The sequence below is a fragment of the Cytobacillus sp. FSL W7-1323 genome, from assembly GCF_038595015.1.
In the GTDB taxonomy this organism is placed as follows: Bacteria; Bacillota; Bacilli; order Bacillales; family Cytobacillaceae; genus Cytobacillus; species Cytobacillus kochii.
In genome coordinates, this window is sequence record NZ_CP151998.1 from 2,534,566 (window position 1) to 2,592,236 (window position 57,671).

Below are 57,671 nucleotides of genomic sequence, written 5' to 3' on the forward strand. Positions count from 1 at the left end.
ATGAAAATAACCAAGTAACTGCCATTCAATTAATTGGTAAAGAGCTTGAACTTAATAAAGTTGGTTTCTATGGTGAAAAAAGTGCAGCTTTAAAGGAAGGTTTTGAATTCCAGTTATTTGATTTAACAAATGCTGAGAGAGTTAATTATCGTTTACCTACATTAACTTGGGATGATCCCGTGAGACAAACAGCTAGAGATCATAGTGCTGATATGGCTGTTAATAATTATTTCGGTCATGATAACTTAAAAGGTGAATCACCGTTTGACCGGATGAATGCGGATGATATTCTGTTTCGAACAGCTGGCGAAAACTTAGCCTATGGCCAATTTAGTAGTATTTTTGCCCATGAAGGCTTAATGAATTCTGCTGGACATAGGAAAAACATCCTTAAAGAAGATTACCAGCTTCTTGGTGTTGGGGTGGCATTTAATGATGATAACCAGCCTTATTTCACAGAAAATTTTTATACGAAAAGATAAGCATGCAGAACTGCTCTGACATGCTCTTTTTCATACTGCAAACCATTTAATATAACTATTCACACTTAAGACAAACGTTTAAATGAGCTTTCCTTTAATGATCATATCAGGTAACATTTTATAACCGAATCATTCATTTTAAAAGCAGATAATTTCATTCATGTAATAGAAGTTGCTACAATATGTACAGATACTAAAAAGAAAGTAGCTGAAAACGATGTCAACGATAAAATATTCTGTTTTAGATTTAGCACCAGTCCTTGAAGGTGGATCACCTAGTGAGTCATTAGCGAACTCGCGCGATTTAGCCAAACATGCAGAAAAATTAGGTTATACGAGATATTGGCTGGCCGAACACCATAATATGCCGGGCATTGCTAGTTCAGCCACATCTATTGTCATAAGTGATATTGCCCGCGCTACCAATACAATTAGAGTAGGATCTGGGGGCATTATGTTACCGAATCACTCTTCTTTAGTGATTGCTGAACAATTCGGTACACTCGAATCACTTTACCCAGGAAGAATTGATTTAGGCTTAGGTCGTGCGCCAGGTACTGACCAACTTACTGCGGTGGCATTAAGAAGGACTCGACGAACAGATGCCGAAGATTTCCCTCAACAAGTGGAAGAATTGAGAACTTACTTTGATCCTTCACGCTCGGAACAACCATTACCAGTTAGAGCGGTTCCAGGAGAAGGCTTGAATATTCCAATATGGTTACTCGGTTCAAGTGGGTATAGTGCGCAACTTGCGGGTCAGCTAGGTTTGCCTTTCTCTTTTGCTAGCCATTTTTCACCGGACAATACATTACCAGCAATTGATCTATACCACCGGAGCTTTAAACCATCTGATGTATTAAAAGAACCTTATGTAATGGTTGGTGTGAATATCATTGCAGGGGAATCAAACGAAGAAGGACAATACCTAGCAAGCTCTCTTTATCAATCTTTCTTAGGCATGATGCGTAATAAACGTGGAAAGATGTTGCCTCCTGTTGAGAATATGGACGAAGTTTGGACACCTATAGAGAAACAATTATTACAACAACAATTAGGTTCTTCCATTATTGGTGGTCCTGAGAAAGTGAAAGAAAAGCTTGAAATATTCCTTGGTGAAACTGGCGCAAATGAGATCATCGTCAATGCTCAAATCTATGACCATGATAAAAGAAAAGCATCTTATCAGCATGTGGCAAATGTAATGAAGGAAATAAACGCTTAAGAACTTTGAACATCGAAAGCAAACAAAACTACTTGAAATCTAGTTTGCATGTTTGCTTTCGAACCCATTGTTCTCTTTCATACGCGATCGTACTTAGAAGTCTGGGTTACATGGTTTTAGTTGTGGTACGGAGCACCCTTCCTCATCCATCATTTTGATTCACTTCCGATCTTCTTCCCTAGAAAGTGAATCAATTTTTGCTTCAGCTAAGCGGCGATAAAGATTGCTCATATGAACCAATGAGTTAATCATTAATACCTCTTTCATTTCATTGTTCGGTTGGGGGATTTTTTCATTATAATTTTGAGCAATCGATTTCTCCATCCAGTCAACATTTTCATTAAATTGTTCTTCATTCTCATTTATCATGTCAACATACATATCATAAACGTCTTCTATATTCACTCCTTCTTTTTGCACTTCCTCGTTCAGACTCTCTAACGTTGTTTTAATGTCCTGAATCGATAATATACCTTTCAGTTGATAAATAAGGCTCATCGTTAATATATGTTCTTTACTGTAACGCTTATTTTTAATGGGTGGTAATAGTTTTCCTTTGGCATAATTATTAATCATTGTTTTTGTTAAGATTTTCTCATCTTCATTTCGTTTATAAGAATGGTAGTTTTGTTCAAACAGTTGTATGACTTGATCCATATATAAAGCGATAGACGGAATGTCTTCCATGCGAATAGGCTTTCCTTGTCTGATTTTTTCTTGTTTTTCCATCATTTATCCCTCATTATTTTTCTTACTATCATACATCCTATCATTAGAAATGTAAATGTTGACTATATATTATAGTTAGTAGTAATATTATATGTAGTATTAAAAACTACTTATAATATTATTAGGGGTGTTATCATGTCGTTTATAAGAGAACCCATCAATAGCTTAACTCATTTCGTTGGCGCAATATTGTCATTTATAGGTTTACTGGCCTTAATCATCAAAGCATCATTACATAACGGAACAAACATTGCCATATTCTCCGTTACTTTTTTCGGTATTAGTATGATGTTACTTTATCTCGCTTCCTCCACTTATCATGGGGTGAGAGCAAAACATACAGTTATTGCTTTCTTGAGAAAAGTTGACCATTCAATGATTTTCGTTTTAATTGCTGGTTCTTATGCACCTTTCTGTTTAATCGCACTTGATGGCGTATTAGGAATAAGTTTATTCGCTTTCGTTATCACGACATCCATTCTTGGTGTATTATTTAAAATGGTCTGGTTTAGTTGTCCTAGATGGTTATCCACTTTTTTATATATTCTTCTTGGTTGGGTTATCATCATCGCCTTCCTCCCATTAAGTAAAGCATTGAGCACAGCAGGTCTCGTATGGTTAATTCAAGGGGGCGTATTTTACACAATCGGTGGCGTTATTTATGCGGTCAAACCTAAATTCATGGAATTTAAACATATGGGGTTTCATGAGATCTTTCATATCTTTATCTTATTAGGAACGCTTTGTCACTTTATTAGCGTATATGGCTACGTTCTTTAATAAATTGATTGGTCATGGCAATATTATGTTTGTGTAAAAAAATGAAAGGCTAAGTGAGATAGATGTCTATTTTACTCATTAGCCCTTCTATTCTTTATTTAATTAACTTTTTTAATAGCTTTAATGACTTTTCACTCGGATACCGAAATGGAAAATCCACTTTTGTTGTTTGTTTTAAGATGCTTTTATAATGCGTAAATGCATCAAAACTTGCCCGTCCGTGATAAGATCCAATTCCACTATTGCCTACACCACCAAATGGTAAATGTGGGGAACTTAAATGCATGACTGTATCATTGATACAACCACCACCAAAAGAAATTGATTGCAAGATTTTTTGCTGGACTTTTTTATCATCTGAGAAAAGATAAAGTGCTAGCGGTTTCGGTTGTTCATTTATTTTGCTAATGACATCATCTAATTCCTTATAACACAATACTGGAAGGATCGGACCGAAAATTTCATCTTGCATAATCGGATCTTGCCAATTAATTTCAGTTAAGATGGTCGGTTCGATCAGATGATTTGATTCATCCACTCTCCCCCCATAATAAGATTGACCATTAGTTAAAAATGTAGAAAGCCTTTTAAAATGCTTCTCATTGACAATCTTTGTGTAAGATGTATTTTCTATTGCATTCTCTCCATAAAGACTTTCTATCTGAGCTGTGACTTCCTTAAGAAACTTGTCATGAATCTCTTGATGGACATAAACAAAATCGGGTGCTACACATGTTTGTCCAGCATTTAAGAATTTCCCCCATACTAACCTTTTGGCCGCATGGTTTATTTGGGCATCATGATGAATAATTGCTGGACTTTTTCCTCCCAGTTCTAACGTAACAGGTGTTAAATGATTAGCGGCTGCTTTCATAATGTGACGACCCACTGCTACACTCCCAGTAAAGAAAATATGATCCCAAGATTCTTCTAACAAATTTTCACTAACTTCCACGCCACCTTCCACAACTGTAATATATTCAGCTGGAAAATGCTCCTCGATAAGGTGAGCAATTAAACGAGAAGTGTGAGGTGTTAATTCGGAAGGTTTGATGACTGCTGTATTGCCTGCGGCGATTGCACCAATTAATGGCGCAATCGCTAATTGAAAGGGATAGTTCCATGGTGCAATGATTAATGTATTACCATATGGCTCAGGATAAATCATACTTTTTGAACCGAACGTAGTTAAAGATGATTTTACTTTTGCAGGTCTCGACCACTTTTTCACATGTTTAATTGTAAATTTTATTTCCTCTAGTAAAACAGCAATCTCTGTTAAAAAGGAGTCAAAAAATGATTTCCGTAAATCTTTTTGCAAAGCCTCCGCTATGCTGCTTTCGTTCTCCTTAATTAAACTTCTTAATGTATATAATGCGTCCAATCGGTATGTAAGTGCTTTTGTTTTACCCGTATGAAAGAATGCTTTTTGCTGTGCTAAAATATTTTTTTCCATGCTCTTCCCTCTTTCTATTTTCAATTTTATATACCTCCTGCAGGAAAATGGTTTTACACTCTTGAATATATACTAAAAAAATGAGGTGAATCCTATGCGAAAAAAACTGCCATATTTGATTCTTCTATTTGCTATTCTTTATATATTTTTTATACCTGAGGAACCGACAGTCCTAAAAATCTTTTTCAAATTAGTACCGATGATTCTTATTATTCTATACACCTATCGCAATCGGCAAGAAACTAAACCTATTCACTACTATTTTATTTTTTTAGGTCTTATTTTTTGTATGTTCGGTGACGGTCTTCTCATTTGGTTTGTGGTTGGATTAACCGCATTTTTAATCGGTCATATATTCTATACGATTGGCTTCTTTAAGATCTGGGAATACTCTTTAGCTAGGTTTCTTTCTTTTATTCCTATTCTTGCCTATGGCATCTTTATGAGTTCTGAATTTGTGGAAGCTCTTCACAACCGCAATGAAAATGAATTGATTATACCAGTTATCCTTTATATCGCTGTCATATCATTGATGTTTTGGTCTGCTATTATGTCAGGGCAATTGTATGCCATCATTGGTAGTTTACTCTTTGTCATTTCTGATAGTGTGTTAGCTTGGAATAAATTTATTTCTTCCATTCCTTTCTCTGGAAGCATTATTATGATTACCTATTATTTAGCACAATTTTTAATTGCTTTTAGCTTGCTTCATACAGTCAAACAAGTGAAGATACAGAAACCAATTTCACCCATAGCAACAAAAGGATAATTTTTCAAATTTATGTTAAAATAAAGAAATAACCTAAATTGGGCATTAGCATAAAATAACAATAAGCAAATTTATTTCACTCTCCCTTTTAGGCTTAACTAGCTATACTCTATCTTACATTGTAAAAGGAGGATACCAGTATGAACAAGAAACAGCATTCTTTTCATTCACAAGATAATGGCGAAAATCATGAAAATGAATTAGAGACAGTTGAGACAGCTGCTGAAAGAATTGAAAGAAAACCAGAATTTGATACGTTCGGGACGGGGTTAAATGGTTACGGAAATTAAGAACAAAAAAATGATGGTGATTCATTTTAAAGATGAATCACCATCATTTTTCATGCCGTAACCTCTTCTTGCTCATTACTTTCCTGTTTCTTCTTCTTCACTGGCATTAAGCTTCTTTCCAACCAGCCCATTATCACATCTGCAATTACTGCCATAAATGCTGTTGGAATAGCTCCAGCTAAAATGATTGCCGTTCCGTCTTGCGCATTTGTTCCACGCATAATAATATCACCAAGTCCCCCAGCACCAATAAAAGTACCTATTGTTGCAATACCAATCGTAATGACTAGAGCTGTTCGAAGCCCTGCCATAATGACAGAAAGAGAAAGCGGGATTTCAACCATTCTTAATATTTGCCATTTTGTCATACCCATTGCTTTACCTGACTCTATTAAAGTATGATCTACATTCCTAATTCCTGTGTAAGTATTCTTAATAATAGGCAATAAGGAGTATAGGAATAGTGCAAAAACGACTGTATTTGTTCCAAGGCCCATCACAAGCATTAATACTGCGAGCATAGCGAGTGCAGGGATCGTTTGAATAACATTGGCTAACGAGAGAACTACACTACTCAAACGTGAATATCTTGCTATCAAGATGCCAACAGGAATACCTACTATCGCTGCAAATAAAACCCCGTAGGCTGACATTAGAAAATGTCTAAAGAACTGTTCCCATACATAAGAACCGTTATTTGTAAAATAAGTAATTAAGTCAGAAAACACATCCATTTAAGCCACCCCCTATTCCTTATCACGGAAATAATTATTTTCTTCTAAAAATTCTTCAGCAATGATTGCGGGTTCTCTTAATTCCCCATCTGCTGCATAATTTAATTCTTGCATTTTTTCTGTACTTATTTTTCCAACTAATCTCTCTAATAATGGATCAAGTTCAGGGTACTTCTCTAAAATTTCTTTACTCGCAACAGTAGAGGAATCATATGGAGGGAAGAAATTCTTATCATCTTCTAATACTTTTAAATTAAAGGCTTTTATACGTCCATCCGTCGTGTAAGCTAAAACGACATCCATTTCGCCCGATGCCGCTGCTTGGTAAACAAGTCCAATTTGCATAGGATACACATTCGAAAAATCAAAACCATATGTTTCAACAAAACCATCATATCCATCTCCTTCACGATTCAACCATGAAGTATCTACACCGAAATTTATTTCATTTGCTAATGCCTCTAAATCAGATACCGTTTCTAAATCCTCTGCTTCTGCTAATTCATCAGTTACGGTAAAAGCATACGAGTTCTCAAACCCATAAGAATCATACCATTTTTGATTAAACTTCTCGTCAAACTCTTCTTGGACAACTTCCATTGCCTTATCAGGGTCAAGTACTGGCTCCATTCCTAATGGTCCTGCGATATCTGTGCCTGTATAACGAGTAGCTGATATATCTACATCATTACTCACCATTGCCTGGTGAAGCACAATAGAAGATCCAAGATTATTAACCATATTTACACTGAGATCGGTTTCTTCTTCAATTAACTGTTTAATGATTTGACCGACAATTTGTGATTCAGAGGTGACCACAGTCCCTACTGAAATAGAATCTTCACTAGATCCGCTTAAACCAGGAAGTGAACAGCCTGATAATAAAAGAGTCATCGTTAACATCATCGTCATGAAAATTTTTTTGCTTTTTATCAAACTAATCACCACCTTATGCTGTTTTTTCTTTGTCACGCATTGATTTAGGCGTAACCTTAAATTCTAATTTTCCAAGTATTAAATCGACTATTAATGCGAGTATGGTGACAGGAATCGCACCTGCAATGATAAACTCAGTTTGATATAAATTTAACCCGCTAAAAATAAAATCACCTAAACCGCCTGCACCAATAAACGCAGCTAACGTAGCCCACCCAATTAAATATACTGTCGATACACGAATACCCGCCATAATAACAGGGATGGACAGTGGTAGTTCAACATATCGAATTCTTTCCCATCCAGTCATGCCCATCCCACGGCCAGCTTCTAATAAGCTTTTATTAACATCTTTCACACCTGTATATGTGTTTCTTAAGATAGGCAGGACTGAATAGAAAAATAAAGCAATAATGGCGGGGATTTTACCTATTCCAAGAATAGGAATAAAAAAAGCTAAAATTGCGAAACTTGGAATTGTTTGAATCATACCAAGCACTGCCATTACGGGTGATGCCGCTTTATCGAATCTTGTAAGAAGAATACCTAAAGGAACAGCTACAATGACACCAAGAGCTGCAGCAATGACTGATATATATAAATGCTCCCAAGTTTTGATCAATAAATCCGAACCGTTATTATTTAAAAAGTCTATGATGGCACTCATTTATATCTCCCCCTTCTACTGTGCACTTTCTAGCTCTTCGTCTCCCCAAATAGAGTCATAAACGATATCGACTAAACTTGTTCTTGTCACAATACCGACAAGATGTCTTTGCTCATCTACAACCGGCACATATTTGAGCCCTTTCTTTAATATTTGCCTGATCGTATCACGTACAAGCGCATCTTTATACACAGAAAATGTATCAGGGATTAAGATATCGGCTACATCTTTTGCTTTTTTCCTGTTTTGATCAATGGCTTCCACATCAATATATCCTTCTAAAACTCCTTCTTGATCAATAACCAATAATGAGTCTACACGATTTGTTTTCATAACAGTTATCGCATTAGATAATTGCTCATCACTTGTAATCGTTACAGGATGCGCATTCATTATTTGCTCAACTGTTGTAATGTTTGGTTTTGCTTGCACTAATCTTTCTTTTCCAATAAATTCTTCAACAAATTCATCGGCAGGCTCACGTAAAATTTCGTCAGGAGTCCCACATTGTACAAGCTGTCCATCACGTAAAATGACAATCCTGTCTGCTAGTTTAAGCGCTTCGTCCATATCATGCGTAACAAAAACAATTGTTTTGTCTAACTTCTTCTGCAAGTTTTTAAACTCATCTTGGAGGGCATCTCTCGTAATTGGATCGAGTGCACCAAATGGTTCATCCATTAAGATTAACGGTTGATCAGCAGCTAACGCTCTCAAGACACCTATACGTTGCTGTTGCCCTCCACTTAATTCATGTGGATATCTCTCTAAATAATCAGGAGTCATATCAACGAGAGAAAGAAGCTCTTCTGCCCGACTTTTTCTTTTTTCTTCTGGCCATTTTAAAAGTTTAAGCACAAGTGAAATGTTTTCTTGAATAGTCATATGTGGAAATAGACCAATTTGTTGGATAACATAACCGATTTCTCTTCTCAGCTTAACCGGATCTTTTTCCATAATGTCTTCACCATTAATGAAGATTTTGCCTTCTGTTGGTTCAATTAAGCGGTTGATCATTTTCATTGTTGTTGTCTTTCCACAACCACTTGGGCCGATAAATACAATAAATTCACCCTTCTTAAATTCTAAATTTAAATTAGAAACGGCTGTTTTACCGCCTTTATATTTTTTTGATACATGCTCAAATTTCAGCATTTATAACACCCCCATTTTTTCTCTACCACAAACAATACCCAGTTCTCCGTAATATGAATCCTCTTGTCAGACTTTTTACTTACATAACGTAGTATATTATAAACTTTGTAAAATAAAAAGTTTACAAAGTGTACATATTTTATAAAAAATAGTTAAAATAAATATTGTATAATGTTTTTACTCGTTATATCTTATAATAGCTACGTAATCATACGAATTACTCCCAAAGGTGTGATTATGTAAATTTTTACAAATATGATACATTGACATTAACTAAATGATCCTTATATTGAAAGGGTGATTGGATTGAGCGAAAGTTTTGAGCAAATTGAATCTATTTTTATTGATAAAATAGCTGATAATATGAATACGTATGGTGTTTCCTCAACTGTGGGTAGAGTGTTAGGAATTATTTATATGCACAGAAAACCGATGACACTTAGCGAATTATCGGAAGCAACGGGCATGAGCAAAACACGAATGAGTCAAGTAGTAAGAGAAATGGTGGAGTTAAATATAGCGGAAAAAGTATTTGAGAAGGGCATCCGTAAAGACTTATACAACGTTGAACAAGACTATTACCAAACGTTCGTATCACTATTCACTTCCAATTGGCAAAAAGCGATACAAAAGAACAAACAATTTGAAAAGAAAATAAAAGAAGAACTACACCTTATCACATCAAAAAAGGAACTGACCGCCGAAGATGAATTAAAGATAAATGAATTATTAGCCGAAGCAAAGGAATGGATGGAATACTACAAATGGCTAGCTAATCTTGTGGAGTTTTTTGAAAGTGGGGAAGTATTTAAACATGTACCGAAGCCATACTAAAGAATTTGCTATACCCTTTCTTAAATATTTCTTGTAAAGTTTGTCCTATCTTCTCATATATATAACATATCCAACCGTTTCTAAGGTTAGGAAAAACAATTAAATGGGGATTGTTATATGTTAACTGGACTGATCATCATTTTTTTACTTGTGTTGTTTCTGCCCTTTAGTTCGAAAGTAGTCGAAGAAAATTTAGAAATATTTCTTTTCATTATGGGCGTTTTAGCTGTTTTTATTAGTCAAGTCTATACAGAAGCATTATTTTTTAAGGCAGCAATTGCACCAATTAACATCGCAATAGCGGTTTTTATAGCAGGTGTGTTATTCAAGTGGTTTCGACGCGGACTGCAAAATTCAATCGTCTATGTTAGTGAACGCGTACCCTTTTGGTTTTTTATTTTTTTCACAGTGATCTTTTTAGGACTGATTTCAAGTGTTATTACTGCAATTATTGCCGCACTCATTCTTGTCCTTATTGCTTCTTCACTTCCACTACATAGGCAATCACTAATCATTTTTGTTGTTCTTTCCTGTTTTTCTATTGGTCTAGGTGCATCTTTAACACCGATTGGTGAACCACTTTCAACAATCGCTATTAGTAAATTAAATGAGGATTTCTTCTTTCTTATCAATTTAGTTGGTAAAGAGATTCTAATTGCCTTGTTATTCTTCGGTTTCCTAGCCGCTATTTTTGTTAAACCAACCAGCCAAACAGATAAATTCAGCAAAATGGTGCACAACGAGGAAGAAGGCTATGGTGAAATAAGTATCCGTTCTTTAAAAATTTATTTCTTCGTAATGGGGTTAACATTTTTAGGTGCAGGATTTGAACCACTAATTAGTCAATATTTGATCAACCTATCGCCTTCTGCTCTGTACTGGATTAATACATTATCTGCAGTACTTGATAATGCGACATTAGCTGCTGCGGAAATTAGCCCTTCTATGAGTAATCAAACCATTCAAGCGATATTACTCGGCCTTTTAATAAGCGGTGGGATGCTTGTCCCCGGCAATATCCCGAATATTATTGCAGCCGGTAAATTAAATATTACGAGTAAAGAATGGGCGAAAATCGGTTTACCTATAGGACTAGTATTTATGCTTGCTTTTTTTATTGTGCTATTGTTTATTCAATAATTAATCGCCTTTAGATAATATAGCTTTCTTTAACATATACGATTGACCAGTTGTAGGTTCTATCTTATTAAACACTGATTATTTATATGAACAAAACTTCACATAATAGAGTAATAGCGGAGACAAATTGAATCATAAATGTCTCCGCTTCAACATTTGTAGTTTAATAAATAATGGTCTGATCATTTTTTGATTGCTGTATTATTCAACTAAATTTATTTCGAGGATTATTTTATGTATTCCTTTTTCATTTGTATAAGTATGAATAATGTCAAATCCACTTTTAATATTCACTCCTTATTTAAGCTAAATCAAATAAGGAGTGTACAACCGTTTCATTTCTTCCAATGGTCGTTTCAGCTTGGGATAATGAGTTCATAATTGCTTCTTCTGTTACTTCTGCTGCTGCTGCAAACAGCTCATTCATAATTGAATGATCTTCTCTTAAAGTTTTCATCGTATGCAAATAAGATGATTGTTTGTGCTTTATTGTATTTGCAGTAGAAAAAGCAATAACGATATCTCCACTACCATGACTATAATGGCTACCCGTCCTACCCAGTCCAATTCCACATCTTTTAGCAACTCGGTGTAATTGTCTATCACTTAACGGAGCATCTGTTGCTAATACAATTATAATTGATCCGTCAGCTGCTTTATCTAACTCTAAAGGATAATGTAGGTTGTTTTTAAAATAACGATTAAAAGGGAATTCAGGTTTTCCCCCAAAATTACTTAAGACAAGACATCCTACATGAAAGAATCTCCCGTCATTTACTGACAATTTTCTAGAAGAAGTACCTATCCCTCCTTTATAGCCAAAACATACCATTCCCTTACCTGCACCAACTGCACCTTCTTCCACTGGATTTGTTGAAGCGTTCAAGATGGCTTCTATAGTATCTTTAGGTGTAACAACCATTTCTCTTATTGAATTCAGTAGACCATCATTACACTCTCCAGTGACAATATTAATCGTCCCTGTTGTATCTCCAATGTCTTTATTTTCTTGTAACATATATTGCAGGGTACCTTGTGTAACTGCCGGGACTGAAAATGTATTGGTTAACATAATGGGTGATTCTATCTGTCCTAATTCATTTACTTGTACCAGCCCAGTGGTTTTACCAAAACCATTAATAACATACGATGTGGCCACTACTTTTTCTTTAAACAAATTACCACCATGTGGTAAAATGGCTGTGACACCTGTACAGGCATATCCTGTTTCCGTCTTTTCATCAATGGTTTTATGACCGACTCTCACCCCGGGAACATCAATCAAGCAATTATTTTCCCCTGTTGGTATACTACCAATGATTATTCCTCTTTCTCGTATTTTCAATGCTTTTCTCTCCATTTCTTTCAATACCAAAAAAGCAACCTTCCTTGAAGAAGGTTGCTTTTTTTTATTCATTCGTTAACTTATTTAATTCATCAGTTAATTCAATAAATCTCTCTTCGTTTCTTTCTTCAAGAGCGTTATCAATTTCTTGGCGGAGCTTTTTCATTCTGAAGTCAAGTATAGCCTTATTTAACACTTGTTCCGCTACGACTGAGTATTGGTTTTCATCGGTTTGGACTGTTGAGTTAAGCGTGTACTTTTCCATTTTGAAATCAACCCCTTGACCTTTTTTCTATTATAACAAAAAATTTCTGATAATTCAAACCTTAAATGAAATTTATCTTATACTCTATTATTAATTGTTGTTAATATAAATATTACCCCGTACTATCTTGATTTAAACCTTTTTAAAATATGTTTATTCACTTCCTTGCAAATATAATTTTCTTTACTATAATGGATATTTAGGGAATCAAAATATATCTATTGGTATATATATTTATAAATGAGGTGGGGTTTTGGATCAATCAACAAATTCATTACAAAAAGAAAGAATTTGGACTAAGGATTTTACATTAATTTGTTTTGCAAACTTCTTTGTATTTTTAGGTTTTCAAATGACATTACCAACATTGCCTTTGTTTGTCGAAGAACTTGGTGGCAATGACCAATTAATCGGGTTAGTCATCGGGATATTTACCTTTTCATCCCTTATTATGCGTCCTTTTGCGGGACATGCGTTAGAATCAAAAGGCAGGCGGTTTGTCTTTCTTATTGGACTAGCTGTATTTGTTCTTTCCGTTGGAGTCATTGGCTTTATTACGAGTATATCCTTTCTCCTTATACTCAGATTAGTTCAGGGTTTAGGATGGGGATTCTCTACAACAGCTTCAGGGACAATCGCAACAGATCTTATTCCACAGAAAAGACGCGGCGAAGGGATGGGTTACTTTGGACTATCAGGTAATCTCGCTCTTGCCTTTGGTCCTACTTTAGGATTAGCACTTATTGGTAATATTAGCTTTACTTCCTTATTTCTAATCTGTTCTTTATTAGGACTCGCTGCTTTCATCCTTTCATCATTCATAAAATATAAACAAGTAGATCATACTGCTAGCGTAGTAGAAAAGAAAAAGTTTGATGTTTACGAGAAATCCGCTCTGCCCCCTTCCATATTAATCTTCTTTGTAACCGTTACATTTGGAGGGATTGCTACATTTCTACCTATCTATTCATTACAAAAAGGTATTGATGGAATTGAATGGTATTTCTTTCTCTATGCTTTAGCTCTGCTCATAAGCCGTACTTTTGCAGGTAGAATTTATGATAAAAGAGGGCATCAAGCTGTATTTATTCCAGGTGTGCTCCTTATTATTGCTGCCATGCTTCTACTCGCATGGTTACCGAGTAATGCGATTCTATTTACTGCAGCCATATTATATGGTTTAGGTTTCGGTACGATCCAACCAGCTTTGCAAGCTTGGTCTGTTAAAGAAGCACCGGTCAATCGTAGAGGAATGGCTAATGCCACGTTCTTTTCTTTTTTTGATTTAGGAATCGGTATTGGATCAATTATGTTTGGGCAAATCGCTTTTTACTTAGGATATAGCTCTATCTATATCGTTGCTGCCATTTCAGTTGTTGTTTCTCTATTCATCTATATTGGTATGTTATTACAAATGAGAAAGAACCGCTAACAATCTTGTAAAAAAAATAAGCCTAATAGAAAGCCCGAAAAGACATTTTTTCATTGTGATTAAGATGTTTTTCGGGTTTTTAATTATGACTTATACCAAACTATTATCTCCAAGCTTCGAGATTAGACCGCCTTCATAGGACTGTCTCTTTTATCTTCACACTGCCTCTTTCCTCACATTCAGTCGATCCTTTTCTTCAACCTTATTTATAATCATCCCAAATAAAGCTGCTAATATTTGTTGAAATAGCATGCCAATAACAACAGGCACGGCCACTGGCGGTGGGAAATAGGCAACGGCTAATACAGAGCCTGCACTAATGTTTCGCATACCACCATTAAAAGTAATCGCAATCACCGCTTCTCTATTTTTCCCTACTATTTTTCTAGCAATTAAAAAAGCTACTAAGTATCCTGTAAAGGCTATAAAGAAGACGGTGACAACTAATGCTAGTAAACGTAAATCGAAGGCAGTCAAGTAGGATGAAACAACGGCACTATTAATCATTACAACAGTCGCCATACCTATTTTAGAAAATGGAGCAAGTCTTGCACTAAGTATGTTTGAAACCTTCTCTTTTGTGATCGAATTAACAATCATTGCCAAAATAGATGGAATGACAATCATCATGATTAACCCACTCACCATGCTTATGACATCCATTTCCACTTTTGCTCCTACTAAGAGCTTTAGTGTAAGTGGCACAAGTATTGGTGATAATAACGTATCAACGAGAATAATCGTTAAAGTCAATGGAATACTGCCTTTGTAAATGGAAACCCATATCAGGCTTGAGATTCCTGTAGGTATTGCCATCATTAAAATTAGACCAGTAATTGTATAAGTATCATTTGGAAAAGTAATATGACCAACAGTAAAGGCCCATAATGGCATAAAAATATGTAGAACAAATAAGACAATAAATAGTGGCAAAGGATGAGTGATGGCTTCTTTCATCGATGTAAAATTTGCTTTCAAACTACCTGCGAATGTCATAAATGCAAAGATCCATGGGATAAGACTATCTAGATTTTTTAAATAGACAGCAAAGCATATACCCAATATGACACTAGTAGGAGTAATCAAGGGCATCATTTTATCTAGCTGACTGTTTATTTTCGTTAATATCATCCCTCACTCCTTTCTCTTTTTTATACATATATATTTTAACACTTTTTAGCAATGAATTTTTCGATAAAATAAAAACGTAATATTATGCCTTTATGAGCACAATATTACGTTATTCTTGATTATTCACCTAAAACTTCCCGTAAGGTTACATGATAGTCGCCAATTTCACCTTCACGATACAGATTTGTTACTGATGTATAATATTGAGTTATTGCGGCTTTCATTCTAAGATTATTCGCCGGAACTTGCACATCAAAATTTTCTTCATATAAAAGCACAGCAATATCATGATAGTTCTCACTCGTTACTTTAAAGTCAATGGCAATTTGTTTTAAACCATTTACTAAGGTTTCCTTATATTGATTAATAGGTAATGTATAATTGTTTAATTGTATCTCTTGAACCATTATCGTCTGCTCCTTCCTTACAAATTTTATTCTAGCAAATAATGAGTGGATGTTATATTGATTTGCTTATTAAATACCAATGATACAACCTACATAGAAAAATGAATGGTGAGAAATATATTCTCATAACAAATAAAAAAACTAGCTAATGACTTCTTAACACCGTTCATACATACATCTATGGAAAAAAGCACTGGTTGCAATCAATGGCAAGCCAGTGCAGCATATAATTAAAGTTGGTTCATTTGCTCTGTTAATGTATCAATTAAAAAAGTGATATCACTATCAGTTATATTTAACGGTGGGGCAAGTGTAATAATATTATTATATCCAGCAACAGTTGCTCCGTTTTTACCTATTAGTACACCTTTCTCCTTACATCCGGAAATGATCTTATTCACATACTCCACAGCTAGCGGTTCCTTCGTCGCCTTATCCTCTACTAACTCAATACCTATTAATAAACCTTTTCCTCTCACATCCCCTACATAAGGGTGATGTTGCAGCTTTTGCAGTAATGTCCTCTTTAGCGCATCCCCAGCTGTTTTCGACCGTTCGTACAGCTTCTCATCTTCCATAATCTCCAGGTTTTTCAATGCTAAAGCGCAAGCAGCAGGGTTTCCTCCAAAAGTATTCACATGGCGAAAGTAATCATATTCTTCTGTTCCTTTGAAATAATCATAGATTTCTTTTTTCACTGCGGTAGCTGACAATGGTAAATACGCACTTGTTATCCCTTTTGCCATCGTAATAATATCTGGTGAGACCTCATAATTCATAAATCCAAACGGTTCACCCGTGCGACCAAAGCCATTAATAACTTCATCACTAATAAGCAATGCCCCGTGCTTCTCACAAACCTCTTTTACTCCTTTCATATAGTTTTCTGGTGGCATAATAACCCCGCCACCTGTAATAATTGGTTCCATTATGACAGCTGCAACGGTCTCGCTTAGCTCCCATGTCATTACTTTATCTATATCCTGTACTGATTGAAGCTTGGTAGATGCCAAGGTTTCATCTTCCGGTTGGCGATACATATCAGGTGGTGCGACATGAATAAAGCCAGGTGCGAGCGGTTCATATTTATATTTTCTTTGCGCCTGCCCTGTTGCTGCAAGTGTTGCCATCGTATTCCCATGATACCCACGATACCTAGAAATAATCTTGTAGCGTTCATGTTCTCCCTTTTGTTTATAATACTGTCTAACGATTTTAAATGCGGTTTCATTCGCCTCTGAGCCACTATTTGAAAAGAAGAATACATAGCCGCCACCGAGCATTTCATTTAGTTTTTCAGCTAATTTTATCGCTGGTGTATGGCTTTGTGATAAAGGAAAATAACTCATCTCTTTTAATTGTTCGTATGCTGCTTCTGCGAGCTCTTTTCTACCATAGCCTGCATTTACACACCATAAACCTGCCATTGCATCTAAATAGCGATTACCTTCATGATCAGTAACCCAAGCACCATCTGCTTTTTCCGCTATAATTGTGCTATTAGGGCTAAATGGTTTCATCGCGTGCCAAACAACCTCTGCATCTTTCTTAAGCAACCCTTTCTCTTCCTTAATTTCAGCCATGCACTTTTCCTCCTTATTAATAATCAAAACGTGAGGTAATCATCTTCTTCCGGGTATAAAAATTAACGCCATCTTTCCCGTTTACATGCAAATCACCATAAAACGAATCCTTCCACCCAGAGAAAGGAAAAAAGGCCATTGTTGCTGGGACACCAATATTGATCCCTAACATACCTGCATCCGCTTCTTCTCTGAACTGACGAACAGCACGCGCATCTTTCGTATAAATCGTTGCACCATTTCCATATCTTGATTGACTAATATAAGCTAATCCCTCATCTAAATCTTTCGCTCGCAATAAACTTAGGACTGGGGCAAATATCTCATCCTTCGCAATAGTCATATCAGGTGTGACTTGATCAAAAATTGTCGGACCTAAAAATGTGCCGTTTTTCATTTCAGTCATAACAGCTCTACCATCACGTAACAGCTCTGCTCCTTCTTCAATGCCTTTCTCAATATATCCTAAAACTTTCTGACGATGAGAATCTCTTATAACTGGTGTTAGCAGGACTTCTTCATTAGAGCCTTCACCAATAATTAATTCATCTGCTGCTTGAGAAAGCTTTTCAACAAACTCAGATCCATCACCTACCACAACAACCGCACTACAAGCCATACAACGCTGACCGGCACTGCCAAATGTAGAGCTTATAATATGGCTAATCGCTTTCTCCATATCCGCATCTGGCATAACAATATGATGATTCTTCGCTCCTGATAATGCTTGCACTCTTTTACCGTAAGAAGCCGCTTTTTCATAGACATATTTCGCAACCGGTTGAGAACCAACAAATGAAATTGCTTTGACGAGGGGATGTTCCAGTAAGCCATTAACTACATCATGCGCACCGTGGACAACATTTAAGACGCCAGCTGGTGCACCAGCTTCCATAAACAACTTCGTCAACTCATTAGATAAAATAGGCGTTCGCTCTGATGGCTTAAGAACAAAAGTATTGCCACATGCAATGGCAAGTGGAAACATCCACAAAGGAACCATCATTGGGAAATTAAATGGTGTGATACCAGCGACAACTCCATGTGGGTAACGAAACATTTGTGAATCGATGTCTTCTGCAATCGTCGACAAAGTTTCTCCCATCATTAGTGTTGGGGCTCCAGCGGCAAATTCCACACATTCAATTCCCCTTTGCACTTCCCCATATGCTTCTTTATATGCTTTACCATTCTCTTCTACGATTAATTTTGCTAATCTTTCATGGTTTTCCGTTAACAAATGATGATATTTATAGAGAATTCTCGCTCTTTTTGGAACCGGTGTTTTTTTCCAAGTTTGAAAAGCATTTGCTGCTGCCTTTACTGCTTGATCAACATCTGATTTCATGGATATAGGTACCTTTGCAATAATTTCCCCAGTTGCTGGATTAGGCACCTCCATTGTTTCTGTAGATTGTGAAGGTACCCATTGGCCATTAATAAAATTCTGTAAAGTTTTCGTTCCCTGTTCAATTACGCTCATCATCAAACCTCCTATTAAAGATTGATTATTCTGATTTCATTATCTCTTATTTATTATCCCTTTTTCATTAGACATACTGTAAAAAGGATAACGGTCATTCATAAACAAACGGTCTATATGAAAGAATAGGGTAAATCTTGAAATCAGTGCCTCAAAGGAAATCGTAACAAGCAAAATAAACCGACTACTATAGAGACGGTTCATTCTTTTTTACTTTATTTGTTTTAAATCGATTGGTCGCTGGATAAAATCATAGCTTAATAGCATAAATTCCAATGCCAATCTTTTCTCATGACTCATAAAATCGGAGCCTAATAACTGCTCAATTTTTTCCAACCGATGATATAAAGTTTGTCTAACAATATACAATTTCTGTGCCGTATCTTTTTTTGAGCCATTACAAATTAAGTACATTTTTAATGTTTCCATTAACTTTGATTGATGTGCAGTATCATATTCAACAATCGGTCCTAAATATTCTTCGATCATTCCTTGTAAGTTCATATGCCTACTGGCAACTGAGATAATACGAAATATATGTAAGTCATCATAAAACATACTTGAATACGAACGATGATAAAATTGTTGATTCACTTGGATTGTTTCTAATGCCGTTTGATAACTCTCATGCACCGCATTCAAATCAGATACATATTTTCCAATTCCAAAATTAAAAGTCGTGTCTGATTGCAAATCCGAAAATAATTGCTTCATTTTTTCAATTGCTTGTACTACTCTCCTCTTCCAATCAGTTAATCCTCTTTCATTAAATAATATAAATACAATTGCTTTGTGCTTCTCAACGGCTAAGAAAGAAAAACCTTTTTGTTCTAATATGGAGCGAAAATACAACTTGAAGTAAGTTAAATTTTCTAACATTTCCACTTGATAGACACATACAACCGCCCCTCGAGGTGCATTCGGTAAATAGGCAGATACATGGTTTAGTAATGAAGGAGTCGTTTCCTTACCTTCTAACCAAGAATTTACCCACTCACTTTCTTCTAACCTTCTTTTTTCCTCTACATATAATTCACGAATAAAGAATTGTGCTAGAGCGTTAGCTGTTCTGTCTACAATTAGCTGATCATATTCTGTTAAGTGATGAGATGAAGAAATGATGATAAGTTCAGCAAATTTCTCTCCTAAAAGTTCAATAGTAGCTCTTACGACAAAACGTGAAGGTTCTTGTTGGGCTTGTACCTTCTTTAGGATATTTTCTCTTTTTATTTCCGGTAGTACAGGATAAAACTTCGTACTTTCATCTTGAAATAATAATAGAATTTGCACTTGCAATTCTTCATAAATGACCTTCAAAAGTTCATCATAATGATTAATAGAAAGAAGTTTCTTATTTAAGATATGAGAGATTTTTTCTAAATTAGCTAACATATCATATTGCTGATTAATTAAAGATGTATGAATGTCTTGCGTGATTTCCACGAAAGGAACTTCCTTTAATATGAGAATAATTGGGAAATTCGCTTTGTTTGCCATAGAGATAATTTCATGAGGTATGCCCTTCGTATAAGTGCCATATTCAATACATAAGCCTGCTGCATTCGACTTAATTAACTGTTGTACAATTGAGATAAATAATTCCTTTCTCTCTCGCCATGCAACAGCGGTTGAAAGGATTAGTTCATTTCCTTTTAAAAGATTCCCTATTTTCGTTACCTCAACAATATGAACCCACTTCACTTGATCTACTAACCCATCTTTCCCTGCAACTATTTCTATTTGATCGAAATGCTTCCTTTGCAAGATATCATTGACGGTTAAATAGGATTTCATTCTCGCCCTCCTAAATTCTGAATATATAGAATATTAATAGATAACTAGACAAATTGTCAAATATAATAGAAATATTTAATACATTCAGTAAACATAAGAGGCCCACTCCCATGAAAATAAATGTTTATTCTTTTTACACATTTCTTAAACGCATTGCAACAATTCTTCGGACAACCACTCTTCATACTCAGCAAGAATTCTTTATGTATTCCGTCATATAAATGAGGTTCATAAAATGAAACCCAGCGCTTTATACTGTTTGTACGCTGGGTTTGATAATTTCTTCAAATGTGACAAGTTGTAGATGATGAGGAAGCTTTTCCTCTGTAGACAATGTGCAAATTGATAAGCTATATTGCTTTAGGAGGTTATATACCTTTACTTTTCCCCCTGGATACCGTTTTTGTTGATGGTTGACATCGAATTCACTCCGATTTTTTTCTTCGAGTTCTATTTCTTGGAGGTCTACAAGTAAACCAGTACCGATGGCTTTTAAATAGCTTTCTTTTATCGTCCAACGATTAAAAAAATCTTTCGCTCCCATACACTCTTCTTCCTCTCGAAACAATAGGGAGTGTAACTCTGGCTTTGGTTTAGTTATTTTTTCTAAATCTATCCCAACCATTCCATCAGTTCCAACGGCACACACACACCAATCACCTGAATGAGACAAGCTAAAAGGGGGAAAAGGGTCCGCGTTCAAAAAAGGTTTACCGTATTTGCTGAATTCGAGCTTTGTAAGATCAACTTTAGGTAACTTCTTCATGAGTATTTTCCTTAATAATAGATAACCTACTAACGTACGATATGCATCTTCTATTCTTCTATAACGTTGGATTTGTGTTCTTTTTAATGGTGGTAAATAGTCGCTATAATGATGTAAAGTTACCTCTGAATGTACTTGCGGTAATCGACAAGCAAAAACTTCAAGCATACCTTCCCCTCCTTCTTATACTAGCTTGCTTTTTTCATTTTTGGTGAAGTTGACTTAATGGCAGTTTGACTATTGATCGCAAACAAGCACGCAGCAAGTAGAAGCATAGCACAAAAAATAATTGCCACTTGATATAATTGCTCATTTCCGATTGAGAACATGCTGATAATTAAAGAAATACTCACAATTCCCATTGCTGCACCCAAGCGGTTCTGCACATTAAATAATGTGGTTGCTTGTGACATCTTTTCTTTATTAATATGATGGAATGCCGTATACTGCATGGCAATCACGGCATGTCCTAACGTCAGTCCAATTCCAAATAAACAAATTTGTAAACCGATGATAGAACCAGTAGGGCCTATCCAACTGATGAGTAGGAAAAAGACACTGGATAATAAGAATCCATAAACAATCACACGATAAACGCCGAGAAGTTTTAATGTCAGGGGCATTACTCTTGATGCCACCATTAAACCAATCGCTTCAATAAAAATAGTTAATCCACTTTTTAATGGTGATGCACCAGTTGTATATTGATACATAATCGGGAACAAATACAAGAAACCTTGTAAGCCTGCCGCTCCAAGAAAAGAGAGCATGCTTATTCGTTTAAATGTCTTTTCCTCCAATAATTTTAAGTTCAATAATGGTTGATCTGCTTTTAATGCATGAAAAACATATGTAACAATCATTATTAGCCCAATCATCCCAAAAACGATTATTGGCAGACTCATTCCTGCTGTTAGTCGATTCAACGTATACATAAATAATGGAAAACCAATCACCATTAATAATAAGCCTTTCACATCTAGCTTTTTACCCATATACTCATGTTTTTCCTGTAAAAATAGTGCACCGATTATAACGATGAACAAGCCAATCGGAATATTAATTAAGAAGATCCACTGCCATGGTAAATAAGTAACGATTAACCCACCAATTATCGGACCAAGGGCAGGTGCTATAGCAATTGGAATGACGAAAGACCGCGACAGTTTCGGACGTTCTTCAATGGAAAACGTCCGAAAGATCATCGCCATGCCTATAGGGGCAAACAAGCCGCCTCCTAATCCTTGCAGAAACCGGGCTATGTTTAACATCGATACTGAATCTGCTAAAGCACACATATAAGAAGCAAATGTAAAAACGAGTGAGCTAACCATAAACATCTTTTTACTTCCAAAACGATCACCTAAATACCCTGCACAAGGTAAAATCATGCTAACCCCAACAAGATACCAGACAGTCAATCCACTTAACTGAGCGGATGTTACTCCCAGTTCAGCAGCAATCGAAGGAAGGGCAACATAGACGATTGTTCCGTCTAATGCCGCCATAAACATAGCTAGTATATACACTGTACATAATGCTCTTCTTTGGTATTTAACTTTTCTATCCATTGTCATTACAGTGATAGACTTTCCTTCTCTTTTTCATTTGGAAGTAGACTTTCCCAATGCTCTTCAATATATTGATGGCAGCTTGAAAGGGTAGTTTCCCCCCAAACCACTTGCCAGCCTGTAGGCACATCAATATAACTTGGCCATAATGAATACTGCCCTACATTATTCATTAAAACAAAATACAAAGAATCTTTTTGATCAAATGGGTTACTCATGTTTGTAGACTCCCTTCTAAATGCTTGTTTTCAATTAAACACTTTAACTCTCTTGCGATTCCTTCGCCTATTTCTGCTAAAGGTTCTGGTTGACACATATCTTTATGACGGCAAGCAATATCATATTGTCGCATCCTGCCATGAACATATGGTAACCATCTCGCTGGATCATCATTTTTAAACCACTCTGGAACAATTGTTGACTTGAAGAAAATCATATCTCCCTCATATACTTCTGGGTCATATTCTGACATGATACGAACGGAATTTTGATAGGTTTCTTTAAGATTTTCGATTGTTTCTTCATCCAATGATGCAAGTACACTCCCCTTTTCCTGAAGTAATTCTTTAACCGATTGTATTGTTAATTGATCGCCTTTCACTTCTTGAGGATCATAGCCCCCAAGTGCTAGCATCGCAATTAACGCATCATCTTCTGCTTCTTCTTCATTCATAGAAATGAAATGACCTGGATAGGAATCCATCATGACTAAAAACTCAATTTTCTCGCCCTGCTTTTGTAATTCAACTGCCATTGCATGAACAACGTTGCCTCCTAACGACCAGCCAAGTAAGCGATACGGACCTTTTGGTTGAACAGAACGAATCTCTTGGATATAATCCTTCGCCATTTCAACTAAACTTGTAGGTTTATTTTTCTTCTCTTTAATCCCTTTTGCTTGTAGGCCATAGATAGGAAAACGACTATCTAGTTTCGACATCAATCCAGCATAGCACCAGCTTAAACCACCTGCTGGATGCACACAGAATAATGGCGTCTCACTTCCTGTTTTTCGTAAACCCAATAATGACTGTAATGAAGCGCCTTCTTCTGCATCACCTTCAATCACTTTTGCGAGTTGCGCTGCAGTTGGTGCTTCAAATAACACACCAATGCCTAACTCTTTGCCGAATGTTGATTCTATTTTTTTCATTAATTGAACAGCTAATAACGAATGCCCTCCTAAATCAAAGAAACTATCATCAATACTTACTTCAGTTAAATGTAGGGTTTCTGCAAATAACTGCGTAAGTATTTCTTCTTGTGGAGTTCTAGGTAGATGCCTATCTCCCTGCATTGTCTCCATCTCTGGTTTCGGGAGAGCTTTCATATCTAATTTCCCGTGGTTCGTTAATGGAATATCATCTGTTCTAACGAAGTGATTCGGAACCATATATTTAGGCAATCTCGTTTGTAAAAATTGTCTCAGTTCTTTGTAATCAATCTCATTGTGAGAGATGAAATAGCTAACCAATTGCTTATCACCATGCATCGTTAGTACTGTTGTTACAGCTTGTTTAATTGCAGGATACTGAAGAAGTGCTGCATTCACTTCACCTAACTCGATGCGGAAACCACGAATTTTCACTTGATGATCAGAGCGACCAATATAGTCAAGTGAACCATCTTCTGTCCATTTTGCTAAATCTCCCGTTTTGTACATTCGACTTCCTGCTGATCCATATGGATTAGCGACAAATCTCTCCGCTGTCAGTGCTGGTTGATTTAAATAACCATGAGCGAGTCCATCCCCACTAACATACATTTCTCCTATTACACCTTTAGGAACAGGTTGAAGGTAATCATCTAATATATACACACCTAAATCAGGGATACCTTCACCAATTAAACTACTAGCAGATTGTCGAATTATGTCTTTCGTTAGTTCTAAGTAACTGACGTGAACGGTTGTTTCTGTGATACCGTACATGTTAATAAGCTTTGTTTTTGACATTGCATGCAGGTTATACCAACTTTCCAATCTTGGTAGTTCCAACGCCTCTCCACCAAAAATGATATATCTGATTCGCAACATATCCGATAAATCAATTCTTTCTTTTTCAGCTTCCATTAATTGATAGAATGCAGATGGTGTTTGATTTAATACAGTCACTCGTTCTTTAACTAATAATTGTAGAAAAGCTTGTGGGTTTCTAGTCGTCTCGTATGGGACAATAACTAGTTTTCCACCATATAATAATGCACCCCATATCTCCCAAACAGAGAAATCAAAAGCATATGAATGGAAAAGTGTCCAAACATCATCATGATCAAAAGAAAACCATCGATTCGTTGAGGCAAACAGTCGTACCACATTGCTATGTGGAACTAGCACACCCTTTGGCTTACCGGTAGAACCTGATGTATAAATAATATAAGCTGGTGAACTAGGATATATCTCATTCCCCTCAACTTCTTCTAAGTTAGAAGAATCATACAATGTCAATGTTTGGTGTAATTGTAGATCAAACACAATTTGATTCCCGTGTTCTACCTGTTTTTTATCAGTAATCATCATAACCGCACCAGCATCACGATGGATATATTGTTTGCGATCTTCGGGGTAATCCGGATCTATTGGTACGTAGGCTGCACCGGCTTTCAATACCGCTAAAATACTTGTAATTAACTCCAAGGAGCGTGGTAATGAAATGGTGATAAAATCATTTGCTTTTACACCCTTATCTATTAACAATCTAGCAAGCTGATTTGCCTTTTCATTTAGTTGTTGGTAACTGATTGATGTCTCATCATATGTTACCGCTATTTCATTACGGTATTGTTCTACCATTTGTTCAAAGTTATGAACGATATGTTCTTGTTTCGTCGTTACTTTCTTCGATTGTAGATGTAATAACTCATTTTTTTCTGTGTCTATTAGAATTGGTAACTTTCCAACAGATTGATTCGGCGTAGCAATGATTGAACTTAAGAGAGTCAACCATTGTTGCAATAATTGTTGGATTTGTTCATGCTTATAAAGGTCTTTTCTATATTCAATCGCACCTTCCAATGTATCTTGATTAGATCCTTGCCAAAATTCAAAAGTTAAATCAAATTTCGCTGTGTTCGTACCGTTAATTTGAATTTCTGCATCCACTCCCTCCACTTTAAATGACGGTTGTGGTGTGTTTTGCATAATAATCATTGATTGGAATAATGGATGAACTTTATTAGAACGGGTTGGGTTAATCGCCTCTACCACTCTATCAAACGGTGTGTCTTGCTGATCATAAATACTCATATTTTGTTTCTTCACGCGATGTAGTAACTGTAAAAATGATGGATTGCCTGAAACATCTGTACGTAGAACAATTGTATTAACAAAGAAGCCAACGATTGCTTGTAATGACGGCTCATTCCTCCCAGCTACTGGTGTACCAAATGCGATATCATCACCAGCGCCTAAACGATGATACAGTGTTGCTAATGCTGATTGTAGAACCATAAACAACGTAACATCTTCATCTTTTGCTAACTGATTGAGTTGTCGATAAAGGTTTTTGTCCATCTCAAAAGTCAATCGTCCACCTTCAACCATTCTTTTTTCTGGTCTTTCAACCCCAAGTGGTAGTGGGATGGCCTCAGGTATGTGGGCTAATTGTTTTTTCCAAAAGGCAAGCTTTTCCTCCATATCATCCACTAACATTTCCTGTTGCCAGAAGGCATAATCACCATACTGAATAGGTAATGAAGATAAAACTGGCTGATCACCCTTAACAAAGGCCTCATAAGCAGTTGATACATCTTCCATAAATGGTGCAATCGACCACCCATCAGCGAATAGATGGTGATAAACAATACATAATATATTCTCTTTTTCATTTATTCTAAATAGATAGCTATGCCAACCTAATTCATTTTCCCAATCGATTGGCATTTTGATCGCTTCATCAATCTCATGATTGAGCTCATTTCGATTAATCGTTTTTTCATAGTATTTCAATGTTGCTTCATCAACTGATAATACCCTTTGATATACTTCACCATCTTTTGTTTCTATGACAGTTCTCAACGCTTCATGCTTTTTCATTACCTCAACTAAAGATTCGTATAAAGCGTCCTTTCGGAGTGTGCCTTTCAACTTGACTACTACAGGAATATAATAAGTAGAACCTACATTTTCTGTTTGTTCGATAAACCATAATCTTTTTTGTTCATGACTCATTGGAGCATACTGATCTCTCTTATGTGGCTTTAACTTTCTACCTTCAAACTTGTTGTCTGATTGTTCTTTCACTTGTTCAACAATAAATTGGATTGTTGGGTTTTGATAAAATGCTGAGAATGATAAACTTAGACCGAATTCCTCACGAAGCTTACCCAGTAATTGGGAAGCAAGTAATGAATGACCGCCAAGAGCAAAGAACGAATCGGTTTCGCGTATTTCATTCAACATTAATATTTGGCGGAAAATATTATAAACATCCTTCTGCAAAGGAGTCCAACATTCGTCATCTGTATAGCTTGCGTTACTTTCCAGCGGATTAGGTAATTCACGCAAATTTAACTTTCCATTAAGCGTCAATGGGAAAGCGTCCAAATACATAAAGAAACTAGGAATCATATAATCTGGCAAAAACTCACGTAAGTATGAATTGAAATCTTCACTTGTTTTCTTCACGTTCTCTGCCGCTATTATATAAGCCGTAATACGTTGATCTCCCGGTTGATCTTCTCTTACAATCACTTTACAGCTTTTCACATTAGGGTGTGCTAACAAGTGATGCTCAATCTCGCCTAATTCCATCCGATGTCCACGGACTTTTACTTGATCATCACTTCGTTTCACATAATGAAGTTTTCCAGATAAATCTCTTATGCCAATATCACCTGTTCGATACATTCTTTGGCCGTTTTCAGTAAATGGATTAGCCACAAACCTTGAGGAGGTGAGCGCTGGCTTACGATAGTAACCGTATGTAACAGCCTCTCCCGCAATATAGATTTCACCTGGTCTACCCGGAGCAACTAGTTGCAGGTTTTCATCCAAAATGTAAATTTCTGTGCCTGAAAGGGCGTCTCCCAGTGGTGGTGAAGTAAAACCATCAACTGACGTTAATACATAATGTGTAGACCAAATTGTCGTTTCAGTTGGACCGTAAACATGATGTACTTCTTGACATAACGTTTGCATTTGCTTAGCTGTATGTGAAGGAAGTTTTTCTCCCCCAACTAATACTTTGACATCCTGTAATTCTTCTGTTATAAATGGCAGGATCATTTGCCAATGTGTCGGTGTTGCTTGAACCGCACTAATGTGCTTTTCCTTTAATTCTTTTACAATATTTGGCGGATCAGAAATGACTGCATTCTTAGCGATCACACATGTGCCCCCAACCGTGATGGGTAAAATCAATTCTAATATAGAAATATCAAACGAAATCGTCGTTAAAGCATAAAAGCGATCCATATGGTTTAACTGTAAATGCTTATTCATTGCCGATAAGAAATAAGAAAGTGACTTTGCAGGTACGAGAACACCTTTTGGATTACCAGTTGAACCTGAAGTATAAATCATATACGCTGGATCTCCACTATTTACGGGAGGTAGCAAAGTTTCACTCTTATCCTTAAAAACATCGATGGTCATAAGATATGGTTGGAAACTTTTTGGTAGTTTCTGCTTCCCTTCAGTATCAGTAAGAATTAGTTGTGTTTGACTATCTTTTAACATATAGTTGAGTCTACTCTCAGGATAATCGATATCAATTGGCACATAGGCACCGCCAGCTTTCCAAACAGCCAATATGGCAACCAAAATATTGGCAGAACGGCTTACAGCTATCCCCGCAATAAAGGGATAATGGTACCCCGTGCTAATCATTTCTTTTGCTAATGCTGAAGTCATCTTATCTAGCTGTTCATATGTCCATATTTCCCCACTATATTCTAATGCCGGATGCTGAGGATATTTCTTTACCATTTCCTTGAATTGAATAAGCGGATGAACGCTTTCAGCTGTCTCACACCCTAAATCTTTTCGCATCAATGCGTTTTCTTCATCTAATAATAAATTAATCTTCCAAATAGGTTGCCCGCCATCAATACTTGGTAACCTCTTTAGCCAATGGATTATTCTACTTGCATGTTGCTCTACTTCCAATTGCTGAAACTTCGTACCATTTGCTTCAATATCTACTCTTAGACTGCCATCTCTATCTTGCTCAAACATATTCATATTCATTAAATCAATCGGACCTGTGGCTAATTTATAAGTAGTGGCAGCGACATCGCCAAAAATCGGTTGATACGTAAACGGCATAATATTTACTTGAAAAGAGTTCAAAAAACTGCTCTGGCCAATAGTTCCTAAATCTCTTTGTAATTGTTCTTGACGATAATGTTGATGTTTACTATTCTCTCTCGTTTCATTTACAACTTCTTTCACCAGACTCATAAAAGTCGAATCATTAGAAAATGATAGCAGTAATGGTAGAATATTCATTGTTGTTGCTGGAATATTCATCGCAACTGTTGAACGATTCATCATCGGTAATGTTAATAAACTCTTGCGATCCCCCGTTATCTTATATTGATAAACCCCCATAGCTGCAATCACGAGATGTGGCCACGCGATTTTCCATTCTTTTGCCTTGTTTTTTATCTTTTGAAACTCTGTGGCTGTTAATTTTTCAGCAATTTTTATCGTAGATGTTGCCTCAGAAGATTGAAGCTCATTCTGAGACAATGAAACGTCGTGTGTGACTCCTTTATATTTTTCCTTCCAATATTTTTGATCTTCCATATATAACGAAGATTCTTTATACTTGTTCTCTTCTTCAATTAATAGTGACAATGGTTTAAAAGCAGGTTCTGGCTCAAACTTTTCTTTTAGATATGCTGAATAAGTACTTGCCACTTTGTTTGTTATCAATGAAAATCCTAATGCATCACAAGCAATATGATGTATTTTCTGATACCAAAGATATTCATCACTTGCTATTTTAAAGAGAATTTGCTTATATATCGGACCTTTTTTCAAATCAATTGACAGGGATAAGTCATCATTCATGAGATCAATAGCTGTTTGCTTAGGGGTCTTCATTAGACTCACATCGATATATTGAACAGGCACTTCATTCGGTTTTTGAAGAACTTGATATAATTTTCCATTCTCTTCAAAAAAGGTAATGTGGAGGCTGTCTGCTTCTTGAACAGTACTCTTAATACTTTCTATTAATAACGACACGTTTATTCGCCCGTTTATTTCAACATATTCGCCAGTATTATAAGCTGTCTTTCTTTCATCTAATTCATGGGCGTACCAAATACCTGCTTGGGCATCTGTTGCTTGCAGTTTGGTTGCTTCACTGATCATTACATGCTCCTCCTTTTAAGAATAGACTTCGTCTGTTTGTGGAAACATTTCATACCAAGCTTGTAGGGTTGGATTTGATGCCATTTTCATAAAGTTTACATCTGCTCCTTCAGCTCGCCATTCTTCTACTAACGTCATCATCCTAATGGAGTCTAACCCTAAGCTCACTAAGTCATCATCATCCTTGATTTCATTAGGGGAGATATCTAGTATCTCTGCTACTTTTGCCTTTATTTCACTGTGCGCACGATTAGATGCGTTTTTTCCTGATAAATCATGAAGTAGTGCTTCTGTTAATAAAACCTTCCCACATCTAGTTGCTGTATAATTTAATGCCTGTACATGTTCCTCATAAGAGAAATCAGCTACTGCATCGGCAATTAGAAATGGTTGGATATCATACATAAATGCTTCCATTGCCGTAGCTAAACAACCTATATGTGCATACACACCACATATAATAAGTTGATCACGACCATCTTCTTTCATACGATCAAGTAAATTTGATTTCTTAAAAGCACTATATCTCCATTTTGTTTGAATCGTATCATTGTCTGTTGGTGCCAACTCAGGTACAATACCTGTTTGCGCTTCATCTTCGGTTAGTCCTGGCCCCCAAAAATCGGTTAATAAGGCACGGTCTTCATCTTTTTGATTACCTGGTTGTGCCGTATAGACAATTGGTATATTTTTACTTTGACAATAAGCTTTTACATGAGCAATCTTTTCAATTACTCCCTCAATCAATTGAGAACCATTCTCATAATAGTTGATAAAATAATTTTGCATATCATGAATTAGCAGTACTGCGCGCTTATTATCAAGCTGCCAATCTACTTTATTTTTTGGTAAACTATTTGCCTCAGGTAATGGATAGGTTTTGATTTTTGGTATTGACATAGGGAATCTCTCCTTTTATATTTTAGTAGCTAATTTTTCTTGGATGATTTCTCTTAAGCTTTTTTTACTTACTTTTCCAAGTGGTGTTTGTGGAAACTCATGTACAAATTCAAAACGGTCAGGTATCTTAAATGCGGCAATTCCTTTTAATTGTAGAAACGACTTCAAAGCTTGACCTGTCAGCTGTTCGTTTTGCGAGATAATAAATGCACAAGATCTTTCACCAAGGAATGCATCTGGCATACTGACAATTGCTGCATCTAATACATCTTCATGTGAGAGCAAATAATTCTCAACCTCTTCAGCAGCAATCTTTTCTCCACCACGATTAATTTGGTCCTTATCTCTTCCTTCTACGATTAAATAACCATCTTCCGTTTGTTTAACAATATCTCCTGTCCGATAAAAGCCATCATGAGTAAATGCTTTTTCGTTATGAGTCTCTGCATTGTAATAGGCAATTATCGTGTAAGGTCCTCTTACTTGTAAATGGCCCGTATCACCAACGGCAATAGACTGATCCTCTTCATCTACAATACGAATCTCATCAAATTCAGACATTGGTCTCCCTTGTGTATAAACGATTTTCTCATCTGTATCATCTAATCTCGTATAATTAACCAATCCTTCAGCCATGCCAAAAACTTGTTGTAGTGAACAGCCAAAGCTAGGTCCCACTTTTTTCGCTACTTCAGCACTACATTTTGCCCCACCTACTTGAATCACCTCTAAGCTAGTAAGATCATAACCTCTTGACTTCTTTGCCTCAATCCAAATAATTGCTAGCGGAGGAACGAGTGATGTAAAGTTGACTTTTTCTTTTTCGATTAATGAAAATGCCGTATCTGGACTAGGATCGGGACTTAAAATGATGCACCCACCAGCATATAAGACACCAAAAACACCAGGTGAACTCATCGTGAAGTTATGTGCTACTGGTAATACAGCTAGATATTTCGTCCTTTCACTTAATTCACAGATTTCTACACTTTTTCGAATACTATATAAATACTCATCATGTGTTCTCGGAATTAACTTAGGCAACCCAGTACTTCCACCAGATAATTGGAAAAATGCTAAGTCGCTACCCGAAATATTTGGTAGATTCACAGATTCTTCAGACATTAGTGCTTCAACGTTTAAAAACTCCTGCTCATCTCCTGCGACAATAATATGTTGTAATGTATTGACTTTTCCTTTCACTTCTCTGGCCATCTTCACATAATCATGTCTATCAAAAACATCAGGTATCACATAAGCAACGGCTTTTGTATGTTCACAAAAGTAAGTAATTTCTGTTTGTCGATGCAATGGCAAAGAGAAAATAGGGAGAGCCCCCATACGGAATAGCGCAAAACAAACTTCAAAAAAGGTAATGGTATTGGTAAGTTGCAATACTACTCGATCTTGCTTCTTTATCCCAAGATGGATGAATCCATGGGCTAAGCGATTGGCTCTATCATTTAACTCTTCATACGTAACTTTACGATTTCCTTCAATCAGTGCAATGGATGTCGGTGTTAATGTTGCCATCCTTTCTAATACTTCACCAAAAGTTTCACCAGTCCAGCATCCATTTGAGCGATATTTTGTTGCCAATTCATCTGGCCAAGGTGTATATCCTTGTAACATTTACAACTCTCCTTTATGAATTATTCAATACCTAATGCACTTAACATCGTTTTTAATTTTGCGGCCGTTTCATCACATTCTTCTTGTGGTACTGACTGAGCGACAATTCCTGCTCCAGCAAATAACTTCATTTTTCGTTGACTCAGTTCTGCACATCTAATCGAAATCGCCCACTCTCCATCACCGTTCCTTTTACTATAACCAATCATCCCTGTGAAATAATGACGATTATATGGCTCGAGTTCATTCAACAATTGAAAAGCTTCAACTGCTGGAGTACCACAAATAGCTGGTGTCGGGTGAATACTCTCGGCTAATTGAACAGATGAAACGCCTTCGTCATACAACTCCCCTTCTATTTTTGTTGAAAGATGCCACATCGTTTTTGTAGAAATAACAGAAGGTCGAGCGGGAACAGTTAGTGTTCGACAATATGGCTTAAGATTTCTTTCAATCGCTTCAACGACAAGGCGATGTTCATATAAATCTTTTTCAGAGCAACTTAATTCTTGGGCCATTCTTTTATCATCCTCTTCGTTCGCCATCCTCGGTCTTGAACCTGCTAAAGGATTGGTAATCACTTTTCCTCCCTCTTTTTTAATCAGCAATTCCGGGCTAGATCCTATCAACGTATTTTTTTCATCTGATAAATGAACCGCAAAATTAAATTTATCTTCATTATCTGCTAATAAATTCTGTAAAACATAACGAATATTCACGTTTTTACTAAACTCAATTTGCATTAAACGGCCTAAAACAACCTTTTTAAGCTCTGCATTTTTTATTCTCGCTACAGCCTTTTCGACCATCATCATATATTCCTGTGGTTGTGGATGAAAATTCACCTTATTAGGTAATGGGAGTCGATTTCCTTCTTGATATCTTGTACTAGTCAACGATTTCTCCAACATCACTTCTTTAGGGATGAATAAGGTTGCCACACCCTTTTGATCGAAAGGAAAAGCTGCTATCATCAGATCATGATGTCCATATGTCCGGGGACACTTCTGCCAAAGTAAATCCACCCGTTCACTAAAGGATTTTCCTTCCTGTTCTTCCGTATGTAATTCAACTTCCTTTCCCTTTGCTAAAATATGTTTTGTGGGAAAACCAAGGAAACTATCGCCATTATTATATAAATCCGCCATTTTATTGACGCTTTTTTCTTGTAATATCGCCATTAATATTCACCTCTTTTTTCGTCATTGTGCACCTAAGCTCGCTCCACCATCTATCACAATATTATTCATAGTGATATGACTTGCCTGATCTGAAACGAGGTAAAGAATCGAATCAACAATATTTTCCGGAGTGGCAATCCTTTGTAATGGAATACCTACGCGATATTCTTCTTGAACACCCTTAATTCCTTGCTCAATAGCACCGTCCTTCCAGAAGTCTCTTTGCATATCTGTGTCAGTGGCACCTGGCGAAACAATATTGCAACGTATATTGTATTTTGCAAGCTCTAACCCTAAACATCTTGTAAACATGAGAGAAGCAGCTTTTGATGCACAATACGCTGACATAGATGTTCTCGGTACAGATGCTGCGTTTGAACTAACTGTAACAATTGCCCCAGATTGTTTGGCAATCATCACTTTACTCACTTCTTGGGATAGATAAAATACTCCATTTGTATTAATAGAAAAAGTATGTTCCCATTCATCCATTGTCATAGATTGAATCGGATTTACTGATATCACTCCAGCAACATTGACAAGAATATCAATCGTTTTATATTTTTCTATTACTAGTTGTATCGTATCTGTTACATGTGCTTTATTTGATACATCACAGATGTAGCCTTCAAATGTTTGATCCCGGTTTGATAACTCTTCCGATAGTTGTTTTAGTTTTTCTGCTTCGATATCTAACCCAACCACTTGGCAACCTTCAAAACAGAGACGCTTGACTAAAGCGGCACCCATTCCTTTTGCTGCACCTGAGATGACTGCAACTTTTCCTTTAAGCATCAGAACACCCTTTCTCAACAGATAATCATTCTCAATTAAAATTAAAAAAGAAAGCGTTCATTTCTTTCTTAGATTGTTAGAAAAAAAATCCGCTTGTAATGATAATGATTCTCATTATCACATCACAATATTAACAATAGTATAGATTCCTAATATTCGTCAAGGAGGAAAAAAATTCTATTTCGGTGAAAACGAATGGTTTTTTATCGGATTGATTTGTTTTTAATGGAAAATTAAGGATTGAATAACGATCGATTGAACCAAAAAATTTTATAAATGTAGGAAAAGTTATTTAAATATCTATAGTAAAAAATACAGGTGCTTTTTTGGAAATTCATTCATTTTTCTTTTAAAAAAACTTTATTTTCTATTAAACTCCAGATAAAAAAGAAACGAACTCTAAGTGAATGTCACTGTTAAGTTCGTTTCTTTGTTCATTCTTTTATTTTACAAGTTCCAATACAGCCTCTAACATTACATTGACACCTGCTGCACAATCGTTATATGGAGTAAATTCATCTTCGCTATGGCTTTTTCCATTTATACTAGGTACAAATAACATAGCAGTAGGAATCATACTTGCGATAAACTGAGCATCATGCCCTGCACCACTGGCCATTTTTTTATATGGTAATCTCTGTTCTTTTGTCACACTTTCTAGTAATTGAACCATTTCATTATCAAAATGGACGGTCGAGCGATCCCAGAGTTTTTCAATGGATACAGTACATCCTTCACTATTTACGGTTTCTTGTACTTTTTTTATTTTTTCTTCTACAATTGCCATTACTTCAGGTTCCTTATGCCTTGCTTCTATAGTAAAGATTACTTCATTTGGAATAACCGTATGAACATTAGGAGAAACATCTAGTCTTCCCATAGTAAATACGAGGTCATCTGGTAAACTACTTAATTCATTTCTAATATCTTGAATAAAGTTATTGGTTGTAAATAGTGCATCTTTACGTAAATGCATAGGCGTCGTGCCCGCATGATTAGAGTCACCTACGATTTTAATTTCATAACAGACCATCCCTACTACACAGTCAACTACACCAATCTTCAACTCTTCATGCTGAAGAACCGGCCCTTGTTCAATATGTAGCTCTAAAAAGGCATACGCTTCTTTTAATCTATTGGCTTCAGAGCCATTGAAACCGATCTTCGCCAACTCTTCTTTAAAGACCTTGCCATCAGCATCTTTTTTGTTCAGCATCTTTTCACTATCGAACTTTCCACTTAAAACTCCGGAGGACATCATTGAAGGTTCAAATCTAGCACCTTCTTCATTCGTAAAATTAACTAACATAATAGGAATCTTAGGTGTAATATTATTGTCAACAAGTGTTCTCACAATTTCTAAACCTGTAATTACCCCTAAAACACCGTCGAAACGACCTCCGCATTTTACTGAATCAAGGTGGGAACCGATGACCACCGGTGGACGCTCTTCTAAACCTGGTAAGAGAGCATACATATTACCCATATCATCAGTTTTTACTTCCATTTTCAGTGCTTCACAGCAGGTTTTAAAATATTCTCGTGCTAAACGATCTTCTTCTGATAGAGCTAATCTTGTTACACCATTATTCTCTGTCCTACCAAAATTCGCGAAATGTTCAATCGTTTCTGTTAATCTCTCACTATTAATCCTTACTTTTTGTTTCTCCAAAATGTCATCTCCTTCAACTACTTATTTACGATTAATTAAATGGACAGAAAAATACTTGCGTGCATCAGCTGTTAATATGTGTAACGTTTCAGAGTAAATCGTTGAACCTGTAATTCTCTCAAACTCCACAAAGGCACCACTTAAATTCTCTGTAATGCTTTTAATTGTATAACCGTTATTTAACAGGACATCAATGCTTGTTTTTTCTTTCATATATTCAATGTGCTCAGACATTTGACCATCTCCTTTATTGGACTTTTTCTTTGACTTTAGTATTTACTATTTCCTGTTCATCAATAGATAAAACCCAATCTCTTCCGACTGTAATTCCCAAGTATTTCTCATCACTAGGATCATTCATTTCGCTTTGCTTGTATTTTTTAAACCACCAGTACTTCGCTAAAACATAATAGAGAACGGCTCCAACGACAAAACCTACAATGGAAGAGTAAGTAGACAATAGATTTGCACATATCCCCCCGACAATCCAAGCAATTAGTCCAGCACCATTAAAACCTGCAAAATATTTGAATTGCCCTTCATTCTCATATAATGCTGGCACATTTACTCTTCTTTTTCTTAATAAATAATAATCAGCAAATAATATACCAACGATAGATGTTAGGATTCCCCCAATGACTAATAGCGCTTGATTAAGCACATCAAACAAGCTCCATGGCTGCGCAAGAGTACCAATGATTCCTGCAAAAATGACCCCTACCCAAAAAGGTACTTTCGGCCCGCCTACATTAGAGAAAACAGTTGCTGCTGGTATAATGTTGGCCGAAGTATTTGTAGACCACTGTGCTAAAACAATCATTAATAGAAGAATGCCTAAAATAAAACCACTAGCTGATTCTTGTAATGCCACAATTGGATCTGATGTGCTAACTGCCATATATGATACAGCGCCAATCGCAATCATGAATGTATTCACAATTGGCATCACGATGATATTACCAATTAACTGAGATTTATTGCGTTTAAACCAATTCCTCTCATTTCTTGGGGCTTTAAAGAATCTTGATAAGCTTGGCATATCTGCTGCAAGGGTAGCCCAAAAGCCCATATTTGCCATAATAACAACCATAAAAGCTGTAAAAGCAGTTACACCTGTCGCAGGATTTTCCACCCAGGTCCAGACATCTTTACCTTGGCTTGTTGCATTATCTGATAATGTAATATACATCCAACATGAGATTATAATAATAATAGGGGCAGCTAAATCAGCAAACCTTTCAATCGATTTAATCCCTAATGCTGTATTGACTAATTGTGCAGCAGCAAAAAGAATAAAACATACGAACCACTGATCAAAGCCAAAAAGAAGATTAAGTATCCCGTTTATAGCGGAAGCACCAAAATAAGTGTTTATGCCAAACCAACATGAAGCAGTTATCCCCCTAACAACCGAAGGAATATGTGTGCCAATTGTTCCAAACGGCGCCCGCATGTATACAGGAAAAGAAAGTCCATGTTCCACACCAATATCACCAATTAAGGACATCAATATCCCAATGACCACTGAGCCGATAATGGTTGCTAACAGAACCATAGGAAGCGATAAATGAACAATTCCGCCACCACCAATAGCAAATGCTGCTAGCACAATCGCCATACCAATCCAAATAACTGCAAAACCAAAGGTACCAATTTTCCTTTCCTTATAACCAATTGGCATTAGGTCCGGTGATTTTAAATAATTATCTTTCTTCTCCAATATGGACACCCCCTTAATATGAACAACACATTTAGTAAAGTTCTTGAAGTTGGATACCCTGCTGAAATCATTTCAGCAGGGCGCAATAAAAGTTAAATCATTGTTGGTAGTTTTTCTAATGTTTCTCCGTATTTAGCACGCTTAATAAATTTACCCTGACCTGCTTCTCCTACAAATTGTTTATCTTTGATGATAAAGTTACCCCTAGATAACACTGAAATAGGTTCTCCTGTAATTTTCATGCCTTCAAAAGGATTGTAGTCAACTGCCATATGATGCGTTTTAGCCGACAACGTCCTTTCGACATTGCCATCATAGATAACAAGATCAGCATCAGCGCCAACAGCTATCGTACCCTTTTTCGGATATAATCCAAACAATTTAGCTGCACGGGTTGAAGTAATCTCTACGAATTGATTAAGCGATAATCTCCCTTTTTTCACACCTTCTGAAAATAAAATACTTACGCGATCTTCAATTAATGGACCACCATTTGGAATCTTAGAAAAATCACCTTTTCCTAAGTCTTTCTGACCAACAAAATCAAAAGAACATTGATCAGATCCGAGCGTTTGTAATTGACCTGTCTTTAACGCATTCCATAAATGATCTTGATTCCATTTTTCTCTTAATGGCGGTGACCAAACATATTTAGCTCCTTCAAAATCTGGTTTCTCCAAATAGGTTTGATCCAAGACCAAATATTGCGGACAGGTTTCACCCCAGATATCAATACCTTGACTTCTAGCTTCAGCTATTTTTTTAGCCGCATCTGCACACGATACATGCACGACATATAATTGGGATCCAGCAAGTCCGGTAAGTGTTGCAGCTCTACCTGTTGCTTCTGCCTCTGCTTCAGGGGGACGAGTTAAAGCATGATAAATAGGGTCAGTATTTCCTTTTGCTAATGCGTCTTTTACTAAATAATCAATCACATCACCATTTTCAGCATGCACCATGACAAGTGCCCCAAGTTCTTTAGCGGCAAGTAAAGTTTTATATAGGGTCTCATCATCTGCTTGGAATTGATTTTTATAAGCCATAAATACTTTTAATGAAGTTATGCCTTCTTCCTCAACCATTTTCGGTATCTCTGCTAATACAGCGTCACTGCTCTCAACAATTTGCAAGTGAAAACCATAGTCAATGACCGCTTTATTTTTTGATTTTTGATGCCAAGTTTCAACCGCGCTACTGAGTGATTTCCCTTTTGTCGTTAAACAAAAATCAACAATCGTAGTTGTTCCACCAAATGCGGCAGCTTTTGTACCCGTTTCAAAATCATCTTTAGTGACCGTTCCACCAAAAGGCATGTCTAAGTGAGTATGGGGGTCAATCGCACCTGGGAAGACATAATGTCCTTTTGCATCAACGACTTCCGCACCACTCTCTTGAATATTCTCTCCGATTTGCATAATTGTTTCATCTTCAATTAGGATATCTGCTTTGTAAGTATCTGTTGCTGTAACAATTACTCCATTTTTTATGATTTTTTTCATAAGTAACCACCCTTTCTCACTCTTTTACTTCGCTGTACTATTTGCAACATAGCTTATATTTGCAATGGCTTCTTGCCTTTCATTCCAAGTCATAGGTGGTAGTTCATTTCGTTTTTCGACCATATCGATTGCTCCATCTACAGGACAAACAATCGAACATAAATTACAACCGACGCAATCTTCTTCGCGAACTTGGAGATAAGGCTTACCATCAGTTCCGGTCAGCATATCAATACATTGATGGGAGGTATCTTCACAGGCAATATGGCATTTATTACAATTAATACAAACATCATTATTAATGTGTGCGACAATTTGATAGTTTAGATCTAAATCGCCCCAATCAGAATATCTCGGTACAGACTTACCGATGATTTCATTTACCGAAGCGATCCCTTTACGATCTAAATAATAACTCAGGCCATCAATCATATCTTCTACGATGCGGAAGCCATGATGCATGGCCGCTGTACAAACTTGTACGCTTGTTGAACCCATGAGCATAAACTCCACAGCATCTTGCCAATTAGATATCCCACCAATTCCTGAGATTGGCACACCAATTCTACTATTACGGGCACATTCTCCAACCATATTTAGAGCAATTGGTTTCACTGCAGGTCCGCAATAGCCACCGTGGGCACCCTTCCCTCCAACATGCGGAATGGTATTCCACGTTTCAATATCTACACCTGCTAAACTATTAATCGTGTTAATCATACTAATTGCATCTGCTCCACCATTAACCGCCGCCTCAGCTGTTGCAGTTATATCGGTGATATTTGGTGTTAGTTTCACGATTACCGGTGTCTTCGCTACTTCTTTTACCCAATAAGTTTGTTGCTCAACAAGTGCTGGTACTTGACCTGAGGCTGCTCCCATTCCTCTTTCAGCCATCCCATGCGGACAACCGAAATTTAATTCAAGTCCATCGACACCCACTTCTTCCACCTTCTTGACAATTTCATGCCATTTTTCTTGTTTCGGTTCGACCATCAACGAAGCAATAATTGCATGATTAGGATATTTCTTTTTTGTTTCATAGATTTCTCTCAGATTTACTTCCAACGGTCGATCAGTAATTAACTCAATATTATTAAACCCTGCTACTTTTTGACCATTAAAACTCACTGCTGCAAAACGTGAAGAAACATTTAAAATGGGGTCACCTAATGTTTTCCAAACTGCACCTCCCCACCCAGCTTCAAAGGCGCGCTGTACTTGATAACCTGAATTGGTTGGCGGAGCTGAAGCTAACCAAAATGGATTTAGGGATTTAATTCCAGCTATATTTGTACTTAAATCTGCCATTATTTCACCTCCAAGATATTTAAGCAGTTTCTATCGTTTCTTTTAATAGAGAGCGGTGGATGCTTATAGCACTCGCTTTTCCTTGTTGTGCAGCAGACACAACCATTGCTTCACCTTGTCCTTTACCAAATATACAATCTCCACAGGCAAATACCTTACTGTTAGATGTTTGAAAGCTTTCACTATCTATTGTCACAACACCACCATCGTGACTAATTTCAAATTGTTCTATTAAATCAATATAACGACTTTGTCCGATCGCTTTAATCACTGCATCTACTTCAATCGTAAATTCAGAATTAGTTAAGGGTACAGGACGTCTCCTTCCATCTTCACCAGGTTCCGATAAAGTCATCTTGACACATTTAATACCTGTAACTTTCCCTTCCTCATCTCCTAAAATTTCAACCGGAGCTGTTAACCATCGAAATTCGACACCATCCTGCTTTGCAAATTCATATTCAAAATCATAAGCAGTCATCTCAGCCAACGTTCTTCTATATAAAATTTTGACATTATCCGCTCCTAATCTAACTGAACAAGTTGCAGCATCGATAGCCGTATTACCAGCCCCGATTACTGCTACCTTTTTTTTGTATAAGTCATCATGAATTGGTGCTGTCTTTGTTTCTTTTACAAATTCAATCGCATCATGAACGCCATTTAAGTCTTCACCAAGAATGCCCAATTCTGGTACAGATGACATACCAATGGCTAAAACAACAGCATCATTTTGTTCCAGAATTTCTTTAGCAGAGATATCTACCCCTACCCTCGTATTTGTAACAATTTCTACATTCAATTTTTTTACTTGTTCTACTTCCCAAAAAGATATATTCTGCGGTAATCTAAATGAGACGATTCCGTAAGTATTTAATCCTCCCGCTTCACTTTCTGCTTCGTAAATCGTCACTTTATAACCCATTCTTGCTAATTCTCTGGCTGCTGATAAACCGGCAGGACCACTTCCTATAATAGCTACTTTCTTTCCATTTGGCTTTCCAGCATGAAACAGGGTCGCTTCATTCTTAATTGCCCAGTCCGTTGCATACCTTTGTAAATTTCCTATTAAAATAGGTTTAGTAGAATGATTGAGTACACATGCGCCTTCACAAAGTTCTTCTGTCGGGCAAACGCGCGCACAACTAGCTCCTACAGGATTAGCAGACATAATTGTTTTTGCAGATCCAAATAAATTATCTGTGGCAATTTTTTTAATAAAACTAGGGATATCAATTCCCGTTGGACACGCTTGAATACAAGGAGCATCATAACAATACAAACATCGATTGGCCTCATCCAGTGCATCATGCTTAGAAAAAGGCGGTTCTACTTCTTCAAAGTTCAGCTTTAGTGTTGCTAATGTCTCTTTTCGGTCGCTTTTCACTATAGAGTAACCTCCTTAAAAGATAGCATCTTTGAATGTTAGTTTTTCTAACATTAATTAAACTGAATTGTTAGAATCTTATAATCATTTTACTGTGTTCTAATCGATTAATCATTATACAATTCGTAAAATAGTTCACTAGTCTTGCTTGTCAAAATGTAAAAAGCAAAGGTTTGTAAGCGCTTCACTTAATACTTGTTCCAAATAGTTTTTTCTTTCTAATTTTCAAATGTTATTTATCCTTACATACCCTGTAAATATTATTGTTCTTTTCTATCCTTAAATGGCAAGCCGACGCAATTTATTATGTCTCACAAATAATAATTGAATAATGCTTGTTTTAAGATCTTGTAAGAAATAGAATCATAAACCTTAAATATTAATGTAAAGAATTATTAGGGAGAGCCTTTACAAGACCCTAGAGATGTTTTTTTAAGAGGATACGAGTGGAAAGGACTTTGCAATTCACTATAATGTTATTTCTATTTATTTTTTCTGTATGGAAAAACGAAAACAGTAGTGAGCTCATACAAAGCAAGTGTTTTTCAAAGATCATTTTTTACAGACTTCTTATGTTTATTAGGTATATACCTATTTCTTAATTATTGATCTACTTTAAATTAACACTGTTTTTCGTGACCTTGTTGTTTTTTACATAAATGAAAGAGAACCTCTCTCGTTGTTCCCTTTCTTACCAGACTTTTTCAAACTTTTATTGTTCCTTTGATCGTTTTAATACGTTCTTGCTCTTCTCCCTTATCTAAGTATTCGAAAAAACCAAGTCGATTTCCCCATGGGTCTGTGAAAGTTCCCCATTTCACTGGTACTTCAGGTCTTGAATGTATTTCAAACCTATTGATTTTTAAAACTTCTATAAGTCTGTCTCTTTCAGCCTCAATATTAGTAACTCCTAAACGCAGAGGTCCGTTACCCTCGGAAAGAGTTCCTTCTGCGACCTGCAACCAACATCCAGGAATGAGTTCCCACTCAGCGAACCCCTCATGTGGAGTAAAATCAGGCTTCTTATTAAGCAGTGTTTCATACCACTTTTGCCCTTCTTCAATATTGGCAACTCTAACTTGAGTAGTCATTTCAAAAATCATTTATATCCCTCCTAAATGTAAAATTAAATATAATACATCTTGTACTTTCCGTTATCACTATGAAAACGATTTTAACGTATAATAAGCTTATCAATTTCCTGGAAACAAGTCATTTCTAATAGCTTTAACAAGCACTAATTGTTCCTTTGAAAGTACATTTACCCCTTCTTACAAATTGAAATGCTTCCTTAACCACGATGAAGTTAACCCAAAATAATCGGAAACGGCGTAAATTAAAATAGACCCGAATAATCGATCGGGCCTAATGTTGAAAAAATTATTTCAAAGGAGATTATTGCATTACCTTACAGATATCATTTGTGAACGCTACCGGGTCTTCCACAGATAAGCCTTCAATAAGTAATGCTTGGTTATAAAGTAAATTGGTATATAAAGCTAATTTTTCATCATCATTATTATTAAATGCAGCTTGGATACTATTGAAGACAGAATGGTGGATATTCAGTTCAAGTACTTTATCTGCTTTGACATTTTGATTATCTGGCATCATACTTAATACTTTTTCCATTTCAATGGTTACTTCACCATCAGCTGATAAACAAACAGGATGAGATTTTAGTCGTTTGGATGCACGGACCTCTTTTACTTTACCAGTAAGTATTTCTGACATTTTCGTTAATATTTCTTTATTTTCTTTTACTTCATCTTCATTGTCTTCTTCTTTGCCTTCCGCATCAATTCCTAAATCTCCACTAGATACTGACTTAAACTCTTTTTCTTCATAATTAACAAGCATTTTAATTGCAAATTCATCAATATCCTCTGTAAAATAAAGAATTTCATATCCTTTATCGGCTACGATTTCTGTTTGTGGTAACTTGTCAATACGATCAATTGAATCACCTGTAGCATAATAAATATATTTTTGCTCTTCTGGCATTCTGCTTATATATTCATCTAATGTTACTAGTTTTTTCTCTTTGGACGAATAGAACAATAGTAAATCTTTTAATAAATCCTTATGTGTACCAAACTCATTGTACACACCAAACTTGATTTGGCGACCGAATGATTCATAGAACTTCTCATATTGTTCACGTTCATTTTTCAATAATGTTTTTAACTCGCTTTTAATTTTCTTATTAATATTTTTGGCAATCAATTTTAATTGACGGTCATGCTGGAGAATTTCTCTTGAAATATTTAAGGATAAATCTTCAGAATCGACCATCCCTTTAACAAAGCTGAAATGATCAGGTAATAAGTCTGGGCATTTCTCCATAATTAACACGCCATTTGAGTATAACTCTAACCCTTTTTGATATTCTTGAGAGTAATAATCAAATGGACGATTTTCTGGGATAAAAAGAATGGCATTATATCGGATGGATCCATCGACACTTACATGCACATGCTTTAATGGCTGATCAAACCCATACCGTTTCTCTTGATAGAAGTTTTGATAATCTTCATCCGTTAATTCATTTTTGTTCTTACGCCAAATTGGAACCATGCTATTAATGGTTTGTTCTTCTATGATCTCTTCAAATTCTTTGTCATTATCTTCTTTCGGTTTACTCGTTGTGACATCCATTTTGATTGGATAACGAATGAAATCAGAATATTTCTTAATAATTGATTTTAATTGATATTCATCAAGAAAATCATCAAAGTTCTCTTCTTCTTCATTTTCTTTTAATTTAAGTATGATGGTTGTACCTACTTGATCTTTCTTTGTTTCCACAATAGTATATCCATCGGCTCCTTGAGATTCCCAAAGATAAGCTTGGTCACTATGCAACGCCTTGGACAATACTTTTACCTCGTCTGCTACCATAAATGCTGCATAAAATCCGACACCGAACTGCCCGATAATATCATGACCATCTTTTGCTTCATTCTCTGATTTAAAAGCAAGGGAACCACTTTTAGCAATGACACCTAGATTATTTTCTAGTTCTTCTTTTGTCATTCCGATACCTGTATCAATAATGGTTAATGTGCGTGTTTCCTTATTAGGAATCACCTTTATGTAATAATCGTCTTGTTCGAAAACAAGTTGGTCGTCAGTCAACGCCTTATAATAAATCTTATCAATTGCATCACTTGCATTAGAAATTAATTCACGTAAAAACACTTCTTTTTGTGAATAAATAGAATGTACCATCATATCAAGCAATCGTTTCGATTCAGCTTGGAATTGAATTTTTTCTGCCATCTTCACAGTCTCTCCTTTATCATGAATTTTTCAAAGACTAAATTAGCACTCTATCTTATAGAGTGCTAATACTATTTTAATATCCTCTTTTTTCCCAGTCAATAGTTAATATTTATAAAGAACGCACCATTCCGCCATCTATTAAAATAGAAGAACCCGTTACGTAAGTATTAATATCTGAACATAGGAAAGTGACAAATTGAGCAAATTCTTCAGGCGTGCCATAACGACCTAACGGGATCGATTGTACTGATGCTTTTTGCACTTCTTCTTTCGAAATCCCCTTTCTATTAGCCGTTAATTGATCAAGATAGTCAATACGATCTGTTGCTATTCTACCTGGTGCAACCGTATTGATTAATATTTGATGCGGAGCCAATTCATCAGCAAGCGTTTTAGTCAAACCAACAATTCCTAAGCGAAATGTATTAGATAATAATAAACCTGGGATTGGTTGTTTAATAGATGTGGAAGCAATATTGATGATTTTCCCGCCATGTTTCTTCATTTCAGGCAATACACTTCGGATCGTTCGTACGTAGCTAAGTAAATTTAATTCGAACGAACGATACCAGTCATCATCCGATAAATCCTCAAATCCGCCACCAGGAGGTCCTCCAGCATTATTGATAAGGATATCAATGGTTCCATATGTAGCTTTTGTCTTTTGAACAAGTTCTGTAATATCTTCCTGTTTTGTAATATCACACGCTTGGTACTCCACTTCCATGAAACCACTTGATTTTAGCTCCTGTTGTACGACTTGTAGTTTACTTTCATCTCTACTCGAAATCATTACTTTGGCGCCTTCCTTAGCTAATTCAAGGGCAATCGCCTTTCCTAAACCTTGACTGGAAGCTAATACTAAAGCTACTTTACCTTTTATTTTTAAATCCATCGACTACTCCTCCTATTTCTTTCTATAAAATATATCAAACCGCTCCCATAAGTCTTCTAACTTCTCTAATCTTTCTTCTACAACTTCTGTCCGCTCTTTCCCTAAATAAACAATTAAAGCATTAATTAAACTAAGTGGTGCGGTAAAGGAGTCGATAAACGTTGGAAGCTTGCTAGAAGCAGTTAATACTACGTCTGCATATGGCACTAATGGTGACGTTAAATGATCAGTAATAGCAATCACTTTTGCTCCATGTTCTTTTGCATATTGCACTTGTTCAATTGTATTCATTGAATAACGAGCAAAGCTGATACCAATCACTACATCATGCTCATCCAACTTAAATAACTGTTCAGATACAGTGTCAGCAGCACCGATTAATTCACTATGTCCAAGGATGATATTTAAATAATATTGCAGAAATACACCTAATGACCGAGCACTACGATTGGCACTGATGTATATTCTTCTTCCCTCTAATATATATTGTGCTGCTCTCATAAATTGTTGTTCATCTAACTTTTCCATCGTCAATTGAATGTTAGCCATATCATCCTGGAACAGAGAGACAACCCCTTCTCTTTCGTGTTCATACACATCTGATGACATTCTCAATCTCTCTGTTGTAGTGAGTTGTTTTTGGATAGAGCTTTGCATATATTGCTGTAGATCAGAGTAACCAGTAAATCCAAGAAAAACGGCAAATCTAACAACAGTAGCTTCACTAACTTTCGTAGATTTGGCTAGTTTAGCGACAGTTAAGAATGGAATTTCATTTTTATGATCTAACATGTATGTAGCAATTTTCTTTTGAGATTTACTCATTATCGGATATTGATCCGTGATTAACTTTTCGATATTCTCCATTTTGTAAGTCATACCTTTTCTTCAAAATTAACAGATTTCTTTCTCATACATTTTATTATACGTGAAAAGCTTAAAAATTGATAATCTGTATAACCATTAATGAATTATTTATTTCATTTTTATTAAAAATGAAATTAACACTTCACAAATAGGTTTTTTCAGCGTATCATGTTCTATATATTTCTTATATTAATAAATATGAAATATACATTTCATTATAGAGGTGAAAAATACAGTGAAAACAAGTTCATTAGATGATGTACACGAACAATTAAAAGCAAAAACGAGTAAATCATATCAATTCTCTTTAGATGCCCAAAGCTATATGCCAGGCGGTGTAACAGCAAATATTAAGTACTTTGATCCATACCCAATTGTTATGCAAAGGGGTAGTGGCGCTTATTTATTCGATATTGATGGCAATGAATACATCGATTACTTATTATCTTATGGCTCTTTAATGCTTGGTCATGGTCACCCAAAAGTGCAAAAAGCATTAGCTGACCAAATGCAAGTGAATGGTACACATTTATTCGGGACGCCTCATCAACTTGAACTCGAAATGGCAAAAAAATTACAAGCACTCTATCCTTCGATGGAAAAACTTAGATATACAAACTCAGGTACTGAAGCAACTTTATTATCAATAAGATTAGCCTATGCTTACACTGGTAAATATAAGATTGCTAAGTTTGAAGGTCATTACCATGGCGGATATGATCAAATGCTTATTAGTGTTAATCCAAAAGTAGATCAAGCAGGTCCAGCATCAGAACCAAATGCTTTAATTGAATCTAAAGGTGTTGACCCCTATCACCAAACTCATACGATTGTTTTACCTTTTAATAATTTGGAAGCAACAGCAGAAATTTTGACAAAGCATAAAGATGAGGTAGCAGCTGTGATTTTAGAACCTGCTCAAAGTGGCTTTATCCCTGCTACACAAGAATTTATGACTGGATTAAGAAAAATAACGGAAGACTTAGGTATTGTTTTAATCTTTGATGAAGTAAAAACCGGCTTTAGATTGGGGCTTGGTGGTGCACAATCCATTTATCATATTTCACCTGATGTAACAACGTTAGGTAAAGTAGTTGGAGGAGGTTTTCCTGTTGGTATGGTTGGAGGTAAAGAAGAGATTATGATGTGTTGTGCCCCTTCTACCTTCTCAGATGTTTTTGACCATAGTACAGGTAAGAACTCCAGTGCCAAAGATGTTCTTTTCCATAGCGGGACATATAATGGTCACCCTTCAATCCTTGCTGCAGGGATGGCAACCATTGACGTATTACAAAATGAAATCTCTACTGTTATAGCTAGAACACATCGTTTAAAACAAGAACTAACAAGTCTTTTTGATAGAAAAGGATTAGCGATGCAAACCATTGGACTCGGTTCCATTTTTAACATCGTATTTACTGATAAAGAAGTATGGAATTATCGCGACTTACAGCAAGCGAATTTTTCCTTACGTAAAAGATTAGATCTATTATTATTAATTAATGGTTTATATACAAAACCAATGAATCGTTTCAGCCTATCTACAGCACACACTGATTTAGAAATTAATAGAACCTTAGAGATATTCGAAAAAGCTTTACAAGATTTATAATCATTAATTGTTTCCAGTGAATAAGCACAAACAAAAACTCCTAAAAATTAGTTTTTGTTTGTGCTATTCATAATTTACCTATTTATCGTTCTCTATCACCATCTGATGCTCATCAATGATTTATTAAATTTTCTCTCTTTTTCATTCTTTTTCCTCTCGTGCTAGACGAAAGTAGAATTCTGCGAATGACACCATTTATCCTTTTACTAGATTTATAGCATTTTGATTCAGGCTATAAAAACTGCAGCTCTGTTATGACTTAATCAGATAACTATTGATTGTATAATATGTAAAAATATGTGATAATGTAATTAGTTATGATATTTTGAATTCGAGGTAATGACAGATGCAGGTAACTTCTATAGATATTGAAAGTCAGATAAAAGATACAAGAGAAATGCTTTTAATTATCGGGGATATTTTTGGCCTATCAGACCCGTTCACTATTCAAATAAGCGAGGAACTCGACCTCTTAATCAATATGGTACAAAAAGAAAAGTACGCAGTTAATAAATAAGTAAAAGCCTAGTTTCCTACGGAAAGAAATTAGGCTTTTACCATTAAGAGACAACTTTATTTCCTGGTGTCGGCGATGTTGGGAATGGTGGTAGAAATTGTGATAATAAATATTGATAAATCGTTTGTTCAACTGATTTTCCTAGTTTATTTAATCCTTGATTCCCAAATAACACATTAAATTCGATAATATAGTATTTCCCTTCGCTCACCATGACATCAAACCCTGCGTGATTAATACCTAATTGACCGGCAATATCTAACACAAGGTCGATAGCTTCTTGGGGAATAAAATCGGCACATAGTTCTCCACCTTGTGCAATATTATGAAGAAACTCTCCTTCTAGTCCCACTCTCCAATAGGCGCCCAATACTTCATTCCCAACCACACATATACGTAAATCTTTTCCATCATTCGGTAAATATTCTTGGATATATAAAGCGTCCACTTTCTCACAATACGTTAGAAAGTCTTCTCTCGATTGGATGAGGAAAACACCTTTTCCCATAGAGTTTCGTGATTCTTTTGCTACAAAAGGAAAGGGAAAAGTATCTAAAACATACTCAATATTGCTCCTTGTATTAGCAAGGATTTCAGTATAGGGAGCATGCTCAGGACTCACCGACCAAAGGGCCCTTGTCATTTCAATTTTACTAAAACCTAGCTGCATTGTTTCTATGCTAGGAAAAATCTTTTTCTTCAACCCATACACAAGTGACGGTACTTGCCACGTTTCAGGAAATAACACGATGTCAGCTTGCTTTATTGCATCTATTTCTTTAAACATATGTTCTGGCTTTATATAGTGCACATTGGGCATACCAATCGTGCGAAATGCATTAAAAGAAACAATTTTCATTGATTCATTCACCTTCATTATTCAATTAGTTTTTCCGTATTACAGATGTTAAAAAATGTATTTAAAAGAATATAAAACTATTAATATCATAGCATTTTTGTAAAAAAATACAATAAAATTTTTCAAGAAATATTATTATTAAAATTTCTAAATATTTATTGTTATTATAAGGAAAAAGAACAAGGTATAATCAGAAAAACAGAACCAATTTTTTTAAAATGAAAAGAGTTGAATGCATTTACACTCACTTTCTTCATTTTTATTCATTTCGAATGCCAAATTTTAAAAACAACTGAGTCAAAAGATTCTCCTGTTTCAATTTCTCGTGTAAGACATCTACCTTAAATTAAACTGGATGGCCTGTTTTGTTAGTCCTTCTAAGGGAACCACCCTCTCTTAAATTATTTACCCCATTATCTTACATTCGTTTTACTACGGATTCCAACTACATAACCACCTTCACTAGCAAGAGAGAGAGAGTATTTTTTTGCTTAAAAGATTCATCATATGTCACCATAAAAAAACACCCCGAGCGTTAGACTTCGGGGGTGCATATGAAAAGCTCTATTCTATTTTATTTAAAGTTCTTCATTTTCTTCGCCTTTTTTAGTCTTCATTTTAAAATAAGCATCAAATACCTCATCAGCAATATGAAGGTTAATCTTGGATTTATCTGAAGACAACCATGGAATGACAACTGAAATGGCAATTTCAGGATTATCATACGGCGCGTACCCGACAAAGGTTAAATTCCAAGTATCTGGATTCGATTGCACCTTAAGCGGCCCCCCGTAGTAAGCTTGGGCTGTTCCTGTTTTACCTGCAATCTTATACTTTTTATTTGTAATCCCACTATTTGCTGTTCCCTGCGGATGGTTGACTACTTGGATAAACCCATCTTGTACATGTTCAATCCATGCATCCTTCATCGTAATTTTATTCAAAACATTCGGCTCAATGGATTTATAAACCGCACCAAGTTGATTATTCTCAAGATTCGGTTCACGAATTTCCTTCACAATCTGTGGTTGCATACGGTAACCACCATTTGCTATCGTTGATACATATTGCGCCAATTGTAGCGGACTATAAGTATCGAATTGTCCAATGGCAAAATCAAGTGTATTCCCTCCATTAGGAGGAATTGGTGATTGTCCTGTTACTTCACCTGGTAAGTCGATACCCGTTTTCACCCCAAGACCGAACTGGTGAAAATTATATCGTAACTTTCTAATACCTTCATCTTTATCAATACGTAGTTTACCTCGCGGAATGTATTCTTGTTGTCCACCAATTCTCATCGCTATTAGAAACATATAAACATTTGAAGATTTCCTAAGGGCCGTTAGATCATTAATGGCACCAAATCCTGCCGTATTCCAAGATCGTTTAGGTTGTGTTCCGTCAAAATACAAAGGTCTATCTACCAAAACACTCCAAGGTGAGATTACTCCTTCTTCGTAACCTGCTAACACTGTTGCGCCTTTTATAGTGGAACCCATTGAATATTGACTTGTCATATTACCTAAGGCGTAATCCATGACTTCTGTTTCACCAGTTTTTTCATCTTTGACAAATTGTTTGCCAGCCATTGCGAGAACCTCACCTGTTTGTGGGTTCATCGCTGAAACGAAGCCACGATCTAAATAGTAATTACTTCCCCTCAGACTTCGAACATGCTTTTCAATGATTTTTTCTACCTCTTGTTGGAATTCGATATCAGTTGTTAAGACAAGGTCTTTTCCTGCTTGTCCTTCTCTTACCACATCTTGCTTTGTTACTTCACCCGTTTTATCTGTGTAATTTTTCATGATTTTCTTTTGCCCTTGTAAAACAGACTCGTATTGCAATTCTAAATAACTCTTGCCGACACGATCATTGCGACTATAACCTTTAGATTGATAATATTCGAGCATTTCACTAGGCAAGCCCTCTTTTGAACTTGAAACATTTCCAAGTACAGAACTTAATGTTACTTCTCCATCTTCGTCCTTTAAAGCATTATAACGTTCCCAGTCTACCGTTGTATCAATACCAGGTAGTAAATGAAGATTCTCACTAACAAGAGCAAATTCATCTTCATTAACATTTTTGTTCTTAATAAAATGAGGTGTCAACATTCGACTACTTGCCATTTCTCGAAATATCGCTAAAACTTCTAGTTCATCCTTCTTAAAAGCATTCAGTTCTTCTTCTGTTATTCGTTCCCGCGTTCGTTTATATATTTCTTCATCTACTTCTTTTGCTGACATATCACTTGCTTGCAATTCATCTTTTTCTTTATCCGATACTTTTTCTGCTGCTTCATTCGGATACTTTATTATCCAAAAGTCTTGTTTATCTCTTTCCGTAATCGCCTTCAAGTCTTCTTCCGTGTCTTTTTTAATCATTTTCGCTAAAAGCTCTGATGTCTGAATCATTTCTTCTTGAGTTGTAGATTGAGAGCGAGTATAACTTATGGCTAATTGAGGCTTATTCCCTACAACCAGTCTACCTTTACTATCATAGATCTGCCCCCTAGGTGCCGTGCTTGCTACTGGCACCTCCACTTCCCGTTCAATCTCTTTTTTATAATTCTCCCCGTAAACAATTTGAACAATACCTAAGCGGAAGATTAGAATCGAAAAGAGGATAAATACTGCAAAAAACATTAAATTAATCCGAAAAACCATTTTTTTATTTCTTTTCTTTCTTTTCTGCTCTCCCGCCATCATCAACACAACCAATCATCAAAGTATGAATGTTCTTAATTATTACTATATGTAACTATTATATTTCAAAAATATATTATCTATTAAAATTAGATTAATAATATAACCTATCTTACAACAAATATCCAATTTTTTCAATTGTTATGAAGAAATATTTGATAAAAAAAGATCAATTTTACACTTTCAGTAACATTTTCTAAAAAGGACGGTAGATGGTGATCAAATCAGGTATCCACTTGACTGCCTTTTAAGTGATGATTGTTCTTCATTTTTATTAGCTAAATAAAAAAATCGATTGTTAACCAACCGATTTTTTCATTTGACTCATTTGTAGTTTTTGACGATATACTACTGGCTCATATAACATGAATACTCCAATTAACCCAATAATCGCAAAGCTTAAAGGAATATAGAGTCCATATTGATAAGCGGTTGTAAGGTCAAAATTAGCAAAATGGTCCAATACTTTCCCAAAAAGAGCTGGCAGCAACACTGCGCTAAGAAAGCCACCCGTATTGGCGAAACCGGAAATAAGCCCCACTTCCTTTATATGAAAGGACTGTCTAACAACTGTAAAGGTTAGAGCACTCGCACCATTTGCATAGCCTATGATCACGAATAAAAGAATGAATAATAAATACGGTGGCTCTCCACCCAGCAATACTAGTGTGATCCAAGCAGAAACCGACAGCAACTGCACGATAACATACGGTAATTTGACACTGTCAAAAAAAGTAGATAGATAGGTTGTTAATGGCGCTCCGATAATGGCACCAAATAAGCCGTACATAATTACTTCACTTGCACTTGATCTTGATAAACCGTAAATGTCCATACCATAGGGAACAGCCCAAGAGCCAATAAAGCCAATATATGTGCCTACTACACCAAAATGACAAAGGAATGTCGCCCAAGCTTGGCGATTGACTAGTAATCTTCTTATGATGACTAATAACGGTTCATTTGTTTCTTTTTGATTTTTTTCTTCTTCCATTTGAAATTTCTTCTTAGGATATTTTATTAAAACAACATAGAGTCCGATACCTAGGGTGAATATTACGATGCCAACAATTAAAAATGGAAGTCTCCACCCTAATAGAGAAATGGTCGAACTAAAAGGAACTGTTGCCAATAAGAAACCTAAACTTCCTGTCATTCCAGCAAATCCCACTAGCATCGAAAACTCCTGCTGCTTGAACCAAATGCTCAATACAAGAACTAAATTGACCCAAATAGTAGCATCGCCAATTCCACATAATAGCCTAGCAAAGATAAGCATATAACTATTATCTACCGAACTATAGAGGATGGTACCTAGTCCGTTTAGCAGCGTTCCAGCGACTAGAAATACATTTGGACCAAATCTATCAGAGAATAATCCGATGGGAATTTGCAATCCAGCATAAGCAAAAAATTGAATACTCGTTATCAGCCCAATCGTTGCTGCAGTTAAATGAAATTCTTCCATTAATTGATCAGTAATTAAACCAGGTGCTGTTCTTTGACTAACCATAAATAAATAGGCTAAAAGTAAAACACCAAATACAACCCATCTGTACTTACTTTGTTGTTTATTCATTATTTAAACGCCTTCCTCAATTTAACATTCGTCTCTCATTATACGCTTATTGTCTTTATATATATATAGGAAGTTTATATGTCTATGAGGGTGGAGAAGTAGAAGTCATTTCTATTGACTAGATGAGTAGTTGGTGAAGATCTAACTTCTTTTTTAGGAAAATCCGATATGGCAAACTGTCTTAATTGCATAACAAACCTGATATTACAACGATTATAAAGGGTATGATGTTAACAGAATTGAGTTAGTATGAACTAACCTTATTCTGTTAACACTATTCCCGCTTTCATTTATGAAGTTTTATGCATATGTTTTATCACTTAACCACTTTTCTTGGGTATAAGCCATTTCCCAAAAAGCTAACTCATATTGACAGCTAATGGTAAATGCCATTTTCATTTTTTCTTTTTCTGTTTCAGATGCAATTTCAGCAAGCCGATCAAGATGATGAATTTGTTCCAGTACAAGTTTAACAAACCATTCTCCACCGTATGTATCAATCCAGGTACGATAGATTTCTTCTTTTGGTTTTGCCCCTTTAAAGCTCTGCCCAATATCATAATAAATCCAATAACACGGAAGCAAACTAGCGATGACCTCGCCAACTGTGCCTGTCTCTGCTACACGATATAAATGGGATGTATATGCATAGGCAGTAGGAGCGGGTCTAAACTGGTTTAACTCTTCTTCAGAAACTTTTAATACCTCCATAAATTTGTTATGTAACCCTAGTTCAGCTTCATAGGTACCTTGCGCATGCGAGGCCATTCTTGAGGTCATATATAAATTCTCTGCTTTAGAAGCAGCGATTGCTTGCACACGAGCAAAATGTGATAAATAGTAAGAATCTTGTAACACATAAAAGCGGAAACACTCAATTGGTAAATCTCCCTTAGCAATTCCTTTAACGAAAGGGTGTTCAAAATTCGCTTCCCATATATCATGTACTTCTTTCCTTAACGATTGTGTAAACGTTTCTTTTGTTGTCATCATTTCTACCTCTTCTCTTTTTTTATCGAGCATAAAAAATCCAGAAAAGCGAAAAACCACTTCCTATAAGAAAGTGGTTACTGTATACATCATTCATTTAGTTATAGTTATAACGTTAACTAAATTGATATACGCCACTTCCCTACGCTGGTATCAACCAGATCAGGTTCTAAGAGTCTTAAAGTTATTGCACTTTAATCTCAGCCTTTTAAAGGCACCCCTAGTGGATTTATTCAATTATGCTTTCAAAGTTATGTTATCATCTTATCAATAAATGTCAACTGCAAGTTTAGGAATTGAGCAATGTCAAGCTTCTCTTTCAGTAACGATTATGAACAAGTTGGATGAATGCTGTCCTACCTAAACACTTCAACTGATCTAACACCGCGGCTTAAATTGGCATTGACTCAAGGATGGATAACTCCAAATATTCTCCATGCATTTACACTCTCCACCCTCTTCGCCTAGTGAAGTTTTTCTTTATAATGAAAGCTTACGACTTTTTATCAGCTAAAAAAATGTTTATACTAGAATTATGATTTTGGATAAAGAATGGGTGAATACTACTTGGAAACACATATTTTTTCAAAGGGAGAAGAAATCACCAACGCGATCGTACACGGAATCGGTGCGCTATTAAGTATTGCGGCTCTCGTCATTTTAACTGTTTTCTCATCCTTATATGGAACAGCTTGGCATATTGTCAGCTTTGTTCTTTTTGGTACAACGATGGTTATTTTATATTTCTCATCAACTTTGCTACATAGTTTACCTGCTGGAAAAGCAAAGGATGTATTTGAGATTCTCGATCATTCTTCCATTTACTTTTTTATTGCTGGAACGTTCACACCGTTTCTATTTATAACAGTTAAAGGAACCTTAGGATGGACCTTATTTGGTCTTGTATGGGGGCTAGCAATTGCTGGAACAGTTTTCAAATGTTTTTTTGTTAAAAAGTTTTTAGTCTTCTCGACATTACTATATGTTTTGATGGGCTGGCTAATTATATTTGCCTGGGAGCCTCTGGTTACACACTTACCTACACAAGGAATGATTTTCCTCATTATCGGTGGCGTTCTATACACTGCTGGTTCAATATTTTATGTATGGAGAGGATTTAAGTACCATCACGCATTGTGGCATGTTTTTGTTCTTGCTGGTTCGATTATGCATTTTTTTGCTGTTCTCTCGCTTTTACCTTGATCAAAATTTACCTCTTTATAAATGATCTGCAGATGGCTGCTCTCACCACCTGCAGATTTATTAATATCAGTTTGTAGAGTTTTTATCACATTACTTGTTCTATATTAATAATAAACTACTACTTATAATAACTTCATTACTTCATAGCGAAAGCTCAATTTTTTATACCCTTGTTTACGATACATATCCTTTGGCGTGTCATTGCTGTCGGCTACAAGTATAACCCTATGATTGCTAAATCGCTTCATTACTTCATATTGCAAGCTTGCAGCAATCCCCTTTAATCGGTGAGCTGGTAACACACCTACATTATCAATTTCAGCTGTACACTTATTAAAAAATACTTGTAATGAACCTGCTGGCACACCATGATCATATGCGAGTAACTGTAATGTATCTTTTGCATTATGATGATAGGAATGCATGCTTCTATTAAGGTTCACATATTCCTCACCATAATCTAGATCAAAGTTTCTCTGCAATTGTAGATATTCTCCTAAATTATCATTTGTCACTTCCTCAACCACGATTTCGTTCTTTCTATCTTTATAGATAAATTGAAGAGGGTTAATTTCATATAACTCCTGACACCCGATCGTATAGAATTGTTGATAAAGGTATAATAAAACATCCTCTTGAATCATTTCGTCTGCTGGTAAATAAAACTTCAAATGTTCTTGTTTATGCTCTTTCTGATAGTCTTCCAAATACATTTGTGCCAGTTGAAAATCTTGCAAACTAGGATTTATTTTAAATTG

Annotated in this window: 47 protein-coding genes and 1 riboswitch (2 of these 48 only partly in view); of the genes, 11 read left to right on the top strand and 36 right to left on the bottom strand. The window is 35.9% G+C overall.

Annotated features, from left to right (window positions below):
- Positions 1–482, top strand: partial view of a CAP domain-containing protein gene (locus tag MKX67_RS12925; protein WP_341055794.1) — the end only. Its footprint begins 649 nt before the window's first position; the window shows 482 of its 1,131 coding nt (coding positions 650–1,131); its start codon lies beyond the left edge, outside the window; it ends in the stop codon at positions 480–482.
- A 217-nt stretch (positions 483–699) separates the two neighbouring features.
- On the top strand, positions 700–1,707 hold the full coding sequence (locus MKX67_RS12930) for an LLM class flavin-dependent oxidoreductase (RefSeq protein ID WP_342488288.1): 1,008 nt from the start codon (positions 700–702) through the stop codon (positions 1,705–1,707).
- 159 nt (positions 1,708–1,866) lie between these two features.
- Here the strand turns inward: MKX67_RS12930 and MKX67_RS12935 are convergent, their stop codons facing one another.
- The gene (locus tag MKX67_RS12935) at positions 1,867–2,436 is read right to left on the bottom strand and encodes a DUF1836 domain-containing protein (protein ID WP_233435240.1); all 570 of its coding nucleotides are present in this window, start codon (positions 2,434–2,436) and stop codon (positions 1,867–1,869) included.
- A 135-nt stretch (positions 2,437–2,571) separates the two neighbouring features.
- Here MKX67_RS12935 and MKX67_RS12940 point away from each other — a divergent pair, with 135 nt between their 5' ends.
- Positions 2,572–3,216 carry a hemolysin III family protein gene (locus MKX67_RS12940; protein WP_224938360.1) on the top strand — a complete coding sequence of 215 codons (645 nt, stop codon included), beginning with the start codon at positions 2,572–2,574 and terminating at the stop codon, positions 3,214–3,216.
- Between the two features lie 94 nt (positions 3,217–3,310).
- Here the strand turns inward: MKX67_RS12940 and MKX67_RS12945 are convergent, their stop codons facing one another.
- Positions 3,311–4,672: an aldehyde dehydrogenase gene (locus tag MKX67_RS12945; protein WP_342488289.1), complete on the bottom strand. Its 1,362-nt coding sequence runs from the start codon at positions 4,670–4,672 to the stop codon at positions 3,311–3,313.
- Between the two features lie 94 nt (positions 4,673–4,766).
- Between MKX67_RS12945 and MKX67_RS12950 the strand changes: the two genes are divergently transcribed.
- Complete coding sequence (locus MKX67_RS12950; protein ID WP_307313548.1) at positions 4,767–5,441, top strand: lysoplasmalogenase; 675 nt, start codon at positions 4,767–4,769, stop codon at positions 5,439–5,441.
- Positions 5,442–5,581: 140 nt separating this feature from the next.
- A complete protein-coding gene (locus MKX67_RS12955) occupies positions 5,582–5,731 on the top strand; it encodes a hypothetical protein (protein ID WP_157733963.1) in 150 nt (49 codons plus the stop codon).
- A gap of 50 nt (positions 5,732–5,781) precedes the next feature.
- Here MKX67_RS12955 and MKX67_RS12960 read toward each other — a convergent pair whose 3' ends face one another.
- Genes MKX67_RS12960 through MKX67_RS12975 form a run of 4 tightly spaced genes read right to left on the bottom strand, consistent with a single transcriptional unit; the run spans position 5,782 to position 9,223 of the window.
- On the bottom strand, positions 5,782–6,465 hold the full coding sequence (locus MKX67_RS12960; protein ID WP_095373075.1) for an ABC transporter permease: 684 nt from the start codon (positions 6,463–6,465) through the stop codon (positions 5,782–5,784).
- Between the two features lie 12 nt (positions 6,466–6,477).
- Positions 6,478–7,377 (bottom strand): osmoprotectant ABC transporter substrate-binding protein, encoded by a 900-nt coding sequence (locus MKX67_RS12965; RefSeq protein ID WP_095373674.1) that lies wholly within the window; start codon positions 7,375–7,377, stop codon positions 6,478–6,480.
- A 37-nt stretch (positions 7,378–7,414) separates the two neighbouring features.
- Positions 7,415–8,068: an ABC transporter permease gene (locus MKX67_RS12970; protein ID WP_095373074.1), complete on the bottom strand. Its 654-nt coding sequence runs from the start codon at positions 8,066–8,068 to the stop codon at positions 7,415–7,417.
- 15 nt (positions 8,069–8,083) lie between these two features.
- Entirely contained in the window at positions 8,084–9,223 is a 1,140-nt protein-coding gene (locus MKX67_RS12975; protein ID WP_095373073.1) for a betaine/proline/choline family ABC transporter ATP-binding protein, read from the bottom strand.
- A gap of 306 nt (positions 9,224–9,529) precedes the next feature.
- Between MKX67_RS12975 and MKX67_RS12980 the strand changes: the two genes are divergently transcribed.
- Positions 9,530–10,057: a GbsR/MarR family transcriptional regulator gene (locus tag MKX67_RS12980; protein WP_233435238.1), complete on the top strand. Its 528-nt coding sequence runs from the start codon at positions 9,530–9,532 to the stop codon at positions 10,055–10,057.
- Between the two features lie 117 nt (positions 10,058–10,174).
- On the top strand, positions 10,175–11,197 hold the full coding sequence (locus tag MKX67_RS12985; protein WP_342488290.1) for a DUF1646 family protein: 1,023 nt from the start codon (positions 10,175–10,177) through the stop codon (positions 11,195–11,197).
- Between the two features lie 301 nt (positions 11,198–11,498).
- Here MKX67_RS12985 and MKX67_RS12990 read toward each other — a convergent pair whose 3' ends face one another.
- A complete protein-coding gene (locus MKX67_RS12990; RefSeq protein ID WP_340978542.1) occupies positions 11,499–12,557 on the bottom strand; it encodes a P1 family peptidase in 1,059 nt (352 codons plus the stop codon).
- 49 nt (positions 12,558–12,606) lie between these two features.
- On the bottom strand, positions 12,607–12,807 hold the full coding sequence (locus MKX67_RS12995; RefSeq protein ID WP_224938368.1) for an IDEAL domain-containing protein: 201 nt from the start codon (positions 12,805–12,807) through the stop codon (positions 12,607–12,609).
- 253 nt (positions 12,808–13,060) lie between these two features.
- On the opposite strand from MKX67_RS12995, the gene MKX67_RS13000 reads away from it, so the two are divergent.
- The gene (locus MKX67_RS13000) at positions 13,061–14,239 is read left to right on the top strand and encodes an MFS transporter (protein ID WP_322909457.1); all 1,179 of its coding nucleotides are present in this window, start codon (positions 13,061–13,063) and stop codon (positions 14,237–14,239) included.
- Between the two features lie 156 nt (positions 14,240–14,395).
- Here the strand turns inward: MKX67_RS13000 and MKX67_RS13005 are convergent, their stop codons facing one another.
- The 23 genes from MKX67_RS13005 to MKX67_RS13115 form a co-directional block, all read right to left on the bottom strand.
- Complete coding sequence (locus MKX67_RS13005; protein ID WP_342488291.1) at positions 14,396–15,370, bottom strand: bile acid:sodium symporter family protein; 975 nt, start codon at positions 15,368–15,370, stop codon at positions 14,396–14,398.
- Positions 15,371–15,489: 119 nt separating this feature from the next.
- Complete coding sequence (locus tag MKX67_RS13010) at positions 15,490–15,777, bottom strand: DUF3219 family protein (protein ID WP_224938371.1); 288 nt, start codon at positions 15,775–15,777, stop codon at positions 15,490–15,492.
- Between the two features lie 230 nt (positions 15,778–16,007).
- Positions 16,008–17,360, bottom strand: a complete 1,353-nt coding sequence (locus MKX67_RS13015; RefSeq protein ID WP_095373068.1) for an aspartate aminotransferase family protein — start codon at positions 17,358–17,360, stop codon at positions 16,008–16,010.
- Positions 17,361–17,376: 16 nt separating this feature from the next.
- Positions 17,377–18,843 carry a CoA-acylating methylmalonate-semialdehyde dehydrogenase gene (locus MKX67_RS13020; RefSeq protein WP_095373067.1) on the bottom strand — a complete coding sequence of 489 codons (1,467 nt, stop codon included), beginning with the start codon at positions 18,841–18,843 and terminating at the stop codon, positions 17,377–17,379.
- 210 nt (positions 18,844–19,053) lie between these two features.
- The gene (locus MKX67_RS13025) at positions 19,054–20,637 is read right to left on the bottom strand and encodes a PucR family transcriptional regulator (protein ID WP_095373066.1); all 1,584 of its coding nucleotides are present in this window, start codon (positions 20,635–20,637) and stop codon (positions 19,054–19,056) included.
- A 250-nt stretch (positions 20,638–20,887) separates the two neighbouring features.
- Positions 20,888–21,571 (bottom strand): 4'-phosphopantetheinyl transferase superfamily protein, encoded by a 684-nt coding sequence (locus MKX67_RS13030; RefSeq protein WP_342488292.1) that lies wholly within the window; start codon positions 21,569–21,571, stop codon positions 20,888–20,890.
- Positions 21,572–21,591: 20 nt separating this feature from the next.
- Positions 21,592–22,980 carry a DHA2 family efflux MFS transporter permease subunit gene (locus MKX67_RS13035; protein WP_095373064.1) on the bottom strand — a complete coding sequence of 463 codons (1,389 nt, stop codon included), beginning with the start codon at positions 22,978–22,980 and terminating at the stop codon, positions 21,592–21,594.
- Complete coding sequence (locus MKX67_RS13040; protein WP_095373063.1) at positions 22,980–23,192, bottom strand: MbtH family protein; 213 nt, start codon at positions 23,190–23,192, stop codon at positions 22,980–22,982. Before MKX67_RS13040 ends, MKX67_RS13035 begins: the two co-directional genes overlap by 1 nt.
- Complete coding sequence (locus MKX67_RS13045) at positions 23,189–30,295, bottom strand: amino acid adenylation domain-containing protein (RefSeq protein WP_342488293.1); 7,107 nt, start codon at positions 30,293–30,295, stop codon at positions 23,189–23,191. Before MKX67_RS13045 ends, MKX67_RS13040 begins: the two co-directional genes overlap by 4 nt.
- Before the next feature lie 15 nt (positions 30,296–30,310).
- Entirely contained in the window at positions 30,311–31,195 is an 885-nt protein-coding gene (locus MKX67_RS13050) for an isochorismatase (protein WP_095373061.1), read from the bottom strand.
- A gap of 15 nt (positions 31,196–31,210) precedes the next feature.
- On the bottom strand, positions 31,211–32,827 hold the full coding sequence (locus MKX67_RS13055) for a (2,3-dihydroxybenzoyl)adenylate synthase (RefSeq protein WP_328197957.1): 1,617 nt from the start codon (positions 32,825–32,827) through the stop codon (positions 31,211–31,213).
- A gap of 20 nt (positions 32,828–32,847) precedes the next feature.
- Positions 32,848–34,008: an isochorismate synthase gene (locus MKX67_RS13060; protein WP_342488294.1), complete on the bottom strand. Its 1,161-nt coding sequence runs from the start codon at positions 34,006–34,008 to the stop codon at positions 32,848–32,850.
- Between the two features lie 21 nt (positions 34,009–34,029).
- Positions 34,030–34,803: a 2,3-dihydro-2,3-dihydroxybenzoate dehydrogenase gene (locus MKX67_RS13065; RefSeq protein WP_095373058.1), complete on the bottom strand. Its 774-nt coding sequence runs from the start codon at positions 34,801–34,803 to the stop codon at positions 34,030–34,032.
- Positions 34,804–35,245: 442 nt separating this feature from the next.
- Positions 35,246–36,475 (bottom strand): Zn-dependent hydrolase, encoded by a 1,230-nt coding sequence (locus tag MKX67_RS13070; RefSeq protein ID WP_322909465.1) that lies wholly within the window; start codon positions 36,473–36,475, stop codon positions 35,246–35,248.
- Positions 36,476–36,496: 21 nt separating this feature from the next.
- Positions 36,497–36,709 (bottom strand): hypothetical protein, encoded by a 213-nt coding sequence (locus MKX67_RS13075; RefSeq protein ID WP_095373056.1) that lies wholly within the window; start codon positions 36,707–36,709, stop codon positions 36,497–36,499.
- A gap of 13 nt (positions 36,710–36,722) precedes the next feature.
- Positions 36,723–38,195 carry an NCS1 family transporter gene (locus MKX67_RS13080; protein WP_180316961.1) on the bottom strand — a complete coding sequence of 491 codons (1,473 nt, stop codon included), beginning with the start codon at positions 38,193–38,195 and terminating at the stop codon, positions 36,723–36,725.
- A 92-nt stretch (positions 38,196–38,287) separates the two neighbouring features.
- Positions 38,288–39,697: a dihydropyrimidinase gene (gene hydA, locus MKX67_RS13085; protein WP_307313519.1), complete on the bottom strand. Its 1,410-nt coding sequence runs from the start codon at positions 39,695–39,697 to the stop codon at positions 38,288–38,290.
- A gap of 24 nt (positions 39,698–39,721) precedes the next feature.
- The gene (gene preA, locus MKX67_RS13090; protein WP_342488296.1) at positions 39,722–41,008 is read right to left on the bottom strand and encodes an NAD-dependent dihydropyrimidine dehydrogenase subunit PreA; all 1,287 of its coding nucleotides are present in this window, start codon (positions 41,006–41,008) and stop codon (positions 39,722–39,724) included.
- Between the two features lie 19 nt (positions 41,009–41,027).
- On the bottom strand, positions 41,028–42,395 hold the full coding sequence (locus MKX67_RS13095; RefSeq protein WP_307313514.1) for an NAD(P)-dependent oxidoreductase: 1,368 nt from the start codon (positions 42,393–42,395) through the stop codon (positions 41,028–41,030).
- Between the two features lie 704 nt (positions 42,396–43,099).
- On the bottom strand, positions 43,100–43,498 hold the full coding sequence (locus tag MKX67_RS13100; protein WP_095373052.1) for a VOC family protein: 399 nt from the start codon (positions 43,496–43,498) through the stop codon (positions 43,100–43,102).
- 292 nt (positions 43,499–43,790) lie between these two features.
- Entirely contained in the window at positions 43,791–45,677 is a 1,887-nt protein-coding gene (gene htpG / locus MKX67_RS13105; RefSeq protein WP_342488297.1) for a molecular chaperone HtpG, read from the bottom strand.
- Positions 45,678–45,789: 112 nt separating this feature from the next.
- The gene (locus tag MKX67_RS13110) at positions 45,790–46,575 is read right to left on the bottom strand and encodes an SDR family oxidoreductase (RefSeq protein WP_095373050.1); all 786 of its coding nucleotides are present in this window, start codon (positions 46,573–46,575) and stop codon (positions 45,790–45,792) included.
- A 12-nt stretch (positions 46,576–46,587) separates the two neighbouring features.
- Complete coding sequence (locus tag MKX67_RS13115) at positions 46,588–47,454, bottom strand: MurR/RpiR family transcriptional regulator (RefSeq protein ID WP_233435235.1); 867 nt, start codon at positions 47,452–47,454, stop codon at positions 46,588–46,590.
- 223 nt (positions 47,455–47,677) lie between these two features.
- Here MKX67_RS13115 and MKX67_RS13120 point away from each other — a divergent pair, with 223 nt between their 5' ends.
- Both MKX67_RS13120 and MKX67_RS13125 read left to right on the top strand, forming a co-directional pair.
- Entirely contained in the window at positions 47,678–49,054 is a 1,377-nt protein-coding gene (locus MKX67_RS13120) for an aspartate aminotransferase family protein (protein WP_307313509.1), read from the top strand.
- A gap of 346 nt (positions 49,055–49,400) precedes the next feature.
- Positions 49,401–49,571, top strand: coding sequence for an aspartyl-phosphate phosphatase Spo0E family protein (locus MKX67_RS13125; protein ID WP_095373048.1), 171 nt, complete (start codon positions 49,401–49,403; stop codon positions 49,569–49,571).
- Positions 49,572–49,614: 43 nt separating this feature from the next.
- On the opposite strand, the gene MKX67_RS13130 is transcribed toward MKX67_RS13125, so the two are convergent.
- The 4 genes from MKX67_RS13130 to tenA all read right to left on the bottom strand — a co-directional run bounded on the left by MKX67_RS13130 (position 49,615) and on the right by tenA (position 55,710).
- Entirely contained in the window at positions 49,615–50,430 is an 816-nt protein-coding gene (locus MKX67_RS13130) for a hypothetical protein (protein ID WP_224938395.1), read from the bottom strand.
- A gap of 578 nt (positions 50,431–51,008) precedes the next feature.
- Positions 51,009–53,141 carry a penicillin-binding protein 2 gene (locus MKX67_RS13135; RefSeq protein ID WP_307313502.1) on the bottom strand — a complete coding sequence of 711 codons (2,133 nt, stop codon included), beginning with the start codon at positions 53,139–53,141 and terminating at the stop codon, positions 51,009–51,011.
- Between the two features lie 298 nt (positions 53,142–53,439).
- Positions 53,440–54,720, bottom strand: coding sequence for an MFS transporter (locus MKX67_RS13140; protein ID WP_307313499.1), 1,281 nt, complete (start codon positions 54,718–54,720; stop codon positions 53,440–53,442).
- Positions 54,721–55,020: 300 nt separating this feature from the next.
- Complete coding sequence (gene tenA, locus MKX67_RS13145) at positions 55,021–55,710, bottom strand: thiaminase II (protein WP_095373668.1); 690 nt, start codon at positions 55,708–55,710, stop codon at positions 55,021–55,023.
- A 122-nt stretch (positions 55,711–55,832) separates the two neighbouring features.
- Positions 55,833–55,942, bottom strand: a riboswitch (TPP riboswitch).
- 335 nt (positions 55,943–56,277) lie between these two features.
- Here tenA and MKX67_RS13150 point away from each other — a divergent pair.
- Positions 56,278–56,913 (top strand): hemolysin III family protein, encoded by a 636-nt coding sequence (locus MKX67_RS13150; protein WP_342488298.1) that lies wholly within the window; start codon positions 56,278–56,280, stop codon positions 56,911–56,913.
- A gap of 122 nt (positions 56,914–57,035) precedes the next feature.
- Here MKX67_RS13150 and MKX67_RS13155 read toward each other — a convergent pair whose 3' ends face one another.
- Positions 57,036–57,671, bottom strand: the 3' portion of a protein-coding gene (locus tag MKX67_RS13155; protein ID WP_095373044.1) for a GNAT family N-acetyltransferase. It continues 111 nt past the right edge of the window; only the last 636 of its 747 coding nucleotides appear in the window; its start codon lies off the right edge, out of view; the stop codon is at positions 57,036–57,038.

Excerpts from the sequence above, each read along its gene's own strand:
- MKX67_RS13010 (WP_224938371.1), bottom strand. The coding sequence starts at position 15,777 with ATGGTTCAAGAGATACAATTAAACAATTATACATTACCTATTAATCAA.
- MKX67_RS13065 (WP_095373058.1), bottom strand. The coding sequence starts at position 34,803 with ATGCTTAAAGGAAAAGTTGCAGTCATCTCAGGTGCAGCAAAAGGAATG.
- htpG (WP_342488297.1), bottom strand. The coding sequence starts at position 45,677 with ATGGCAGAAAAAATTCAATTCCAAGCTGAATCGAAACGATTGCTTGAT.
- MKX67_RS13055 (WP_328197957.1), bottom strand. The coding sequence starts at position 32,827 with ATGTTACAAGGATATACACCTTGGCCAGATGAATTGGCAACAAAATAT.
- MKX67_RS13030 (WP_342488292.1), bottom strand. The coding sequence starts at position 21,571 with ATGCTTGAAGTTTTTGCTTGTCGATTACCGCAAGTACATTCAGAGGTA.
- MKX67_RS13110 (WP_095373050.1), bottom strand. The coding sequence starts at position 46,575 with ATGGATTTAAAAATAAAAGGTAAAGTAGCTTTAGTATTAGCTTCCAGT.
- MKX67_RS12940 (WP_224938360.1), top strand. The coding sequence starts at position 2,572 with ATGTCGTTTATAAGAGAACCCATCAATAGCTTAACTCATTTCGTTGGC.
- preA (WP_342488296.1), bottom strand. The coding sequence starts at position 41,008 with ATGGCAGATTTAAGTACAAATATAGCTGGAATTAAATCCCTAAATCCA.
- MKX67_RS12935 (WP_233435240.1), bottom strand. The coding sequence starts at position 2,436 with ATGGAAAAACAAGAAAAAATCAGACAAGGAAAGCCTATTCGCATGGAA.
- MKX67_RS13015 (WP_095373068.1), bottom strand. The coding sequence starts at position 17,360 with ATGGCTGAAATTAAGGAAGAGAAAGGGTTGCTTAAGAAAGATGCAGAG.
- MKX67_RS13005 (WP_342488291.1), bottom strand. The coding sequence starts at position 15,370 with ATGATATTAACGAAAATAAACAGTCAGCTAGATAAAATGATGCCCTTG.
- MKX67_RS13115 (WP_233435235.1), bottom strand. The coding sequence starts at position 47,454 with ATGACTTACAAAATGGAGAATATCGAAAAGTTAATCACGGATCAATAT.
- MKX67_RS12945 (WP_342488289.1), bottom strand. The coding sequence starts at position 4,672 with ATGGAAAAAAATATTTTAGCACAGCAAAAAGCATTCTTTCATACGGGT.
- MKX67_RS12955 (WP_157733963.1), top strand. The coding sequence starts at position 5,582 with ATGAACAAGAAACAGCATTCTTTTCATTCACAAGATAATGGCGAAAAT.
- MKX67_RS13025 (WP_095373066.1), bottom strand. The coding sequence starts at position 20,637 with ATGAAATCCTATTTAACCGTCAATGATATCTTGCAAAGGAAGCATTTC.
- MKX67_RS12995 (WP_224938368.1), bottom strand. The coding sequence starts at position 12,807 with ATGGAAAAGTACACGCTTAACTCAACAGTCCAAACCGATGAAAACCAA.
- MKX67_RS13060 (WP_342488294.1), bottom strand. The coding sequence starts at position 34,008 with ATGGCGATATTACAAGAAAAAAGCGTCAATAAAATGGCGGATTTATAT.
- MKX67_RS12950 (WP_307313548.1), top strand. The coding sequence starts at position 4,767 with ATGCGAAAAAAACTGCCATATTTGATTCTTCTATTTGCTATTCTTTAT.
- MKX67_RS12930 (WP_342488288.1), top strand. The coding sequence starts at position 700 with ATGTCAACGATAAAATATTCTGTTTTAGATTTAGCACCAGTCCTTGAA.
- MKX67_RS12960 (WP_095373075.1), bottom strand. The coding sequence starts at position 6,465 with ATGGATGTGTTTTCTGACTTAATTACTTATTTTACAAATAACGGTTCT.
- MKX67_RS13075 (WP_095373056.1), bottom strand. The coding sequence starts at position 36,709 with ATGTCTGAGCACATTGAATATATGAAAGAAAAAACAAGCATTGATGTC.
- hydA (WP_307313519.1), bottom strand. The coding sequence starts at position 39,697 with ATGAAAAAAATCATAAAAAATGGAGTAATTGTTACAGCAACAGATACT.
- MKX67_RS12965 (WP_095373674.1), bottom strand. The coding sequence starts at position 7,377 with ATGACGATGATGTTAACGATGACTCTTTTATTATCAGGCTGTTCACTT.
- MKX67_RS13045 (WP_342488293.1), bottom strand. The coding sequence starts at position 30,295 with ATGATCAGTGAAGCAACCAAACTGCAAGCAACAGATGCCCAAGCAGGT.
- MKX67_RS13125 (WP_095373048.1), top strand. The coding sequence starts at position 49,401 with ATGCAGGTAACTTCTATAGATATTGAAAGTCAGATAAAAGATACAAGA.
- MKX67_RS13130 (WP_224938395.1), bottom strand. The coding sequence starts at position 50,430 with ATGAAAATTGTTTCTTTTAATGCATTTCGCACGATTGGTATGCCCAAT.
- MKX67_RS13140 (WP_307313499.1), bottom strand. The coding sequence starts at position 54,720 with ATGAATAAACAACAAAGTAAGTACAGATGGGTTGTATTTGGTGTTTTA.
- MKX67_RS13020 (WP_095373067.1), bottom strand. The coding sequence starts at position 18,843 with ATGAGCGTAATTGAACAGGGAACGAAAACTTTACAGAATTTTATTAAT.
- MKX67_RS12985 (WP_342488290.1), top strand. The coding sequence starts at position 10,175 with ATGTTAACTGGACTGATCATCATTTTTTTACTTGTGTTGTTTCTGCCC.
- tenA (WP_095373668.1), bottom strand. The coding sequence starts at position 55,710 with ATGACAACAAAAGAAACGTTTACACAATCGTTAAGGAAAGAAGTACAT.
- MKX67_RS12990 (WP_340978542.1), bottom strand. The coding sequence starts at position 12,557 with ATGGAGAGAAAAGCATTGAAAATACGAGAAAGAGGAATAATCATTGGT.
- MKX67_RS12970 (WP_095373074.1), bottom strand. The coding sequence starts at position 8,068 with ATGAGTGCCATCATAGACTTTTTAAATAATAACGGTTCGGATTTATTG.
- MKX67_RS13050 (WP_095373061.1), bottom strand. The coding sequence starts at position 31,195 with ATGTCAATACCAAAAATCAAAACCTATCCATTACCTGAGGCAAATAGT.
- MKX67_RS13035 (WP_095373064.1), bottom strand. The coding sequence starts at position 22,980 with ATGACAATGGATAGAAAAGTTAAATACCAAAGAAGAGCATTATGTACA.
- MKX67_RS12975 (WP_095373073.1), bottom strand. The coding sequence starts at position 9,223 with ATGCTGAAATTTGAGCATGTATCAAAAAAATATAAAGGCGGTAAAACA.
- MKX67_RS13135 (WP_307313502.1), bottom strand. The coding sequence starts at position 53,141 with ATGGCGGGAGAGCAGAAAAGAAAGAAAAGAAATAAAAAAATGGTTTTT.
- MKX67_RS13100 (WP_095373052.1), bottom strand. The coding sequence starts at position 43,498 with ATGATTTTTGAAATGACTACTCAAGTTAGAGTTGCCAATATTGAAGAA.
- MKX67_RS13040 (WP_095373063.1), bottom strand. The coding sequence starts at position 23,192 with ATGAGTAACCCATTTGATCAAAAAGATTCTTTGTATTTTGTTTTAATG.